Annotated in this window: 51 protein-coding genes (1 of these 51 running past the window's edge); 17 read left to right on the forward strand and 34 right to left on the reverse strand. The window is 39.8% G+C overall.

The genetic code is table 11. The annotated features are described in order from the left end of the window. Positions 1 to 794: 794 nt before the first annotated feature. Positions 795 to 1652: a tetratricopeptide repeat protein gene (locus H5120_RS06695; protein ID WP_182673933.1), complete on the reverse strand. Its 858-nt coding sequence runs from the start codon at positions 1650 to 1652 to the stop codon at positions 795 to 797. Between the two features lie 111 nt (positions 1653 to 1763). Between H5120_RS06695 and H5120_RS06700 the strand changes: the two genes are divergently transcribed. Further along, positions 1764 to 3074, forward strand: a complete 1311-nt coding sequence (locus H5120_RS06700; RefSeq protein ID WP_182673934.1) for a M20 family metallopeptidase — start codon at positions 1764 to 1766, stop codon at positions 3072 to 3074. 67 nt (positions 3075 to 3141) lie between these two features. Here H5120_RS06700 and H5120_RS06705 read toward each other — a convergent pair whose 3' ends face one another. The 4 genes from H5120_RS06705 to pomA form a co-directional block, all read right to left on the reverse strand. Continuing rightward, complete coding sequence (locus tag H5120_RS06705; RefSeq protein WP_182673935.1) at positions 3142 to 5082, reverse strand: DNA topoisomerase III; 1941 nt, start codon at positions 5080 to 5082, stop codon at positions 3142 to 3144. Between the two features lie 50 nt (positions 5083 to 5132). Continuing rightward, positions 5133 to 5633 carry a hypothetical protein gene (locus H5120_RS06710; protein WP_182673936.1) on the reverse strand — a complete coding sequence of 167 codons (501 nt, stop codon included), beginning with the start codon at positions 5631 to 5633 and terminating at the stop codon, positions 5133 to 5135. Between the two features lie 213 nt (positions 5634 to 5846). Next, a complete protein-coding gene (locus H5120_RS06715) occupies positions 5847 to 6767 on the reverse strand; it encodes a flagellar motor protein MotB (protein WP_002961733.1) in 921 nt (306 codons plus the stop codon). 2 nt (positions 6768 to 6769) lie between these two features. Continuing rightward, positions 6770 to 7537 carry a flagellar motor protein PomA gene (gene pomA / locus H5120_RS06720; RefSeq protein ID WP_024597197.1) on the reverse strand — a complete coding sequence of 256 codons (768 nt, stop codon included), beginning with the start codon at positions 7535 to 7537 and terminating at the stop codon, positions 6770 to 6772. Between the two features lie 321 nt (positions 7538 to 7858). On the opposite strand from pomA, the gene H5120_RS06725 reads away from it, so the two are divergent. From H5120_RS06725 to H5120_RS06740, 4 genes are all read left to right on the forward strand, one after another. After that, positions 7859 to 8101 carry an exodeoxyribonuclease VII small subunit gene (locus H5120_RS06725; protein WP_002961738.1) on the forward strand — a complete coding sequence of 81 codons (243 nt, stop codon included), beginning with the start codon at positions 7859 to 7861 and terminating at the stop codon, positions 8099 to 8101. A gap of 2 nt (positions 8102 to 8103) precedes the next feature. Next, positions 8104 to 8991, forward strand: a complete 888-nt coding sequence (gene ispA / locus H5120_RS06730) for a (2E,6E)-farnesyl diphosphate synthase (RefSeq protein WP_024597198.1) — start codon at positions 8104 to 8106, stop codon at positions 8989 to 8991. Positions 8992 to 9096: 105 nt separating this feature from the next. Continuing rightward, the gene (dxs, locus tag H5120_RS06735; RefSeq protein ID WP_182673937.1) at positions 9097 to 10959 is read left to right on the forward strand and encodes a 1-deoxy-D-xylulose-5-phosphate synthase; all 1863 of its coding nucleotides are present in this window, start codon (positions 9097 to 9099) and stop codon (positions 10957 to 10959) included. A 200-nt stretch (positions 10960 to 11159) separates the two neighbouring features. After that, positions 11160 to 13271: a hypothetical protein gene (locus H5120_RS06740; RefSeq protein WP_182674026.1), complete on the forward strand. Its 2112-nt coding sequence runs from the start codon at positions 11160 to 11162 to the stop codon at positions 13269 to 13271. 41 nt (positions 13272 to 13312) lie between these two features. Here the strand turns inward: H5120_RS06740 and H5120_RS06745 are convergent, their stop codons facing one another. The 14 genes from H5120_RS06745 to H5120_RS06810 all read right to left on the reverse strand — a co-directional run bounded on the left by H5120_RS06745 (position 13313) and on the right by H5120_RS06810 (position 29214). Further along, positions 13313 to 16399 (reverse strand): ligand-binding sensor domain-containing diguanylate cyclase, encoded by a 3087-nt coding sequence (locus H5120_RS06745; protein ID WP_182672770.1) that lies wholly within the window; start codon positions 16397 to 16399, stop codon positions 13313 to 13315. 37 nt (positions 16400 to 16436) lie between these two features. Continuing rightward, the gene (locus H5120_RS06750) at positions 16437 to 16922 is read right to left on the reverse strand and encodes a phosphatidylglycerophosphatase A (protein WP_024596288.1); all 486 of its coding nucleotides are present in this window, start codon (positions 16920 to 16922) and stop codon (positions 16437 to 16439) included. Further along, positions 16919 to 17893, reverse strand: a complete 975-nt coding sequence (gene thiL / locus H5120_RS06755) for a thiamine-phosphate kinase (protein WP_024596289.1) — start codon at positions 17891 to 17893, stop codon at positions 16919 to 16921. Before thiL ends, H5120_RS06750 begins: the two co-directional genes overlap by 4 nt. 46 nt (positions 17894 to 17939) lie before the next feature. Beyond that, entirely contained in the window at positions 17940 to 18350 is a 411-nt protein-coding gene (nusB, locus tag H5120_RS06760; protein ID WP_002961751.1) for a transcription antitermination factor NusB, read from the reverse strand. Between the two features lie 15 nt (positions 18351 to 18365). Beyond that, positions 18366 to 18830, reverse strand: a complete 465-nt coding sequence (ribE, locus tag H5120_RS06765) for a 6,7-dimethyl-8-ribityllumazine synthase (RefSeq protein WP_002961753.1) — start codon at positions 18828 to 18830, stop codon at positions 18366 to 18368. Positions 18831 to 18930: 100 nt separating this feature from the next. Continuing rightward, the gene (gene ribBA / locus H5120_RS06770; RefSeq protein ID WP_182673938.1) at positions 18931 to 20043 is read right to left on the reverse strand and encodes a bifunctional 3,4-dihydroxy-2-butanone-4-phosphate synthase/GTP cyclohydrolase II; all 1113 of its coding nucleotides are present in this window, start codon (positions 20041 to 20043) and stop codon (positions 18931 to 18933) included. 29 nt (positions 20044 to 20072) lie between these two features. Then, positions 20073 to 20726 (reverse strand): riboflavin synthase, encoded by a 654-nt coding sequence (locus H5120_RS06775; protein ID WP_002961757.1) that lies wholly within the window; start codon positions 20724 to 20726, stop codon positions 20073 to 20075. A 16-nt stretch (positions 20727 to 20742) separates the two neighbouring features. Then, positions 20743 to 21876, reverse strand: coding sequence for a bifunctional diaminohydroxyphosphoribosylaminopyrimidine deaminase/5-amino-6-(5-phosphoribosylamino)uracil reductase RibD (ribD, locus tag H5120_RS06780; protein WP_182673939.1), 1134 nt, complete (start codon positions 21874 to 21876; stop codon positions 20743 to 20745). Positions 21877 to 21878: 2 nt separating this feature from the next. Beyond that, positions 21879 to 22328, reverse strand: a complete 450-nt coding sequence (gene nrdR / locus H5120_RS06785) for a transcriptional regulator NrdR (protein ID WP_002961761.1) — start codon at positions 22326 to 22328, stop codon at positions 21879 to 21881. Between the two features lie 104 nt (positions 22329 to 22432). Next, positions 22433 to 23689, reverse strand: coding sequence for a serine hydroxymethyltransferase (glyA, locus tag H5120_RS06790; protein ID WP_182673940.1), 1257 nt, complete (start codon positions 23687 to 23689; stop codon positions 22433 to 22435). Positions 23690 to 23959: 270 nt separating this feature from the next. Next, positions 23960 to 25243 carry a threonine synthase gene (gene thrC / locus H5120_RS06795; protein WP_039490421.1) on the reverse strand — a complete coding sequence of 428 codons (1284 nt, stop codon included), beginning with the start codon at positions 25241 to 25243 and terminating at the stop codon, positions 23960 to 23962. Between the two features lie 11 nt (positions 25244 to 25254). Further along, positions 25255 to 26190 (reverse strand): homoserine kinase, encoded by a 936-nt coding sequence (thrB, locus tag H5120_RS06800; RefSeq protein WP_182673941.1) that lies wholly within the window; start codon positions 26188 to 26190, stop codon positions 25255 to 25257. A 9-nt stretch (positions 26191 to 26199) separates the two neighbouring features. After that, positions 26200 to 28617 carry a bifunctional aspartate kinase/homoserine dehydrogenase I gene (gene thrA / locus H5120_RS06805; protein ID WP_182673942.1) on the reverse strand — a complete coding sequence of 806 codons (2418 nt, stop codon included), beginning with the start codon at positions 28615 to 28617 and terminating at the stop codon, positions 26200 to 26202. 228 nt (positions 28618 to 28845) lie between these two features. Beyond that, a complete protein-coding gene (locus tag H5120_RS06810) occupies positions 28846 to 29214 on the reverse strand; it encodes a response regulator (protein WP_182673943.1) in 369 nt (122 codons plus the stop codon). Between the two features lie 355 nt (positions 29215 to 29569). On the opposite strand from H5120_RS06810, the gene H5120_RS06815 reads away from it, so the two are divergent. Both H5120_RS06815 and rdgC read left to right on the forward strand, forming a co-directional pair. Beyond that, a complete protein-coding gene (locus tag H5120_RS06815) occupies positions 29570 to 31339 on the forward strand; it encodes a sensor histidine kinase (RefSeq protein WP_033021661.1) in 1770 nt (589 codons plus the stop codon). Positions 31340 to 31803: 464 nt separating this feature from the next. After that, complete coding sequence (gene rdgC / locus H5120_RS06820; RefSeq protein WP_002962662.1) at positions 31804 to 32721, forward strand: recombination-associated protein RdgC; 918 nt, start codon at positions 31804 to 31806, stop codon at positions 32719 to 32721. Between the two features lie 338 nt (positions 32722 to 33059). On the opposite strand, the gene H5120_RS06825 is transcribed toward rdgC, so the two are convergent. Beyond that, entirely contained in the window at positions 33060 to 33296 is a 237-nt protein-coding gene (locus H5120_RS06825) for a YgjV family protein (protein WP_182673944.1), read from the reverse strand. Between the two features lie 287 nt (positions 33297 to 33583). Between H5120_RS06825 and H5120_RS06830 the strand changes: the two genes are divergently transcribed. Further along, positions 33584 to 34240 carry a Crp/Fnr family transcriptional regulator gene (locus H5120_RS06830; RefSeq protein WP_002962665.1) on the forward strand — a complete coding sequence of 219 codons (657 nt, stop codon included), beginning with the start codon at positions 33584 to 33586 and terminating at the stop codon, positions 34238 to 34240. A gap of 65 nt (positions 34241 to 34305) precedes the next feature. Here the strand turns inward: H5120_RS06830 and H5120_RS06835 are convergent, their stop codons facing one another. Then, positions 34306 to 34872 (reverse strand): phosphoribosyltransferase, encoded by a 567-nt coding sequence (locus H5120_RS06835; RefSeq protein WP_182673945.1) that lies wholly within the window; start codon positions 34870 to 34872, stop codon positions 34306 to 34308. A gap of 183 nt (positions 34873 to 35055) precedes the next feature. Beyond that, positions 35056 to 36351 carry an aminopeptidase PepB gene (gene pepB / locus H5120_RS06840; protein ID WP_002962668.1) on the reverse strand — a complete coding sequence of 432 codons (1296 nt, stop codon included), beginning with the start codon at positions 36349 to 36351 and terminating at the stop codon, positions 35056 to 35058. Between the two features lie 123 nt (positions 36352 to 36474). Here pepB and sfsA point away from each other — a divergent pair, with 123 nt between their 5' ends. The 8 genes from sfsA (at position 36475) to H5120_RS06880 (ending at position 42899) form a co-directional block, all read left to right on the forward strand. Beyond that, complete coding sequence (gene sfsA, locus H5120_RS06845; protein ID WP_182673946.1) at positions 36475 to 37194, forward strand: DNA/RNA nuclease SfsA; 720 nt, start codon at positions 36475 to 36477, stop codon at positions 37192 to 37194. Positions 37195 to 37501: 307 nt separating this feature from the next. Then, entirely contained in the window at positions 37502 to 37945 is a 444-nt protein-coding gene (gene dksA, locus H5120_RS06850; RefSeq protein ID WP_002962671.1) for an RNA polymerase-binding protein DksA, read from the forward strand. A 16-nt stretch (positions 37946 to 37961) separates the two neighbouring features. Beyond that, on the forward strand, positions 37962 to 38906 hold the full coding sequence (gluQRS, locus tag H5120_RS06855; RefSeq protein WP_002962673.1) for a tRNA glutamyl-Q(34) synthetase GluQRS: 945 nt from the start codon (positions 37962 to 37964) through the stop codon (positions 38904 to 38906). A 216-nt stretch (positions 38907 to 39122) separates the two neighbouring features. Further along, positions 39123 to 40466 carry a polynucleotide adenylyltransferase PcnB gene (gene pcnB / locus H5120_RS06860; RefSeq protein WP_310735970.1) on the forward strand — a complete coding sequence of 448 codons (1344 nt, stop codon included), beginning with the start codon at positions 39123 to 39125 and terminating at the stop codon, positions 40464 to 40466. Positions 40467 to 40470: 4 nt separating this feature from the next. Continuing rightward, entirely contained in the window at positions 40471 to 40956 is a 486-nt protein-coding gene (gene folK / locus H5120_RS06865) for a 2-amino-4-hydroxy-6-hydroxymethyldihydropteridine diphosphokinase (RefSeq protein ID WP_182673947.1), read from the forward strand. A 30-nt stretch (positions 40957 to 40986) separates the two neighbouring features. Beyond that, positions 40987 to 41781, forward strand: a complete 795-nt coding sequence (panB, locus tag H5120_RS06870) for a 3-methyl-2-oxobutanoate hydroxymethyltransferase (RefSeq protein ID WP_182673948.1) — start codon at positions 40987 to 40989, stop codon at positions 41779 to 41781. Next, positions 41781 to 42629, forward strand: coding sequence for a pantoate--beta-alanine ligase (gene panC / locus H5120_RS06875; protein ID WP_182673949.1), 849 nt, complete (start codon positions 41781 to 41783; stop codon positions 42627 to 42629). Before panB ends, panC begins: the two co-directional genes overlap by 1 nt. A gap of 33 nt (positions 42630 to 42662) precedes the next feature. Then, complete coding sequence (locus tag H5120_RS06880; protein WP_165744073.1) at positions 42663 to 42899, forward strand: hypothetical protein; 237 nt, start codon at positions 42663 to 42665, stop codon at positions 42897 to 42899. Positions 42900 to 42969: 70 nt separating this feature from the next. On the opposite strand, the gene H5120_RS06885 is transcribed toward H5120_RS06880, so the two are convergent. From H5120_RS06885 to H5120_RS06940, 12 genes are all read right to left on the reverse strand, one after another. Then, positions 42970 to 43938 (reverse strand): PstS family phosphate ABC transporter substrate-binding protein, encoded by a 969-nt coding sequence (locus H5120_RS06885; protein ID WP_002962686.1) that lies wholly within the window; start codon positions 43936 to 43938, stop codon positions 42970 to 42972. A 115-nt stretch (positions 43939 to 44053) separates the two neighbouring features. Then, positions 44054 to 45361: a phosphate regulon sensor histidine kinase PhoR gene (phoR, locus tag H5120_RS06890; RefSeq protein WP_002962688.1), complete on the reverse strand. Its 1308-nt coding sequence runs from the start codon at positions 45359 to 45361 to the stop codon at positions 44054 to 44056. A gap of 65 nt (positions 45362 to 45426) precedes the next feature. After that, positions 45427 to 46116, reverse strand: a complete 690-nt coding sequence (gene phoB / locus H5120_RS06895; protein ID WP_006791869.1) for a phosphate regulon transcriptional regulator PhoB — start codon at positions 46114 to 46116, stop codon at positions 45427 to 45429. A gap of 725 nt (positions 46117 to 46841) precedes the next feature. Next, positions 46842 to 47906: a class II fructose-bisphosphate aldolase gene (gene fba / locus H5120_RS06900; protein ID WP_002961523.1), complete on the reverse strand. Its 1065-nt coding sequence runs from the start codon at positions 47904 to 47906 to the stop codon at positions 46842 to 46844. A 201-nt stretch (positions 47907 to 48107) separates the two neighbouring features. Then, the gene (locus H5120_RS06905; RefSeq protein ID WP_182672777.1) at positions 48108 to 49283 is read right to left on the reverse strand and encodes a phosphoglycerate kinase; all 1176 of its coding nucleotides are present in this window, start codon (positions 49281 to 49283) and stop codon (positions 48108 to 48110) included. Between the two features lie 64 nt (positions 49284 to 49347). Further along, positions 49348 to 50364: an erythrose-4-phosphate dehydrogenase gene (gene epd, locus H5120_RS06910; RefSeq protein ID WP_002961528.1), complete on the reverse strand. Its 1017-nt coding sequence runs from the start codon at positions 50362 to 50364 to the stop codon at positions 49348 to 49350. A 178-nt stretch (positions 50365 to 50542) separates the two neighbouring features. After that, positions 50543 to 51205: a peroxiredoxin-like family protein gene (locus tag H5120_RS06915; protein WP_182673950.1), complete on the reverse strand. Its 663-nt coding sequence runs from the start codon at positions 51203 to 51205 to the stop codon at positions 50543 to 50545. A gap of 79 nt (positions 51206 to 51284) precedes the next feature. After that, entirely contained in the window at positions 51285 to 52019 is a 735-nt protein-coding gene (locus H5120_RS06920) for an SIMPL domain-containing protein (protein WP_182673951.1), read from the reverse strand. A gap of 139 nt (positions 52020 to 52158) precedes the next feature. After that, a complete protein-coding gene (locus H5120_RS06925) occupies positions 52159 to 52782 on the reverse strand; it encodes a 3'-5' exonuclease (RefSeq protein ID WP_182673952.1) in 624 nt (207 codons plus the stop codon). 15 nt (positions 52783 to 52797) lie between these two features. Further along, positions 52798 to 54636, reverse strand: coding sequence for a DUF294 nucleotidyltransferase-like domain-containing protein (locus H5120_RS06930; RefSeq protein ID WP_182673953.1), 1839 nt, complete (start codon positions 54634 to 54636; stop codon positions 52798 to 52800). Between the two features lie 123 nt (positions 54637 to 54759). Continuing rightward, positions 54760 to 56484: a sodium:solute symporter family protein gene (locus H5120_RS06935; protein WP_002961534.1), complete on the reverse strand. Its 1725-nt coding sequence runs from the start codon at positions 56482 to 56484 to the stop codon at positions 54760 to 54762. Between the two features lie 10 nt (positions 56485 to 56494). Next, a complete protein-coding gene (locus H5120_RS06940; RefSeq protein WP_002961535.1) occupies positions 56495 to 56758 on the reverse strand; it encodes a DUF4212 domain-containing protein in 264 nt (87 codons plus the stop codon). Positions 56759 to 57172: 414 nt separating this feature from the next. Here H5120_RS06940 and H5120_RS06945 point away from each other — a divergent pair, with 414 nt between their 5' ends. Next, a protein-coding gene (locus tag H5120_RS06945) for a PAS-domain containing protein (RefSeq protein WP_182673954.1) crosses the window boundary here: on the forward strand, positions 57173 to 57671 show its beginning. The gene runs 2942 nt beyond the window's last position; the window shows 499 of its 3441 coding nt (coding positions 1–499); it begins with the start codon at positions 57173 to 57175; its stop codon lies off the right edge, out of view.

Consider the following 57671-nt stretch of genomic DNA (forward strand, 5'->3'; position numbering starts at 1 on the left):
ATGGTCACTCAGTTTCAATTGAGACTCTAATTTGTTTGCCTCGCTACCTAAGTAGTTTGGCTGTTAGAACTCAATCTGTACGAGTGCCCACACAGATGATTGCTTTATATTGTTAAAGAACGTTTGAGTCGCTTTAGCGTCTCAAGGGATGCGAATAATACACCCTTTATTTTTCGAGTCAACACTTTCTTTTAAACTTTCTTTTTGGAAGATTTAAAACCGAAGTTTTACTTAACTCTCTGAGTAGTTCGTGCCTCGCTATGCGTTGTCCGCTGCGCGTCGCCATATCCCGTCTCAGTGGGGCAGCATTATAGGGAGCGGCGGATTTTACGCAAGCGTTATTTGCATAAAATAGTAATTAAAATTAAGCCCCAAGCAAGCGCACACGATAAACACAAGTTACCCACAAAACCCTGTTGATAACTCTTGTTTTTACATAGATAAACCATACTAAAGCTATTAATTAAAACCTTAAAAATGCAAAAAGCACCTTATGTAGGTGCTTCTCAAAAGTAATAGTTATTAGAATCTAGTGTCTGTTTATCTTTCAAGGTTAAATTTGCAGCAGCCTGTTTGGTATTCAGGCAAGGCAGAGCCTATGTAGTGTGGTTACTCCCCATAAATAGGCGATAACGTAGCATTAATGCCAAACAGGCGCTGCCCAAAGGGTTCTTCCTAGGGGCTATTTACTCTTTGTTACTCGGTTTTTACTTAGCCCACTAGGTTACAAATCTCGCGCCGCGATTAAACCCCCCTAGTTTGAACAAATTTTAATCCGCAAAGAGCAACAGACCCTAGTATAAAATACTATATAACTTGCGGCGATACTTAGCTGCGAGTGCGTCGCCATCAGGTAAAGAGGCAATAATGGCTAAAAAGCTTGGTTTTGCTTCGTTGAAGTTCAGATCTTTTTGTAGAACTGTAAACAGTACATCCAATGCCTCTTCTTTTCTGCCTGCTTCATTAAGTAAAATACTGAGCTCTTCTTTTAGTTCTAAGTCATTTGGATACTTTTCTACTTGTTGTTGCTTTTCTTTAATCTCTGGTGAGTCTTTTGCTTCAAGCGCGGCTTCGCATTTTGCTTTAATATTATTAAAGTAAGCATCTTGCTCTTGTGCACCTATTGTATTTATAAGCGCTTGCGCTTCATCTACCTTGTGAATTTGAATACATATGTCTGCTAGCACTAACTTGATACGTGCATTACCGCTATCTACTTCATAAGCTTGCTTTGCATAATTCAATGCAGCATTTAAATCTGACTTTAATAACGCTTGCTTTGCTTGTTCTAATAGTAAGTCTTGTTGCGCAGGTAAATGCTTTGCTAGGGCTTCGCGTATTTGCGCTTCGCTTTGAACACCTGCAAGTAAATCTACTGGTGCGGAGTCTTTTAATAATACAAGCGTAGGCAGTGTTTGCAGACCAACTTGTTGCGCAAGTTGAGAAGCGAGTGCTTGTTCTGCATCGCAATCTAGGTTTGCTACTACTATATAGCTTGCATATTCTGCTGCTACTTTATCTAAAATTGCGGCCTGTCCTATACAGTCAGGACTTTGAGGAGAGAAAAAGTTAAGCAACACCAATTTTTGTTGTGATGTTTCACCGAGTACTTGTTGAAGGTTTTGCGCATTAATACTAACTATGTTGCTCATTGAATTGATTGCCATATTCGTCTATTTAGGTTTTTATATGGTGGTGAACATAATAATTACAAGTCATATACCTAAATCACTCGGTATACATATTCAACAATAAGGGAAAATATGAAATTAACTTACCTAAGTGCAATACTTTTATTAGCAAGCTCATTAGTACAAGCAAATGGACTCGATTTGAATTTAAGCAAAGCCATGCCAGCTATTGAGAAGTTTTACCTCGACTTACACCAATCCCCAGAGCTCTCTTATCACGAACAAAAAACAGGTAAAAAGATAGCAGATAGATTAACTCAGCTGGGTTTTAAAGTAACAAGTAATGTAGGTGGCTTTGGTGTTGTCGGCATTTACAAAAACGGAAACGGTCCAACCGTGATGATCCGCACTGATACTGATGGCTTACCTATTATAGAGCAAACAGGAAAGTCCTACGCCTCAAACGTCAAAGTGATAGACGAGCACGGTGCAAAAGTAGGTGTAATGCACGGTTGTGGCCACGATATTCACATGAGTTCTTTTATTGGTACTGCTGAGCAATTAATAGTACACAAAGATCAATGGAAAGGCACTTTGATGATGGTTGCACAGCCTGCAGAAGAAGTAGGTGGGGGTGCTAAAGCGATGTTAAGCGAAGGACTATTTAGTAAATATGAAAAACCTGATCATATAATTGCTTTACATGTAAGCGCTAGCGTCCCCGCTGGTAAGGTATCAATGAAAAATGAATATATGATGGCAAGTGTAGATTCTGTCGATATTACAATTAAAGGTAAAGGTGGTCATGGTGCTTATCCTCATACAACTATAGACCCAGTGGTTATAGCTGCACGCACTGTACTTGCTTTGCAAACAATCACAAGCCGAGAGCTTTCACCGCTTGAGCCATCTGTTATTACAGTGGGGTCTATTCATGGTGGTTCAAAACATAATGTGATTTCGGATGAAGTAAAACTACAACTCACTCTCAGAAGCTATAACCCCGATGTAAGAAGCGCTCAAATAGCAGCAATAAAACGAATCACCGCAGGTATTGCACAAAGTGCTGGATTAGATGAATCAAGCTACCCTGTTGTATATGTACATGAAGATGAATCTATTCCATCTACTTATAATAACCCTGCACAAACAGACATTGTTAGAAACTCTATCGCCAGTGCAATTGGTGATACTAATGTGCTTGAAACACAAGCTGTAATGGCGGGTGAAGACTTTGGCCTATACGGACGCACCGATGAAAATATTCCTATTACCTTATTTTGGCTAGGTGGTGTAAACCAAGCACAATATGCAGATTCGATAAAAACAGGTGAGGTTCTCCCTTCCCTACACTCTAGTAAATTTGCACCAGATTATAAAGTTGCTATCCCTACCGGAATAAAAGCAATGAGTAACGCTGCTGTTGCCTTATTTAATAAGTAACCTAAGTTTAGGTTAAGTAATACCAATTCAACATTAAGTAATATGGTTTAATAAAAAAGCTCTGTTGCTAACTAGCAACAGAACTTTTTTTATAACTCGACTTTTTAAAGGTCGCTTTTCCACCTCGTTTAGCAAAACGTTTTTTAGGTGAGCTTTTTGGTAACTTCGCAAATGCATTGCTATCGCAGTTTGCTGCTAATTGAACAAACTCATTTAGGTCAGCAAGTAAAGGTTGTAAAAATTGCTGATAACTCATTGCCTGCTGTGCAATATCACCTAAGCTCGACTCCCACTTTGCGGTTAAATCAGGACTCGCTAAACCTTGTGGTAATACGCTAATAAGAGCAAGTCCCGTTTCGGTCGCTCTAATTGACTTACCTTCACGTTTTAAAAAACGCCGCTTAAATAGCAACTCGATTATTCCCGCACGTGTTGCCTCCGTACCTAAACCATCGGTGTCTTTTAATACTTTTTTAATTTGTGGATCTTTAACATAACGGCTAATGCCCGTCATCGCAGCCAATAATGTAGCATCGGTAAAATAAGCAGGAGGTGATGTATGCTTTTCGACCACTTCGCCTTGCTCACAAAAAAGAGGCATACCTTTAGTTAAAGGAGGTAACGTAGTTTCATCTTTTAATTCAGACTTACCCATTAATACCTTAAAGCCCAGGCTTACATCTTGTTTTGCATTTGCTTTAAAAAGCCCACCAGCAATAATTACCTCAGCTTTAGTTTCGTTATATATATAGTCGGGATAAAACTGAATTAAGTAATGACGGCTTATTAATTGATATACCTTTGCTTCGTCACCGCTCAAACTCGCTGACTTTAACTGCTTAGCCGTAGGCACAATGGCATGATGGGCAGCTACTTTTGAATCGTTAAAACATTTACTACGCTTTTTTACATCAGCCCCGTTTACTAATTCACTGCCTTGCCCCCCATTTGCACTTATTGCCTTTAAAATAGCAGATGCTTCTTGATGGTGATCTTTAGGTAAATAACGATTGTCTGAGCGTGGGTAAGTTATTAATTTATGACGTTCGTAAAGTATTTGGCAAATATCCAATACTTTTTGAGCTGGCATACCAAATGCTTTAGCCGCATCGATTTGTAGTGCAGATAAATTATAAGGTAATGGAGCACTTTGCTTTTTTTGTTTTTGGTCGAGAGAAGTAAGCTCAGCACTTTGCTTTGTAATACGTGAAGCAACATTTTCTGCAAGAGCTTTGTTAAGTATTCGCCCTTCTTCATCTTGATGTGGCTCACATGCTTTACTAGGAACCCACTTAGCTATGAATGGTTGATTATCTGGAGTAAGCAAATGCGCCAATACATCGTAAAAAGGCTTAGATACAAAGTTCGCTATTTCGTTATCTCTATTAACAACAAGACCTAAAATAGGGGTTTGAACCCGCCCTACCGAAAGCACATTACCAAATCCTGCTTTTTGCCCAGCTAATGTATATGCACGCGTTAAATTCATACCAAATAACCAATCCGCACGAGAGCGTGCTAAAGCAGATACACTTAACGGAACAAAATCTCGATTAGAACGCATTGCGCCCAATGATTTCTTTACCGCCGATAAGTTTAAATCACTAATGAGTAAACGTTGCGCACTTTGTTTTTTAGCCTGACTTATTTTAGCTTCTTCTATTACTTGGTCGACCAGAAGCTGGCCTTCACGGTCTGGATCGCCAGCATGAATAAGTTGTGAAGCTTGTTTAATTAATTTTTTTAAAACAGTGAGCTGTTTGCGAGTTTTGGTTTTGGCTTTTAACTTCCACTGCTCAGGTATTATAGGTAAGTGATCAAACTGCCACTTTTTGAAACGCTCATCGTAGTCATCGGGTTCTGCTTGCTCAAGTAAGTGCCCTATACACCATGAAACACAATCACCATTAGCTACTTCTATATACCCATCGTGTCTTTTATGTGGTTTTGGTAAGGCATCGGCAATTGCTCTGCCTAATGATGGTTTTTCTGCAATGTAGAGTTTCATGGGAGCCGCTCACTCACTGTTCATATAAACAGTAGTTTAGCACAGCTATTTTAAAGGTGGGGAGTTTTATCTTTTGCCCTAAAATTACCTTGTTTAGTGAAAAGAATAATTAGAGGTAAATAACACACAACAACTGTGGCTATGTTGATAAATGGTATTAGAGTCTGATAAACAGCAGTACTGTAAGCTAAATCCCATAAATGACGATCAACTAAGCGGAATAGTTGCAATATAGGTGCACCAATAACTACCAATTGACCAATAGCACATTGCCATAGGTACACTTTATCTTTTATCCCCCAGTAAGCGATAAGTGCCATCCAAATAATATCTGTTAGCGCCCAAACTAAATAACGATAAATATAAATGTCATCAAACCCTCTTAGGCTTGAAGCAGTTAGGTTACCAAAGAGGAAAAAAGCTGCGGTCAGTAATACAAATCGAAAGGCTAGGCGATCTTTAAATACAAAAAATATAAAAATAGCTGGGCTTAGCATTAAAACCCAGCTTTTACTTAAAATACTAACAATATACAAAAACCATTCAGGCAAAACACTCAGCCTTACTTTGTTTTTTTATCGTCATCTGTACCATCACCATTACCTGGCATGCCACAATATTTATTGATTATTTTCACAGAAACTCCACCACATATGTTAAGGAAATGTACTTTAAGCTAAAACAATAGGATTGCCAAGGTACTTAAACGAACAAAGTACCTTAAAGTGAAACTTATTCAATAAGCGATAGCGTCAAGCTCTAGCTTAACGCACGTCAATCGGATCAGACTCTTTAGCCTTACCTTGTAATATAGATATTTCTACTCGGCGATTCCTGCGGCGATCTTCATTTGAATCGTTTGGAACAAGTGGACGGGTATCAGCCCGACCCACTACCATCATGCGGTTTTTATCAAACCCTTGCACCGTTTGCAGCTCGCTTGCTACTGCTACAGCACGCTTTGACGATAAGTCCCAGTTGTTAATATATAACTCATTCGATACCTGAAAATCGTCGGTATGGCCAGATACAGTAATTTCGCCAGGTACATCTTTTAACAGCACACCAATATCTTGAATTATGGGTTTAAACTTAGGTTGTAAAAATGCACTACCCGAAGGAAATGAACCATTTTCACGAATACGAATAATTATTTGCTGCCCTAAAGATTCAAGCTCAATTGCACCATCTATTATTTGCTTTTCAAGCTGCTGCGCGATTTTTTTAACGAGCTCGTTAGTTTGTTCCTGATCGGCCGCTGAAGTTGCTTGCTCTGACGATTGCTCTTGAGAAGTACTACGAGATTCGCCACCGCGTTTGTCCCCGCGTTGTTCTTGCCTGCCGCCAGCTGAGCTTTCATCTCCAGCCTGAAACTCTAACATTTGTTGAGTCATTTCGACTGTTTGCTGCTGAATGGTTTCTATTGGAGTGGGTTCTGGTTTACCTGGGGTAAACTCCATAGCAATAACAGAGGTACCTTTAGGGATATCTTTTACTTCAATTTTATTCTGCACACCAAAAGCAAACTTCATAGAGCCCGCAATTTGTTTAAACTTAAGTACATCCATTTCTGAAAACGCAAGCAAGAGTACAAAAAAGCACATTAACAGTGACATTAAATCGGCAAACGTTCCCATCCATGCTGGTAGGCCAGGTGGTGGGCATTTGCACTCTTGATCAGACATAATTACTCCTCGGTATCTACTTTGCGTTTAGATTCAGCTAAGTAATTTTTCAAAATACCTTCGATTACTTTTGGATTTTGGCCATCTTGTATACCTAAAATAGCATCTAAAATTAAACGCTGATTCATAGCCTCTTCGTCTTTACGCAGTTCAAGTTTTACCTGAATAGGAATTGCTACAACATTGGCTAAAAACGCACCATATAAAGTTGTTAAAAGCGCTACCGCCATTGCCGGGCCAATTGCTTTTGGGTCATCCATGTTAGATAACATTGCAACTAAGCCAATTAGAGTACCAATCATTCCCATTGCTGGTGCAATATCGGCTAATGACTTAAATAAGCCTGCGCCCATTTCATGTCGAGTAGTGGTTAAAGAGATATCTTTTTGAAGTGTGGCGCGAACAACATCTGCGTCATGGCCATCAACAAGCATGTCGACGCCTTTGCGCATAAATGGATTCGGGATTTCAGCTTCTTCGAGTGCTAAAAACCCCCCTTTACGAGCTGAATCAGCAAGTTCTACTGCTTTTTCAATAAGTTCTTCTGGCGTTTCAATTTTAAACATAAACGCTTTAGCAACAACTTTACCTATACCCAAAAACTGCGACATGGTGAAATTTGATAAAACAATGAAAAGTGAACCACCAAATACAATTACACTAGAAGGAGCATCGGCAAACATAGCCATTTCACCGCTACTACTCATAAACATAGACATGACAATTAAGCCAATTGCGCCTAGGATCCCGATTATGGTTGCTAAATCCACATTTCCTCCAGAAGTTTCATGCTTAATGGCCTTATCATAAACTTTTATTATTAACTGCTTATCGGCAACATATTGAATTGCTTAAGCCATTTTTATAAATAAACATAAAAAGCAGCCTTTAGCACTATTTTAGATCAAGTTATAAGGGCTACCTAATTATCAATTGATTTATTAAACTAACAGACCGCTATTAAGGCTTTATTAATACACTTGAAATATAATTTAACGTTATAAAGGTAAAAAACCAATATCATCCTTTGACCTAGTTTAGCATTCCCCCTAAAATTGACCCCTAAATTTATTATGTAAGCTGAAATAAAGATGGCGACTAAAAAACCTGAAAACTTAAGTTTCGAACAAGCACTAGAAGAATTATCTACAATCGTTAGTGACATGGAACAAGGTGACTTATCGCTTGAGCAATCGTTAAAGCAATTTGAGCGTGGAATTGCATTAGCAAGTGCTTCATCAGGTAAATTACAGCAAGCAGAACAAAAAGTATCAATTTTGATGGGAAATGGTGAAAAGTCAGTTCTTACAAATTTTGATAATGATATGGAATAGCTGTGAGCATAAATAATTATATCGAACGTGCTCAAAAAGATGTAGTAGCGACCTTACAACAGCATTTTAAACAGCCTCTCGATACTGAAGAAACAGTCAAAAACGCCACCCAGTATGGATTATTTAATGGCGGTAAAAGATTACGTCCATTTTTAGTTTATGCCACAGGTAAAATGCTCGGTGCAAACCAGCAAGACTTACATGTACTTGCAGCTGCAATTGAGTGTATCCATAGCTATTCGCTAGTTCATGATGATTTGCCCGCTATGGACGATGACGACTTACGCCGTGGCCGCCCTACTTGCCATATAGAATTTGGCGAGGCAAATGCAATTTTAGCCGGTGATGCCCTACAAACTCTCGCCTTTGAGCTTATTGCGAATCACAAATTTACATGCTCGTCGCAAACACAAGTAAAAATGATTGCTACGCTTGCCAACGCATCAGGCCTTGAGGGCATGGTAGGCGGACAAGGTCTTGACATAGCAGCAACAGATAAAGTAATTACCGTACAAGAGCTTGAGCGTATACATAAGCTAAAAACCGGAGCTTTAATTAATTGTGCAATTACACTTGGTGCACTGTGCAGTGAAAAGGCAGATCAACAAACCTTAGAAAATTTAAGCATTTTTGGGTATGCTATAGGGCTGGCGTTTCAAGTACACGACGACATTTTAGATGTTGAAGGCGATACGGTTACTTTAGGTAAACCACAAGGCTCCGATATTGCCGCGAATAAAGCGACATATCCGGCGTTATTAGGTATGCTAGGCGCTAAAGAAAAGGCGCAAAATTTAATACAACAAGCCCATGAAGCGTTGGCAAATATAGATGCTGACACAACACTTCTTGCGTCGCTAGCAAATTACCTAATTGAGCGTGACCACTAATTTTTGCTCATACGTATTGCAATTAGCACTGACATTATTACTCAACATTAATTATTCGTAAAAGCTTTGAATGAATTAATGTTAGCGAAGGATATATATAAAACCATGACACTTGATAGTAGCAAGTATCCATTACTTAATTTGGTTGACGAGCCAGCCCAATTGCGTGACTTAGCGCAAGACAAACTCCCTGCATTTAGCAATGAGCTGCGCGATTATTTACTCAACTCAGTATCGCAAAGTAGCGGTCATCTAGCGTCTGGTTTAGGGACGGTTGAACTAACCGTTGCGCTACATTATGTTTATAACACTCCAGACGATCGCCTAGTTTGGGATGTGGGTCACCAAGCTTATCCACATAAAATCCTTACAGGTCGTCGCGACCAAATGCACACTATTCGCCAAAAAGACGGTTTGCACCCTTTTCCTTTTCGCGATGAAAGCCAATACGATACGTTTAGCGTAGGCCATTCAAGCACCTCTATTTCAGCTGCCTTAGGTATGTCTATTGCCGCCCAAAAAGAAGGCAAAGGTCGAAAATCTGTAGCCATTATTGGTGACGGAGCTATCACCGCAGGCATGGCATTTGAAGCGATGAATCATTTAGGTGATGTAAAATCAGACATGCTTATTATTTTAAATGATAACGAAATGTCGATTTCAGAAAATGTTGGCGCATTAACAAATCACTTTGCCCGAATTTTATCAGGTAGCTTTTATACTAACATTCGTGAAGGCAGTAAAAAGTTACTCTCAGGTGTGCCTCCGGTAAAGCAACTTGCCAGTAAAATGGAAGAGCACATTAAGGGCATGATGATCCCGGGGACCTTCTTTGAAGAATTAGGCCTAAATTACATAGGCCCAATTGATGGTCACGATGTAAACATGCTTGTAGATACATTACGTAATATGCGTAATTTAAAAGGCCCACAGCTTTTACATATAAAAACGCAAAAAGGTAAGGGCTACAAACCGGCTGAAGCCGATCCTATTGGCTACCATGGTGTACCAAAATTCGACCCAAGCACAACTAGCCTGCCTAAATCTAAACCTAGCGCTGCTACTTTTTCAAAAGTTTTTGGCGATTGGTTATGCGACATGGCAAAGCAAGACAGCAAGTTAATGGCTATTACGCCAGCAATGCGCGAAGGCTCTGGCATGGTACGTTTTTCTAAAGAGTTTCCAGATCAATACTTTGATGTGGCCATTGCAGAGCAGCATGCAGTTACTTTAGCGGCTGGTTTTGCTTGTGAAGGTTTAAAACCTGTTGTTGCTATTTACTCGAGCTTTTTACAACGTGCGTATGACCAATTAATACATGATGTTGCACTGCAAAACTTACCTGTATTATTTGCCATTGACCGCGCTGGTATTGTTGGAGCCGATGGTGAAACTCACCAAGGTGCGTACGATTTAAGCTTTATGCGCTGTATTCCAAATATGGTAATTATGGCACCAAGCGACACCAACGAATGCCGCCAAATGCTATACACCGGTTATAAAGCAAACTGCCCTGTTGCAGTTCGTTACCCTCGAGGTAGCGCAGGTACTGCAGACATTGGAAGCACTATGCAACTGCTTGAAATAGGTAAGGCAGATACAATTAAGAAAGGCAGTAAAATTGCAATTTTATCATTTGGTACATTACTTGATAATGCACAGCTTGCAGCTAACGAATTAGATGCAACGCTTGTTAACATGCGTTTTATTAAACCTCTTGATACTGCACTTTTAAATGAGCTTGTAACTAGCCACGATGTAATTGTAACCCTTGAAGATAATGCTATTGCTGGCGGTGCCGGCTCTGCAATTAACGAATACTTGGCAACGCAAAAGGCTGATATTAATATCCTTAACTTAGGTATTCCTGATGAGTTTATTAAACACGGCACGCAAGATGAAATGCACGATGAAATGGGATTAGGCGAGCAAGGAATATTAAACGCTATTAAGGCGTTTATCGCTTAAGCTATTTACTTAGTTTATTAAAAAGGAGCCTCAAGGCTCCTTTTTTTGTTTTTAATTTTAACTTTTTTGCATCCAGTTTCATTTTATAGCCGTTATTGATATGAGGTTAACATGTAAATAATCGGTGCCGCTTAGTCTATGCCTTATGAGCAAGCGCGTTATTTACCTACATTTGATGGAATATTTAAAAGGTAAAAATGATGAATAAAGCTAATTTAACAACTCATTCAGCACAAAAAAACACACTTAAACACACGCTTAGTTTTTCAGCTTTAACACTTGCAGTATTAATCGGCATTACAGGCTGTAGCTCAGACGATGGTGAAAACGGCGTAGATGGTATTGCAGGCACCGATGGACAAAACGGTACCGACGGTACAAATGGCAACCCTGGTTTTGCATCAGCCACATTAATTTTGGCAAACAATGGCGAGAGCAATACAGGCACTATCGATTTAATTAACCAAAACGCCTCTAAACTAAAAACCTTTAATACAACAGCTAACGAAGGCGTTGCATTTGATAGCTTAGGTAATTTATTGCAAGCAAGCGACAGCGAAAATGGCAGTATTAAAACTATTTGCCAGCTTGCAAATCGTAGTGACGGCGCAACCTATACAGCTAATACAGATCGCGAAATAACAGGTACTAACACAACACTGGTAAACCCTAAAGGAATAGCTGTAGCACAAAAGAGTGGCCTTGTTTTTATTGCTGACTTTGGCGCTATGCAAGTAACGACTTTTGGCGCTACAGCCGCGGGCGATACAGCGCCTTTAGGCACAACTATTACAGAAGCGGCGCCGTGGGATGTTGATTATGATGAATCTAACGACCGCCTTTATGTAGCACTAACAAATGGTGATGTAGCCGTTTATGATAATTTTGTTGGTGGTGAATTTGCCGCAATGCCAAGCCGCACAATTACTCCAAGTAATAATGATGGCACGCAAATATCTGTAAATATTCACGGCATTGTTTATGACTCAAATACTAATAAACTTGTTTTGTCTGATGTAGGCAGTGCCTCAGACGCAACCGATGGTTCGTTATTTGTAATTAATAATGCTTCAACTGCAGAGGGCTTAGTAAGCGTTGCACGAAGTATTGCCGGTCCAGCAACAATGCTTGGTAACCCAGTTGATATTAGCCTTGAAGGTAGTGACTTACGTGTAGCTGAAAAATCAAATGATGCTGTTCTTGTGTTCAGCAATATATTTTCAGGTGAGAGCGGCGATATCACTCCTGATTTAGTTACCTCAACAATTAAACCTGAGTCAATTACTAAACTGGGTATACAAAATGAGATGGCTGATATTTCAGATAGTGATACCGCTAATATGGCGCTGCTAGGTGTTGCTGTAAGTAGTAATCCGGGCACTGCAGGTGAAACAACTGGGCAAATTAGTCGATTAAGTTCACAACTTAACACAGAAATTGGCAACTATAATGCAAGTCAAACTATCGAAAGTGTAACTTTTGATAAAGCGGGTAATAGTTATACAACGTTCGATAACAGTACAACCTCAATTGGCGGTATTATTATTTCAAATAAAGTGGCAATAAACAGAGATGGGCAAACTTATAATACGAACCAAGACAGCATTATTACTGGTTCGAATACAGGCCTTATATCTCCTAAAGGTCTTGATGTGGCTTCTGATAGCGGTATGATTTTAGTTGCAGAAAATAATGCAGATACTCCAAGTATTTCAATATTTTCAACTTGCACCACAGGGGATGCAAGCCCATTAATGACGCTTACGTTTGCAAACGATGCTCGCCCTTGGGATGTTGATTACGATGCAAACACTGATCGAGCTTTTGTAGCACTAACAAATGGAACAGTTGCTGTATTTGACGAAGTTAAAAGCAAACTAATGGCTGGTAGTACAAATATTGCAGTTGAGGATAGGCTTATAACGCCAGCAAATGCAGGTACAACAGTAGCAGCACCAAGCAACATGCACGGCATCGACTACGACTCGCTAAGTGGCTCGCTAATACTCTCTGATGTTGGTAGCGCAGCAGTTGCTGACGATGGCAAAATATACGTATTGAATAACGTAGCAACGGCATCGGGCTTGGTAAACATAAGTACCACTATTAGCGGTCCAAATACCTTACTGGGTAACCCTGTTGATATTATGTATACCGGAACAGATTTATACGTAGCTGAGAAGTCAAATAATGTGGTTATGCGATTTAATAATATTTTAAGCAGTGCAGGCGGTGATATAAGCGCCGATACCAGTACGGCATTTGCAGCCCCTGAGTCGATTGCAATATTACCAGCTTGGCTTAACAAATAGAGTTAACCTCACCATGCCTGACCAATAACCTTGGTCGGGCATTATCGCATCCACACTTTTATATCTGCCAAGCCATTACTTTGTAAAATACCTAACTGCTGATCAACATTAGAGTTTTGTTCAAACTCAAATGCATCGAGCTGCTCATCAAACGTAATATTAGCCACACCATCACCACCGCGTTTTTTAACTTGATGCAATGCTATATCTGCTAAGTTAATAGAGGTTTCCCAGCTAATTACCTGCCCGCCTAATAAAGGTAATGGATAAAATGACCAACCAATTGATGCCGTGATATTAGTTGTTTTTCCATTTGGTAATTGGAACGAATTAGCCGCTATTACTTTACAAAGTTCTGAAGCATAGCTGTCTATTTTATTGCATTTAAAGTCACGTAATAATAATAAAAACTCATCACCACTCCAACGTGCCACATAGTCAGAGCCCTGCGTACGCGAATTTAACAATGCAGCCATTTGCTGTAAGCAGCTATCACCTGCAATTGGGCCATACGCATCGTTAATACGGCTGAAGTTATCAAAGTTAATAATTACCAGCACCAGTGACTTACCTTGTGCCTGCAGCGACTGTGAATTACGTTGAAAGTGCTCAATATCTTTAGGGAGTTGATCAAACAAAAAGCGGCGACTACGTAGCCCTGTTAGCTCATCTGAGTGACTCACTAATTTAAGCTGTGAATTCACTTGGCCTAATTTATCATTAGCTTGGCGAAGCTCTAAGGTACGCTCAGTGATTAAGCCCTCTAATGCTTCTTGTTTTCTGCGCTCTTGTGCTCTAAACACCCAAAAAATGAGATAAAAAAGCAAAATAAAACCACTGGTAATTAAAAGCCTAAAGTAAATTGTTTCGTCAAAGCGCTCAGGCACTACAAAACCGTATTCTACATCTTGCGCTTTAGCCCAGTCTTCACCTTGGCGCTTAGCTTCTAATTGAAACAAAAACGAGCCAGGAGGCAAGTTAGTATAAATAGCTTCACGTCGCGTATTTGCATAGCGCCAGTCACTATCTAAGCCACTTAGTTTATATCTAAATTCAATGCTGTTTGGTGCATAGTAATCAATAGCTGTGTAAGTTAGCGTTATATCACGCTCGTCTGTTTCTAATGATGGTTTTTTACCAAGCGCAGCGGTAGTTAAATGACGAAGTGGCGTTGTTATTGTCTCTATTGTTGGCTTTAATGCAAGCACACCAAATAGCTCTACATTTTTAGGTATTTCAACAACACCTTGTAAGCTTGGGTACCAAATAGAATTTCCGGTGTCTGCTACCGCATCATGCCCAAGTCCACTACAACATTGATTCGCTTTACCATCAAGTTGACGGTCAAAAGATGAAATTACTTCTTCAACTTTTAAGCTTTTTATTTCTGTTTTAAATTGCTCTACAGGCATTCTGTAAACACCTTTCATGGTGCTTACCCAAACATGCTTTAACTTTTCATCATATTCTAGGCTAAATATAGAACCATACGGTAAACCATTAGCTGCATCGAGCTGACGCCATTGCCCTTGCGTACTTCTGTAAAAAAGCCCGTCGTTAAGAGAGCCGATTAAAATACCAACGCCATCTATATGTAGCACGCTAGTTACGTATGCGCTTTCAAGTGTTGTTTGGTCGCCAATTTTTTCAATGCCACGGTCTGTAAAGTAATATGCGCCCTTACTAGTACCAATCACACCAAAGTTTGTTTTATCTAATACGTAGGTAATAAACTTACTACCTAAAAAAGCGTTATAGGCAAAAGGCGTTAAACCAGCATAATTTAATCGATATAAACCGCGTCCGGTACCAATCCAAAAGCCGCCTTTACTGGAGCGACTTATTGCAAATACCGGATTATCGCGAAGTGCTCGACCTGGGACGGTGTAAAGTGTCTTGTTTTCAAAAACAAATAAGCCGCGCCCTGTGGCTATATATAATCGCTCACCATCAAATTGTAGATCGTGTACTGATGCGTATCCATATTTACTACTTGGGACTAAATTAATAAAACTTTTATCTAAATCGAAATAACCAATGCCGCTTTTATTCGCAACCCACAGTTTACCATCGGGTGCTTGGCTAATAGCCATAACAGATTCGGTCATGTTTGAAACTGCTGAATGTCTTTCGACTCGCCCTTCATGAGCAAGCCACAAGCCTTCACTAAAGCTTGCTAACCAAACGTTATTTTTATCATCTCTAAAAATATCAGCAAACCATATACTTTGATCAAGTTGGCTAGGCTCTACCCATTGCCACTCACCGGTTTTATCTCTGAACAATAAGCGCCCATAGGTCGAAACCCACAAGCCACCATCGGTATCGCTCATAAACTTATAAACGGCTGAGTTATTTGCATTAGGTAAAGGAAAAGGTCTTAGCTCGTCATCTAAATCTAAAAAGTATGCACCTAGCTCAGAGGCTATGTACAAATTACCATTTAAAAATGATAAATCGTGCACTATGGTTTGCGCTAAGCGCTCTGGTAAAGATATTTTTGCGGTAAGCTCTAAACGTAGTTTAGAAAAGTCTGATGAGTTTTTTGTAAGGCGCAATAAATGACGATCATTGACCAGCCAAATGCCTTCAGGAGAGAGTGCCATTTGGCTAACAGAGCCAACTATTTGTGTTATCACCGTAGCATTAACAATAGGTAGAGGACCATTTACTTCAGTGCGTAAATCAACTTGCCCTCTATCTACATAGTATAAGCCGTTGGCCGCAATCCATATGCTACCTTTAGAGTCCTCAAGAATATCTCTTACAGGACCTTTAATATTAAATTCTTGTGCTGCAAATGTGGCTGGGTTAATAACTACCAAGCCACTTTTAGTGCCTACCCATAACAAACCACTAGAATCGACTAAAAGCTTATTAACACCATTACTAGGCAAGAATGGACTATTTTGCGTGTTGTAATTTGTAAATGTTGTACCATCAAAACGGCTTAAACCAAATTGCGTACCAAGCCACATATAGCCTTGCTGATCTTGCACAACACTTTTAAGTGATTGCGACGGTAGGCCATCTTTTATATTCCATTGCTTAACTACGTAATCAGTAATTGAAGCCCAACTTGGCGTCGCGCACAACATAAGTACACAAACCAATAAAAATCGCATCATATTGCTGCCACCTAGTTAAACAAATCAAATATAAAAATTAAAAGGGCAATAAACCCACTTTTATTAACGCTTGCAAACATATAAGCGAAAAAATACCCGCAAGTATATCGTCGGCCATTATACCTAAACCGCCATGTACTCGTTTGTCTAGCATACGGATTGGGCCGGGTTTTGCTATATCAAAAAAGCGAAATAACAAAAAACCTACGAGTAATGTCTGCCAGCTAAGTGCTGCGCCAATCATAGTGATGTAATAACCCGCCACTTCATCCCATACGATAGCAGGATGATCGTGCACGCCTAGATCATCAGCCGTTTTACCACACGCCCATATACCAAATATACTGATCACAACAGCAAATACAATTTGCAGCCATAACGGATAATACATGGTCATAAAAATGAATGGCAAGGCAGCAAATGTACCAAATGTACCGGGCGCTTTAGGGGCAAGCCCAGTCCCAAAGCCCAGACCAAAAAACTGATGTGGACGCTTTAAATTAAACTTGCGGTTATTGTTCAAACCAGCTCCTTTGCAAAGTGCTCAAAACCCTGCGGTTCAAAATCAAACTTTTCACCGTTGTGTAAAAGCTCAATTTGGCCATCGCCACTTTTAACTTGGCCAATGCATGTTGCATCTACACCATACTGGCGTAGCTTTATTTCTAACATACTTTTATTGCTATCAGGGACCGTAAAAATTAATTCGTAATCATCACCGTAACTGAGAATAAATGGCAGCTGCTGATTAAAATCAAGGCTTGCTTGCATCGCATCTGAAGTTGGAATACTTTCAATATTCACCACTGCACTTACTTGTGACATATCCAGTATATGACTTAAATCAGCGATTAAGCCGTCCGACACATCGATAGCCGATGATGCAAGGCCTCGTAATACCTGCCCTGCAGCAACACGTGGGGTTGGAAAGTCAAAGCGTTTATTTACGTACTTTAAATGCTCTGGCTCAATACTTATACCTTGTTTGCGAGACTCAATTGCAAGTCCAGCGTCACCTAGCGGACCCGTAACATAAATCCAATCACCCACTTTTGCGCCACTACGACGAAGTGCAGTACCTTCGGGTACAGTCCCTTTCGCACAAATAGTGATGGTTAATGGGCCCTGAGTTGTATCGCCACCTATAATCTGCACATTAAAATATTCAGCAATTTCATGCATGCCATCAGTAAACTCTTCAATCCACTGTGGATCAATACTTGGCAAAGTTAACGCAACTGAAACCCAAGTCGGCTCAGCGCCCATGGCCGCTAAATCACTTAAATTAACAGCAAGCGCTCTGTGACCTAATGCACGAGGGGAAATATCATCAAAAAAGTGTACGCCAGCAACAAGAGTGTCTGTTGTAACGGCAAGTTGGCAGTTTTGTGGAACGGTTACTAAAGCGCAATCATCCCCTATACCTAGGTTTACATCACGACGGGTGATACCGCGACCTTTAAAGTAGCGGTTAATTAATTCAAATTCCTTCATACACAAAAAAGCCGGCCTATGCCGGCTCCCCTCTTTAACGGTTTACTTACTTGCGTAAATGCTTAACAGCTTTATCAAGTACACCGTTTACAAATTTATGGCTGTCTTCAGCGCCAAAAATTTTGGCCAGCTCAATACCTTCGTTAATAGCAACTTTATAAGGTACGTCTTCACGGAACTTAAGCTCATAGCTGCTTAAACGTAAAATTGCACGCTCAACCATATCTAAGTCATCAAACGGACGTGTTAAATGTGGTGATACAGCTTCGTCTAGTTGCTTGTAATTTACAGCAACACCCGTCGCTAGATCTTTAAAGTATTCAACATCAATTTTAGTAACGTCTGTTTCGATCAACATTTGTTGTTCGATATCGGCAATTAAATTGCCACTTATTTGCCAAGAATAAACGGCTTGGAGTGCTAAGATACGTGCTTTACGTCTTGCTGCTGGTTTCACAAAAATTCCTTAAACTTAAATTTTATCTAACACATTAACCATTTCAAGCGCGCCTAAAGCAGCTTCGCCGCCTTTATTGCCCATTTTGGTGCCAGCACGCTCAATTGCTTGTTCAATGCTTTCTGTGGTTAATACGCCAAATGCAACCGGGATATCATACTCAAGTGATACTTGCGCAAGACCTTTGTTTGATTCGCCAGCAACTAGGTCAAAGTGTGGTGTACCACCTCTGATCACTACGCCTAATGCGATGATTGCATCATACTCTTTTTTTGCCGCAACGCGTTTAGCCGCTAAAGGTAATTCTACCGCGCCTGGCACATAAATAACGGTAATGTCGTCATCTGATACGCCACCTGTGCGTTTTAGCTCATCAACAGCACCTGCAAGGAGGCTGCTACCAATAAAGTCATTAAAACGAGAAATGACAATGGCAAATTTTTTGCCTGGAGCGTACTTATTACCTTCAATAATTTTCATTTGATAACCCTAAAAATAAGTTCAAGCGGTTGCGATTGCGCAAAAATTGCTGCGCATCATACCATAAAAATAAAATAATAGCCTAGTTTAAGCGTGATGCTTATTGTGGCTCAACGTAATCAACAACTTCTAAATGAAAGCCCGAAAGTGCATGGTACTTTTTGGGGCGACTCATTAATCGCATTTGTTTAATTCCAAGATCGGCAAGTATTTGCGAACCTACGCCAACAGTACGAGATGTACCTTTGAATTTACGTGGCGTAACGCTTTGGCCAGCATCAGCTGCTGCAAATGCTTTCACAGTTGCCTCTAACTCTTCAGTGCTTTCTTGCTTACCTAAAATAACTAAAGCACCTTCATTTTTAGCGATATAAGCCATTGCTTCAGAAAGACCCCAGCTACGGTCAGCACTTCTGTCTGAAAGTAGAATATCATTAAAGGTACTTTGCAAATGTACACGCACATTTGTCGGCTCTTGATCTTTTATATCGCCTTTGAGTAATACGTAATGTAATTGGCCGTCAATTGTGTCTTTGTAAGTAACTAAATCAAATTCACCATGAACAGTTGGTAACTTACATTTTGCTACTTGCTCAATTGTTGTTTCGTTTAAGTTGCGGTATTCGATTAAATCAGCAATGGTGCCAATTTTAATATCGTGCTCTTTCGCAAAAACTTCTAAATCAGGGCGACGTGCCATAGTGCCGTCAGCATTAAGTATTTCAACAATAACAGATGATGCTTCAAGCCCAGCTAAACGCGCTAAATCACAGCCAGCTTCAGTGTGTCCTGCGCGAGTTAATACGCCACCAGGTTGCGCCATAATAGGAAAAATATGACCAGGCTGAACAATATCACTTGGGACTGCGCCTTTAGCTATAGCCGCTTGCACTGTACGCGCTCTATCTGCTGCTGAAATACCGGTTGTAACACCTTTTGATGCTTCTATCGACATTGTAAAGTTAGTCGAAAATGCTGCACCATTGTTTTTAACCATTAACGGTAAATCAAGTTGCTCGCAACGCTCTTGCGTCATGGTTAAACAAATTAAACCACGGCCATGGGTAGCCATGAAATTAATCGCTTCTGCGCTAATATGCTCAGCAGCTATTATTAAATCGCCTTCATTTTCTCTATCTTCATCATCCATTAAAATAACCATTTTACCGGCTTTAATATCGTCGATGATTTCTTGCGCACTGTGTAAATTCATAAATTTGCTCGTGTAAGTTGTCAGTTTCGTTATTTAATAAAACCCGCTTTAGCGAGTAAGCTCATCGAAATATCAGAGCCCGTTGGTTGCTCTGCACCCTTTATAAGGCGCTCTAAATAACGTGCAATTTGATCGACTTCTAAATTAACTTGAGTACCTACTTTAAAATGAGCAATTGTGGTTTGCTCACTCGTGTGTGGGACAATTGTTAATTTGAATTTATTACCCTCTACAGCGTTTACTGTCAGGCTTATACCATCAATACATACCGAACCTTTGTACGGAATGTATTTCATTAAATTTTCGTCAGTTGTAAGCCAATATTCTGTTGCTCTGGCGTTTGCTGTAATACTTGTAATCGTTGCGATACCATCAACATGGCCAGATACTAAATGACCGCCTAAACGAGAAACAGGTTGCATGGCTTTTTCAAGATTCACCGTTTGTCCTAAAGCATAGTGAGCAAAACCGGTCAAACTAATCGTCTCATTAGATAAATCCGCACTAAAACCATCAATATGTTTATCAACTACAGTTAAGCAAACACCATTAGTTGCAATGCTGTCACCTAACTTTACGTCTGTCATATCAAGATCAGCACTTTGGATACGAATGGCTAAGTCGCCTTGTTTTTTTTGTAATAAAGCAATTTTGCCTGTGGCTTCTATTATCCCAGTAAACATAGCACTACTCTTTTTATTAAGTGATTTTAATGAGTTTTGACGCGGTGATACGTAAATCGTCACCAATGCGCGCACATTCATTAAATGTTAAATCAACGGTGTTTTGCATACTCGTCAATTCAGGAAAATTAACTAAACTTTTTGCATCATGGCCCATTAGTTTAGGCGCTAAATAAAAAACAAACTCGTCAACTAAATTAAGCTCTGTCATTTTACCAGCAAGTGTTGCGCCAGCTTCAAGCCAAACATTATTAAACTGCAGTTGCCCAAGTTTTTCTAAAACGGCTTGTAAATCAACTTTACCGTTACTTTCACTGACTTCAATATGCTTTACAAAATGCGGCCATTGCAATGATTTATCAACCTTAGTCGTAAATATTATTACATCACTTTGGATTTCAAATAAAGCAAGGTCAGGTGTTAAACGGTTTTGAGAGTCAATTATAACACGCACAGGCTGGCGAAGCGGCAAATCTGTAGGTAGTGTGCACGGTAACTCACTTAATCGCACATTAAGTTTAGCATCATCGACTAACACTGTATCGGCACCGGTTAAAATAGCACAGCTTTGCGCTCGGTATAATTGTACGTCTTGTCGAGCCGCAGGACTTGTGATCCACTTACTTTGCCCATTTTTAAGGGCTGTTTTACCATCTATACTTGCTGCCATTTTACAGGTCACATAAGGTAAGCCTTGTTCCATTCGCTTAAAAAAGCCAACGTTAAGTGCTCGCGCTTGTGATTCGAGTAACCCATAAGCAACGTCAATACCGGCATCGCTCAGTATTTTAAGGCCTTTGCCAGCAACTTGTGGGTTTGTATCTACCATAGCGGCAATTACTTTTACCACACCGGCAGCTTTTAAGCCTTCGGCGCACGGTGGCGTACGGCCATAATGACTACATGGTTCAAGCGTTACATAAGCCGTTGCACCTTGTGCATTTTTTCCAGCGACAGCCAGTGCATTTACTTCAGCATGGCCTTGACCTGCTAATTGATGAAAACCCTCACCAATTATTTGATTATTTTTAACTAATACACAGCCAACATTAGGATTAGGCGTTGTAGTAAATCGCCCTTTTTTGGCAAGTTCTATGGCGCGTGCCATATACATTTCATCATGTTCGGTAAAAGTAGTTTGGCTTTGCATTGTTACTCCCCTAAACGGGCAATTTCTTCGCCAAATTCGCGTATATCTTCAAACGATCGATAAACAGAGGCAAATCTTACGTACGCTACTTTATCGAGCTTTTTGAGGGCTTCCATAATGCACTCACCCACCAAATGGCTTGAAATTTCTCGTTCGCCTGTAGCACGCAACTGCGATTTTATTATATTCACCACTTCATCTACTTGCTCTGTGCTCACTGGACGTTTTTCGAGTGCGCGATTTAAGCCATTTAATAATTTATCTTCGTTAAATGGTTCGCGGCTGCCGTCTTGTTTAATAACACGAGGCATAACCAGTTCAGCGCCTTCAAATGTAGTAAAGCGCTCGTGGCAGTCGTTGCACTCACGGCGCCTGCGAACTTGGTGGCCTCCGCCGACTAGGCGAGAATCAATAACTTTAGTATCTTTTGCGGTACAAAATGGGCAATGCATAGCTCGGTACTTCCGTTTTAAAACAAAAAAGACCGCTAAATAGCGGCCTTTTATCTTAGCAAAAAACTAAACAGTTGTGATCTAAATTACTACTGCTTATGCAATTAAGCGTATACAGGTAATTTTGCACAAATAGCTTTTACTTTTTCTTTAACTTGCGCCTGTACAGATTCATCAGTGATGTTATCTAGTACGTCACAAATCCAGCCAGCAAGCTCTTTTGATTCTTCTTCTTTAAAACCACGACGAGTAATTGCAGGAGAACCAATACGCAAACCAGATGTTACAAACGGAGAACGTGGATCGTTTGGCACTGAGTTTTTATTAACTGTGATGTTAGCGTTACCAAGGGCTGCATCTGCATCTTTACCAGTAATATCTTTATCGATTAAATCGAGTAGGAATAAGTGGTTTTCAGTTTTGTCAGATACGATTTTGTAGCCGCGCTCTTGCATAACAGCAACCATTACTTGTGCATTTTTAACAACTTGTGTTTGGTATGTTTTAAACTCTGGTTGAAGCGCTTCTTTAAATGCCACTGCTTTTGCTGCAATAACATGACATAAAGGACCGCCTTGACCACCAGGAAAAACTGCGCTGTTAAGCTTTTTATAGATAGCTTCGTCGCCACATGCAGAGATAATTAAACCACCACGAGGACCAGCAAGTGTTTTATGCGTAGTTGTAGTTACAACATGTGCATGAGGAACTGGGCTTGGGTAAACGCCTGCCGCAATTAAACCTGCAACGTGAGCCATATCAACAAACAGGTAAGCACCTACTTTGTCAGCAATTTCACGGAATTTAGCCCAATCAACAATACCTGAGTATGCTGAAAAACCACCAATGATCATCTTTGGTTTATGCTCAAGTGCTAGCGCTTCAACCTGTGCGTAATCAATTTCGCCCGTTGTTTCATCTAGTCCGTATTGAATTGCATTGTAAAGCTTACCAGAGAAACTTACGTGTGATCCGTGAGTTAAGTGACCACCATGAGCTAAGCTCATACCAAGTACAGTGTCGCCTGCTTCTAATAGCGCTAGAAAAACAGCAGCATTAGCTTGCGAACCAGCATGTGGCTGTACGTTTGCGTAGTCAGAACCAAATAACTCGTTAGCACGGTCAATTGCTAATTGTTCAACAACATCAACATGCTCACAACCGCCATAATAACGTTTACCAGGGTAACCTTCTGCGTATTTATTTGTAAGCTGTGAACCCTGCGCTTCTAGTACGCGTGGGCTACAGTAGTTTTCTGAAGCGATTAGTTCAATGTGCTCTTCTTGGCGAGCAGTTTCTTTGTTTATCGCGTCAAATAACTCTGGATCAAAATCCGAAATATTCATGCTACGTTCTAACATTGGGGTCTCCTAGGGCAACGTGTATGGTGTTTTTTTAGAGGCTTTATTGTACGCTTTAAACGACTCTTTGCCTACGCTCTTAAGTTGAGGATATTTAAACAGGGATTGAAACTATTTCACAGACTTTTTAAGATGATATTTTCTTATAAAACCATAACGATTTTAAATGAATGCTATTTCCTACATTTAATTAGTAAATGCAATTCACTAGCTTTAATAGCCTAAAGTTATAAAAAAAGGCGGCTTAACCGCCTTTTTGAATTAATTAACTTAGCCAAGTTTAGCAAGTATTTCTGTACGTAATGCGTCGTAATCGGCCTTTATATCGCTTGCTAGGCATGGTTTTGCTAGTGCGTCGCTAAGTGGTTTTGGCATACCTAATTCAATATTTAAAATACCCTCTACGCTTTCTTTAAACTTAGCAGGGTGAGCTGTGGCTAAAAAGATACCCGCGGCCCCTGGCGCTCGATTTTCAACAAGACCTTGGTACGCAATAGCAGTGTGAGGCTCTGCAACATAACCCGTTTGTTGAATTTTTTTCATCACCGATTGCGTGTCTTCCTCGTTTACGCTAGTTGAATAAAAGTTATCGTAGCTAAACCAGTTATTATCTAACATTGTTTGCACACGCGGCCAGTTGTTTGGCTTACTTACATCCATTGCATTTGAAAGCGACTCAAGTGTTGCGTTTGGCGTCCAGGTTTTATCAAGCATAAAGCGCGGCACAGTATCATTTTGGTTGGTTGTTGCACTTAATTTACCTACAGGTAAGCCAATAACCGCACCAATCATTGCAGCACATACATTACCAAAGTTGCCACTTGGCACTGATATATGCGCTGTAGCGCGTTTTTCTTTTGGTAGTTGTGCAATGGCCTCAAAGTAATAACAAACCTGAGCAACTAAACGGCTAATATTAATTGAATTAGCAGAATTAAGCCCAAGTGTTGATTTAACTTCTTCATCTAAAAAGGCATTTTTAACCAACTCTTGGCAATCATCAAAACTGCCATCAACTGCGTAACAATGAATATTGTTACCTAACGTAGTAAATAGCTTTTGCTGAGCAAGTGAAATTTTGCCTTTAGGATATAAGATGACAACATCGATATTCGGCTTGTTATAAAAAGCATGCGCAACGGCTGCACCAGTATCGCCCGATGTTGCAGTTAAAATAGTTACTTTTTCATCTTTATTAAATTGCGCTAAACACTCAGCCATAAAGCGACCACCAAAGTCTTTAAACGCAAGCGTAGGACCATGAAACAACTCTAAGCAGTATGTATTCTCTTCAACTTCCACCAGCTTAACTGGAAAGTTAAATGCATTTTTAACCATTTGTGCCACAGTGTCGCTTGGCAGCTCATCACCAATTAGGTGAGATAATATTTTGCCACTGCGTGTAACAAAGTCCATATCAAGCAATGCATCAACATCGGACAGTGGGGCAAGGGATTCTGGGAAAAACACACCTTGATTACGACCCAAACCTGTTTTTACGGCTTCAACGAACGACACTTTTTGTGAGCTATCTTTTAAATTATGTAATTGCATGACTACCTATCCTATAAAACTGTTAATTGACGCGTGCCGTCGTTATCTAATTTACAAATGTGGCAAAAGCCTTGCTCGTTAATGTAATTTGCCTCTAACCACTGCGCGCATTGCTTTGCAGCTTCAAGTGTTTTACATACACTAAACAAGGTAGGTCCTGCGCCCGAAATACTCACTATTTCAGCGCCCAACGCTGGTAAGCTTGCTTTGGCTTCACTAAAACCTTTAATAAGCGGTGCGCGGTAAGGTTCTGCTATTTCATCTTTCATTATGCTCAGCGCATCGTCAAAACGATTAGTCAACAGTAAGCTACTAAATGCCGATAAACGCTGTGCAAACTCAACACTTGCATGCATGCTCAACTCTTTTGGTAAAACCGAGCGCGCTTTTGCAGTGTTGAGTGAAAAACCAGGGAACGCAGCAACGTAGTACCAATTTTCATCAACAGGCAGTGCAATCGATTTATCAGGGATTAAATCACCTGTTAATTGCAAACCACCTAAATAGCATGGCGTGATGTTGTCGTAATGACGACCACCGCTCACTACAGCTTCAAAGTCAGCCATAAGCTCAATAAGCTCAACCCGACTTAAGTTAGTTTGTGCAAACTTATCAAGGGCAGCAAAGGTAGCCACGACCGAGCATGCACTAGAACCAAGTCCAGATCCAATTGGTAAATTCTTTTTAAGCTCGAGCTTTACGCTTGGCATATCAGGCGCAACATGCACTCTAAAATGTACTAAACACTGGTACGCTAAGTTTTCATTCGCATCACTTGGTAACTTGTGAGCGTAGTCGCCAGTACAAATAAATTCGTCACTTGGTGCTGCACTTACAACGGCTACATCGCCTAATAAACTACCATCAATTGGCGCAAGCGCTGCGCCAAGTGCATCAAAACCTACTGCAAAATTACCAATAGACGCCGGAGCATATACTTCAATCATAACGAGCTCCTAGCGCGATAGCGTTTTTAAAATATCAGCAAATACACCCGCTGCTGTTACTTCAGAGCCGGCACCATAACCACGAATTACAAACGGACGTGGCTGGTAGTATTGGCTTAAAATAGCAAGCGCGTTTTCGCCATCGCGAATTACATTAAGCGCATGTTTTTCATCAACAGCCTCAATACCTACTTTACAGTGACCTTCTTTAATTGTACCTACATAACGAAGTACCTTTCCTTCGCTCGCAGCACTTTGAATGCGGTCATTAAAATCAGCATCTAGGCTTGGTAGTTTTGCCATAAACTCATCAACGCTATCACCTTGTGCAAAACCTTGTGGTAATACTGACTCAACTTCAATATCGCTTAGCTCCAACTTCATACCGGCTTCGCGAGCAATGATCAGTAACTTACGTGCTACATCGGTACCCGATAAATCATCACGAGGATCTGGCTCAGTAAAACCGCTTTCTTTAGCTTTAATAGTTGCCTCAGAAAGTGATAAACCATCTTGAAGTGCGCCAAACATATACGAAAGTGAGCCTGATAAAATACCGCTAAACTCTAGTAACTCATCACCTGCACCAAATAATGACTGTAAGTTATCGATTACTGGTAAACCTGCACCAACGTTAGTTTCGTATAAAAATTTACGATTATTCTTTTGCGTAGCAGCTATTAAATCTTGGTAATACGTGTATGAGCTTGTTGTCGCTTTTTTATTAGCTGCAACCACATGAAAACCTGCATTTAAAAAGTCTACATACTGCGCAGCAAGTGCATCTGAAGATGTACAATCTACTAATACCGGATTCACTAAGTGGTTTTGCTTAACAAATTGCTCTACTAATTTTAAATCAAATGCTTGCTCAGATGAGGCCAATTTTTGCTGCCAATCACTAAAAGCGATGCCTTCGTTATCAAGGTGTAATTGACGAGAGTTAGCAACACCATACAAGTTAAGTTTAATATTACGCTTTTCAAGCCAAGCTTGCTGGCGCTCAAGCTGATTAATAAGCTCTTGCCCTACTAAGCCACAACCTAGTAAAAACACATCAATTGACGGCACATGCGTGAAAAAGTTTTCATGGCATATTTTTACAGCGTCATTACATAACTCACCATCAATTACCGCAGAAATAGCACTTTCTGTAGAATCCTGTGCAATTGCCACAATATTTACTTGCGCTTGTGCAAGCGATGCAAAAAACTTAGCCGCTAAGCCACGGTGTGCGCGCATGTTGTCGCCCACTAAAGTAACAATGGCTAAATTACGCTGTACTTGTACAGGCTCAATAAGCCCTGCTTGTAATTCAAGCTCAAATGCAGTTTGTAGCGCATCGAGTGCAAGTGCTAGGTCTGTTTCGTGCACACAAAAACTAATACTAAATTCACATGATGATTGCGTGATCAATACAATTGATACGTTATCGTGAGCAAGCGCGTTAAATACCTTAGACGCCATGCCTACTTTACCTTTCATGCCTGGGCCTGAAACAGTTAACATTGCAAGGTCTTGTAAGCTAGAAAGCGCTTTTACGGGCTCATCAGATGAATAATCGTTACCAATTAATGAGCCTTGTGCGTCTGGGTTATGCGTATTTTTAATTTCACATGGCACGCCTGCTTTAGCACACGGTAAAATTGTTTTTGGGTGAAGTACTTTTGCACCAAAGTAAGAAAGCTCCATCGCTTCTTTATAAGATAAAAAATCTACTTTAGTGGCTTTTTTAATATAACGAGGATCAGCGCTATATACGCCATCAACGTCAGTCCAAATTTGGCAAATCTCAGCTTCTAAACATGCCGCAGCAATAGCTGCTGAGTAATCTGAACCATTACGGCCAAGCGTTGTAAGCTCACCTTTATCATTACTCGCCGTAAAACCAGGCATAATATAAATAGTTGCAGGGTTTTCTTTAAGCACAGCTTGAAAGCGAGCTTTACTTGCCACTAAATCAGCTTCTGCATCAATGTAGCCACCAGTTGAAGCAATACAGCTTGTTGCTTCTAAGTACCTTGCATCTTGTGAGCTCAATAAAGCCTGCATCAAAGAAACGCTAACGCGCTCTCCAAAGCTAATTACAAATGCGCGAACTTGATCAGGGCAACACTGTATAAGCGACACGCCATCTAATTTATTTTTAAGTTCCCTTAGGTCTGGCCAGCTTGTAACTACTACGCCACTTTTTTCAACGTCAGCTTTTAGGCCTTCACAGCGACTCGCTAATGCTTGCCATTGCTGCGAAAAATCTAAGCCTTGCTCTGTAGCACTTGCAAGTGCAACTAGCGAATCGGTCATTCCACCTGGAGCAGAAAGCACCAATAACATTTCATCTTTTAACTGTGCTTTAACTAACTGAGCTACCTGTTGTAAGCATGCATAATCGGCAAGTGAAGACCCACCAAATTTTAAAACTCGCATTGTTTATGTTCCTCATCCCATAAAACGAAAAAAGGCCTGTGTTCTAAGTGAACACAGGCCTTTAAATTTGTTGCACCGACCTATGCCACTATCCAGTAAGAATGATGGTTGTAATAATAATGGTCAGTACGCGATTAATTGTTTTCATATGTTAAGACTGCCTTAACAAAGGCTATGCTGTCAACCCTAAATTAAAAGATAAAACAGCCTTTTTTAACATGAAAAAACCTAATGAATGCCAAATTTATGCAATATTTTATTCAAGCTTGATTTATTAATAGGTTTATCAATAAAATCAATTGCGCCAAGTTGGGCGACTCGTTTCTTCATTTTCTCCTGAATATCAGCAGAAATAACCAACACAAAGCACTCTATTTTTTCTGTTTTTATAGTTTCAAGTACTTGTATACCATCAACCTCTGGCATGGTGAGGTCTAGGCACAGTAAATCAAAGTTTTGTGCTCTTAAAAGATCGAGGGCGTTTGCTCCATTTATAGCTTGTTGTATATCTGCGTCTATACACTCATTTAAACACCGCACGACTTGTTTACGAGCAACAGCAGAATCATCACAGACTAATATCGAAAATTTCATCATGTTTACTACTACACAACCATCAAAGTTATTAAAAGACCATCTTTCTTTGCACTCAGGACACTTTAACACGCATCTAAATACTTAGCGCATTAATAATTCAATGCAATGATAAATATAGAATTAACTCATTTAAATATGATTAACGAAACTAAATTCTAATCAAACTTACAAAACTTAACGTCTAACAAATTTACTAATTCATAGCTGAGTTTAATTACATTAATACTACATACCTATTTAATTAGATTTATCTTATTAAATTTTAACTTTTTTATTTATTTTTAGAGGTTTATTGACTAACTTTTAAATTACAATAGTAACGTTACAAAAATAACAAAGGATGAACAAGTCACTCATGTTACAAAAAAGCCTTTCTAAGAAGCTGCTAACAAGCGTTTTATCCGTTTATTTTTTGCTTACCTTCGTAGTGACTTGCGGACAGGTGCTTGCTGAATATCTCAATACTAAAGACTATATACGTGATGAATTAAGTACATTACAAAAAACCTTTAGTCGTAGCTTAACACGTGCAATTTGGGAGCTTAATACCAAGCAAACAATTACAACAGCAGAAGGTTTACTCGCCATTCCCATGATTGAAGGGATTATTGTTCGAGACGACAGCGGCGAAATTATTTCACAGTTAGGGCGCTCGCTCGACATACATAAGCTATATAACCAACAGTTAGTACAAGAAGAAGCTATTTTAGAAGACGCGAAATCCGGTCTGTTTGGTTACACCTTTCCACTTATTTTTGAATTTTCTGGCCGTGCTACCCAAGTGGGCGACGTTACCTTGTTCTCTAGCCGAGAAGTTGTTTTAAGCCGAATTATGGTATCAATCTACTTTTTGATTGGTAATGCGATGATTAAAACTACCTTTTTAATCATTTTATTTTTAATGGCATTTAGAAAGCTTCTTACAGATCCCTTAGCTGAGCTTACTGAGCAACTAGAAAACCTAGAATTAGATGAGCTAGAAGGACAACACATCGAAATAGAAACAGAGGAGCATAACGAACTAAAAGTAATGGAGCAGTCGTTTAACAAACTAATAGATAAAGTGGTTCAGTACAGAAAAGAGCTTGAGCACACCCAAAAAGAACTCATTATTAGTAACGAAAAGCTCGATCATCACAACATACAACTTGAGCAAGACGTAGCCCGTAAAACATCAAACTTAAGCCAAGCAATGATGGAATTACAACAGCAAAAATACGAACTTGAAAAGCAAAAAATTGTGCTCACTGAAGAAATAGATTTACGACGCAGCACAGAGCAAGAGCTAATTTCAAAGCAAACTGAATCTCAGCGTTATATAGAAGAATTAAGCCTTGCACAGGAACGTTTATTAGGCACAGAGAAGATGGCAGCACTAGGCGGACTTGTGGCGGGTATTACGCATGATATTAACACCCCTATTGGGATAGGTGTAACGGCAATATCGTTTTTGCAAGAACGCTTAAATAAACTCGAAAGTGCTTATAGTGAAAAAACACTTTCACCAAAAGCACTAGAAGAATTTATTAACGAAGCAAAACAAAGTACAAGCTTGTTAACCACTAACTTAGATAGAGCCTCAGAGCTTATTGCTAGCTTTAAGCAAATAGCGGTAGATCAGGCCAGTGAAGCTGTAAGAACTATTAACTTTAAAGATTACACTAACGAAGTAATACGCTCACTGCATCCAAAACTAAAAAAGACATCTCATACAATAAAATTAGAATGCCCTGATGATTTAGTTTTAAATTTACCTGCAGGTGCCATCAGCCAAATTTTTACTAACTTAATAATGAATTCACTCATTCATGGCTTTGAAGGTAAAAGCAACGGTGTGATGGATATCAAAATAAGTGCAGATGACACTAACTTAACGATTGATTACAAAGATGACGGTAACGGAGTTACCAGTGAGCAATTGAAAAAGTTGTTTGACCCATTCTTTACGACTAAACGCGATGAAGGCGGAAGCGGATTAGGTACCCATATAATGTTTAATTTAGTTAAACAAACTCTTAGTGGATCTATTGATGCAACGAGTGAACCTGGCAAAGGTCTGCGTTACTATATTCAATTTCCAAAGAACATGGCTAAGCCAATGCCTATTTTTGATAAATATGAATAAAAAAAAGTATATGCATTAAATTTATTAAGGCGTGTTGATCTTTGGTAGTTGAATTTGCAGCAACATGTTTGGTTTTTAGGCAAGGCAGAGCCTATGTAGTGTGGTTACTCCCCATAAATAGGCGATAACACAGCATAAATACCAAACATGCGCTGCCCTTTGAGCTCGATCTAGGGACGATTAACTCTTTGTTACCTACATGGATGTAGGTAAGGGGCGTGAGCAGGACGCGGAAGCTTTGCTCGGTTTTTACTTATTCTTACATGGATGTAAGCCAGTAGGGTAACGCAGGAGCAGTTACCGAGCCCACTAGATTACAAACCTCGCGCCGCGATTTAATCTTCCTTGGATTGAACAAATTTCAATCCATAAAGTTCAACACGCCCTAGTAACAAATCAGTCATTTCGAGATGGTGTTTTTATTGCTATGATTGGACAAATTTTTCAAATGGATCAATTCCCCTATGTGGTTTAGTAACCTTATTTGTTACCGCTTTAAGCAAGACGTTTCATACACCCAAGAAGATTTTGATAAAGCATTAGAGCAAGATTTATTTCGCCCATGTACTGGTCAAGAGCTTGCAACATTTGGTTGGACGAAAGCGTTTGGAAAGCATGGCGAAACACTATCGCATTTTTCTCAAAAAAGTATTTTAGTTTGCGCAAAACGTGAAGAAAAAGTACTCCCAGCTTCTGTTATCAACGAACTAGTTGCTGAGAAAATTGATCAGATAGAAGCCGAAGAAAACCGCCCTGTTAAAAAGAAAGAAAAAGACGAATTAAAAGAAAACATTCTTCATACCCTTCTACCCCAGGCATTTAAAAAGTCGAGCTTACAATTTGCCTTTATTGACCAAGAAAATGGCTGGGTGGTTGTAAATAGTGGCAGCTTTAATAAAGCTGAAGAGCTACTGGCACTACTTCGTAAATCGTTAGGAACGCTCCCAGTTGTACCTGCGTTTGCTAACTACGACCTAGATGTATTCTTAACTGATTGGTTAACTAACTTTAGTACACCAGAAGGCTTTGCTATTGGCTCTGACGCTGAGCTTGAAGAAGCTGACGACAGTGGTGCACAAGTAAAACTAAAAGGCCATGATCTGGCATGTGATGAGGTTAAATCGCACTTAGAAAGTGGTAAACGCGTAACTAAACTGGCACTTGATTGGCAAGAACGCCTTAAGTTTATGCTGCAAAACGATGGCTCTATCAAGCGTTTAAGCTACTCTGAAACTCTAAAAGAAGAGAACGCAGATATTCCTAAAGAAGATATGGCTTTAAAACTTGATGCTGACTTTATTTTAGCTTCTGAGGAAATAAAGCAATTACTTGAAGAACTAACTGCTGGCTTAGGTGACGTTGAAGATTTAGAAAAAGCGTAAATACCACAACCTACATAAATATTTAAGCGCTTTGAAGCATTAAATAGACCCACATATAAGCAGGTTGGTATAACAGATAAAAATCCGATAGCAGTATACTGCTATCGGATTTTTTAATGGAATTTTTAGAAGCGCTTATTTATATATTTGTTATCCGCGAACAGAATTTAGCTAACGTTCGGCGTATTAAAACCTAAGGTAATCATCTTTCAAGTAAGAAATTACAGCAAGGTTCAAAGGAAAGTTATGTAGAGTGATATGAGATTATCTATATGCGCTTCAAGCCGGAATGCACAAAAAACTGAAGTTTTGATTTTAATTGAAATCATTAACTTATTTTAGCTTTTAGCGCCTTCAACTTTAGGTTGGCGATATATTTTTATAATGTGGTATAAATTTACAAGCGACAATAAGCCGTTGGTAAAAATAACAGGTACTGCGCCAATGGCAACACCGTATGCAGTAAATACAATACAACCAAACATGTTGTACCAACGCAGTTTTACTACATCTGTCATTGTTAACGATGCAACCAATAAAGCTGATGCAATATAGCCTAAATATTCCCAACTCAATTGTTCTCTCCTAGCCTTTAGGTTAGCATTACATGTACTGCTAACTTATGGCACTTATAAGTATTGCAAAGTTACAACAAAATAAAAAAGCTAACTTGCTTAAAAACCTGAAAAAGTTTGCCGGAAAATACCAGCAAATTCTTAAATCATTACACGGGAAATGAAGGTAAAATAATACTATTAGCAAAGCTAATAATATTAGTAGCAAGTTAGCGTAAATTCTTAGTGTCTTAATGCTAACGTCATTAAGATGTAATAAATAGGACAAATGTCCGAAGAGCACATTGATGTTTCAATACCATTTTTCTAGTTACCTTGTTGATCAGCTTTTAACCTTTGCCGGTAGTAGCTATCAACAATCAAAAAAAGAAGTTCTGATCCATCAAGATCAGCCTTTAAGCAAGCTTGTGCTTGTACGCAGTGGCACTGTGTCGTTTAGTTACGACGTAGGTAATGGACGACGCCTGCTGTTAGGACAATTGGATTGTAACAACACCCTTATTGGTGAAATAGAAGCGCTAAATAATAATCCGTGTATTTATACGGTAACGTGCTTTAGCGATGTAACTTATAATCTTATTGAATTAAGACATTGGCGTGCTCTGCTGCTGGAAAAACCAGAACTGAGTTTATACACCGCACAAACTATTGCGGCTAAATTTCAGGAAAACCAAAAAATCAATCTAGATAAGCTACTACTACCATTGAGCTACAACATAGCCAAAGATTGCTTACTAAGAGCCGAGAACAACAACCCTACGCTACTTAGAGCCTATCCAACTGTAAATGCTGAAGCCGAACGCTTTGCCACCACTGAGCGAGCTTACAGACGTGTTGTTACAGAACTTGTCGAAAAAGGCTTGGTACTTAGAAGTAACGATGGCTTACAAGCTGTCGATATACCCAAGCTAAGTGAATACGTAGATAGCTTTGCTCAACTTTAAGTTATTTAAAATTTACCCATAAAAAAAGGCCTTAGCGGCCTTTTTCTATTTATACAAATTACTGATTACTTCTCTAGCAAAATGTTATGAATTTTCACAAGATCAGATTTACCTGCAATAATTTCATCCGGTGTTAAACCCGATAGTTCATGCGGGAACACTAACCACTCTTCAGACTCATGAATATAATAATCTGGAACAGTGTCTACTTTTGAGTTTTTTGGCTTGTAGTACGGACATGCAATACGAATATCACGTGGCAAGTTTAAGCGCATAAGCTCTGAAAGCTTTTCTTTTAATGCAACAATACTACGACCAGAGTCAAATACATCATCAACAATTAATAATGAGTCGCCCGCATTTGCGTTCTCAACAATGTAATGCAAGCCGTGGACTTTAATTTCTTTAGATTGCTTACCAATACCGTAATAAGACGATGTACGTACTGCAATGTGATCAGTCTCAATGCCTTTGTAATCGTAATATTCTTGAACAGCAATACCGATCGGTGCACCACCTCGCCAAATACCAATAATAAAATCAGGACGAAAGCCATCTTGGTATACTTGTGCCGCTACGCGGAACGAATCTTCAAGCAGCTGTTGAGCTGTGATGTAGCACTTATCTGACATAATTAGAAACCCCAGTGGTGGATATAAGATTTGAGCGCAGCTTAGAGTTAAGCAAAAATTAAACTCAAACAGGTATTGGCGACGGATTTTACCGCAAATGAAATAAAATTGCTTGCCTGTAAATTAAAAAATAGGCACCCAAAGGTGCCTATTTTTAGTGTAAAAAGCATAATTTAGTAAATATTATGCTTTTTCTTGTAGGGTACGAGCAACCGTACGCATACCTTGAGTTGTTGCGCCCGCTGCCCATTGGCTTGTACTGCCCATGTTAAAAGCAGCAGCTAAATCTATGTGCACCCAGCCTTTGCCATCGTTTGGCACAAAGCGTGATAAAAAGCCTGCAGCATTCGATGCACCGCCGTAACCGCCACCCTTTTGTGCACGGCTATTTGCCGTATCAGCATAAGGAGATGGGCAGTTTTGTTGATGCCATTTTTCAAGAGGAAGTGGCCAAGCAGCTTCCATTTCTTGAGATGCAAAACTTTCAACTTCACGTGCAAGTTCTTTATCAAGTGCAAATAATGCATTGTACTCTTGGCCAACAGCAACAAGCGCTGCTCCAGTTAGTGTTGCTGCATCAATGATAAGTGGAGCGCCAGTCTCTCCTGCTGCCATTAAGCCATCAGCAAGTACTAAGCGACCTTCAGCATCCGTGTTTACAATTTCAACTGTTGTGCCATTTTTGTAAGTAAGAATGTCACCTAGTTTGTATGCATGACCCGAAATTAAGTTCTCAGCACAACATAAAAACAGCTTAATACGTTTTTCAATACCACGGTTAATAGCCAATGCTAAACCTGCTGTTACTGTTGCAGCGCCGCCCATGTCGCACTTCATACCAAGCATACCTTCGCTTGATTTAATTGAGTAACCACCTGAGTCAAACGTAATACCTTTACCTACAAGCGCAGCACTTACTGGTGCATTTTCGTCGCCTGTTGGGTTGTAATCAAGCTCAAGCAATACTGGTGGGCGAACACTACCGCGACCAACTGCATGAATACCAATCCACTGTTGTTCTAGTAACGCATCACCTTTAATAATTTGGTAACTTACGTGTTCAGGCGCTAATGATTGAATAAACTCAGCTGCTTTTTCAGCTAGGCTTTCTGGGTAAATGTCATCGGCAGTGCCGTTAACCATTTCACGTGCCCAAATTGCTGACGTTTTTAAGTGAGCAAGTTCTTTAATATCTGATTGTGCGTTATCAACAAACTCAACACCATTTAACGATTTTGGTGTTACAAAGCCTTGATAAAAAGCCCACTGGCTTTCTGTACACCAAGTATCACCTGCTAATTCAACATTTTTAACGCCTTGGCTTGCGATAGTACGGCCTGCTTTTTGAACATTTTTTAATGTGTCTTGCTCAGATAAATGAACAGTTGCACCACGCTCGTTAAAAGACAATGACGCATTATCGCCCCAATGACTCGCTGCTGCTTGTTCGCTTAGTTGAACAACAAATTTTTCACTCATGTTAGAATTCCCTTGCACTTAAATGTGCCACCGAGTTTACTATAGAGCGCTTAAGTTCCCAACAGCTTGAGATAAATAACATAAATCACACTGCTGAGCAGTGTTTACGCTTTGGAAGTTATTATGAAGTACACGCCAACGCTGCAACCGGCCATATTATTAAAGCGCTATAAACGCTTTTTAGCTGATTTACAATTAAGTGATGGCAGCGAATTTACCGCCCACTGTGCAAATACAGGTAAAATGACGGGATGCGCTGAGCCAGGCTTTACTGCTTTTTATTCAACGAGCGATAACACAAAACGAAAATACCCGCATTCATTAGAGCTTACGCAAAATAACTTATCGCAGCTTATTTGTGTAAATACAGCGGTGGCTAATAAAGTAGTAGAAGAGGCAATAAACAATAATGTGATAAGTGAGCTACTTAATTACAGTCAATTGCAAAGCGAAGTTAAGTACGGCAGCGAAAACAGTCGTATCGACTTTTTACTCACAGACGAAAATAAGCCCGATTGCTATGTAGAAGTTAAATCAGTCACATTATTAAGCGAAGATGCACCACAAAGCGGGCAAGGCTACTTTCCTGATGCGCAAACACTGCGCGGGCAAAAACATATTCGCGAACTAATAGAAATGATCGAACAAGGCCACCGAGCAGTATTACTGTTCGCCGTTTTACATGAAGGAATAAATACCGTAAGTGCAGCTGCGCATATTGATAAAAAATACGCCACGTTATTAAGCCAAGCAATAATAGCCGGTGTTGAAGTATTAGCATACAAAGCCAAAATTTCAGCTAATGGAGTCTTACTTCATAAAAGAATAGCATTTATAGAATAGTGTAATAAACCAAGGGATTGAACTAAGCGTAATTTACAAAGTACTCTAATTATAGAAAGTGGTAAAAAGTGAATTATAAAAATTAACTTGTTTTTAAAGCTTTTGCCCATATAACAAGGCAAGTTTTAGAAAGCGAATATGTGAATTAATTAAAAGTGTAAATAAACTATTAATACACTTTTTACTCAGTAAGCATGGTTGAAGCTAATTCGATTAATTAAAAATAAATTTGCCTAGGGTATAAGATTCTGTTATTTATACCGCCGGCTAATGCTGAGGCATTAAATTAAGGATTTAGGAGAGAGTTATGCCAGACCAAAAGAAACATGGTTTATTGGCTCAAGCCGGTTTAGAACCATACCAAGAAAAACCAGGCGAAGAGTACATGAATGATGCACAACGTGCTCATTTTAGAGCAATTTTAGAGACTTGGCGTAACGATTTACGTAACGAAGTTGATCGTACTAAATCGCACATGCAAGACGAAGCTGCTAACTTTCCTGACCCAGTTGACCGCGCTGCACAAGAAGAAGAATTCTCTTTAGAACTTCGTACTCGTGACCGCGAACGTAAATTAATCAAAAAAATTGAAAAAACAATTAATTTGATTAAAGAAGATGATTTTGGCTTTTGTGAGTCTTGTGGCATCGAAATTGGCATACGTCGCTTAGAAGCACGTCCTACTGCCGATTTATGCGTAGACTGTAAAACACTTGCAGAAATCAAAGAAAAGCAATCTGGACGCGGCTAATTAAAACTTATTAGTTATGTCTCCTACAGCCGTTACTGCGCCTATGCGTAAATATCGCGGTCGTTTTGCGCCGTCTCCTTCTGGGCCATTACATTTTGGCTCACTTGTAGCGGCTGTGGGTAGCTACCTAGATGCAAAAGCTAATCAAGGAAAATGGTTAGTTCGTATAGAAGACATTGACACTACGCGCGTGGTTAAAAACGCCGACTCCGATATTCTAAATACCTTACAAGCCTACGCCCTTTATTGGGATGAACCTGTTGTATACCAAACGCAGCGTCTGTCTTTATATCAAGATATTACCCACTCACTTTTAGAGCAAAACCTTGTTTATGGTTGCACCTGTACTCGAAAGCAAATAAAAGCCATTGGCGGTATTTATCAGGGGCATTGCAAAGCACTTAATCATCATACTCAATCCGGCGCACTTCGTTTAGTTCAGCAACATCCAACGACCCAATTTAGTGATTTAATTCAAGGTGATATATCGGTAAATAGTGCATTATCCCACGAAGATTACTTAATTAAACGCAGTGACGGTTTATTTGCATATCAACTTGTTGTGGTCGTCGATGATATCGATCAAAGGATAAATCGAATTGTAAGAGGCGCAGATTTAATTGAACCAACAGCTCGGCAAATTAGTTTGTTTAAACAACTCGACAGCCCTGTACCTGAATTTGCTCATTTACCTTTAGCGGTTGCCAAACCCGGTTTTAAACTATCTAAACAAAATTATGCCCCCGCCATTTGTAAGCAAAATCCAAAGCCTGCTTTAATTAGCGCTTTTGAATTTTTAGGGCTACCTGTTATAGCTGATTTAAGCGACTTAAATATAGAACAATTAATCGATTGGGGAATTAAAAACTTTAGCTTAAAACAGGTCCCCCAAGTATCCGAAATACAAATTTCTCAACATCCACATAGCCAGAAAGTCCAATTTACACATTTAAGTAAATAAAATAGCTAAAAACGGCTTAATTTCAACACATCAACTTAATTTTTAAACCCTGCTGGTATATGATAGCCGCCTAAATATATGCTAATTACGTCAAACAGCTTGTACTAGGTTATAACCGCCCTATTTGCTGTAACTTTTGATTGCGATGCAGAGTCAATCACACCTTCTAGGAGACAGACTATTATTTCCAAGCTTTTTCAATTTTGCCGACAAATAATCGGCCCGAATACAAGTGCACAAAGCGCTTCTGTAAGCAGTGAACCTATTGTTGTCACTCGTGGTGAGCATGGTATTTCTCGCAAACAATTTAGCCCAAATGCAATCAAAGTATTATACCGCTTAAAAGACGGTGGCTACGATGCCTACCTTGTTGGTGGTTGTATTCGCGATATATTGTTAGGCCAACAGCCAAAAGATTTTGACGTAGTTACTAATGCAACTCCAGATCAGGTAAAAAAACTATTTAGAAACTGTCGCCTGATAGGTCGTCGCTTTCGTCTAGCACACATTGTATTTGGCCGTGAAATTATCGAAGTGGCAACAATGCGTGGCCACCACGAAGCGCAAGAAGACAAAAATCAAATAAGCCAATCAAGCAATGAAGGTCAATTACTTCGTGATAACGTATTTGGCAGTATTGAAGAAGATGCAGAGCGCCGCGACTTTTCAATCAATGCGCTTTATTACTCAATTAAAGATTTTAGTATTCACGATTACGCTAACGGCTTAGCGGCAATTAAAGCTAAACAAATCGAACTTATTGGCGACCCTGAAACGCGTTACCGCGAAGACCCTGTTCGTATGTTACGTGCAGTACGTTTTGCCACTAAGCTTGATATGAGCATTGCGCCTAAAAGTGAAAAGCCAATTAGCGAGCTTGCAAGCTTGCTTGATAACATTCCGCCAGCTCGTTTATTTGAAGAAATTCTTAAACTGTTTTTAAACGGCAAGGCCGAAGCTAACTTTTTAATGCTGCGTAAATACGGCTTATTCCGCTCACTTTTTCCTGAACTTGATAAAATTTTAGATAAAAACCCAAGTGGCTTAGAGCACACGCTTATTCAGCAAATGTTTCAAAATACCGACAAGCGTATTAATGCCGATAAAAAAGTAACACCGGCGTTTATTTTTGCTGCCCTACTTTGGTTCCCACTGCTTGAGCGCACTAAAAAAATTCAAAGCCAAGAGCAACTATCTGAATACGATGCTTTCGCACAAGCAATGAATAAAGTACTAAGCGATAATTCACAGCATATAGCTGTTCCTAAGCGCTTTACTTTAGGTGCTCGCGATATTTGGCATATTCAGCACCGCTTAGATAAACGTGCTGGCCAACGTGCATACAGGCTAACGCAACAGCCTCGCTTTAAAGCCGCTTACGACTTTTTATTATTACGCGTAGATGCAGGCGAAACTCAGCATACAGAGCTTGCTCAGTGGTGGACACAATACTTAAGTAAAGATATAAACGGCCAAAAAGAGATGGTTAAAAGCTTAGGTCATCAAGGTGGTCCTAAGCCGCGAAAGCGCCGTCGCCCTACTAAAAAGCCAACTGAGTAATAACATGCATTGTGTTTATTTGGGTTTAGGTGCCAACCTAAACTCACCAAAAGAGCAGCTTGATAACGCGATAATTGCGCTTAAAAAGCTGCCTAATTGTGAATTTGTAAACGTATCGCATTACTATGCAAGTAAGCCTATGGGCCCACAAGATCAACCAGACTATATCAATGCCGTAGCCTGTATTAAAACGACCCTTGATCCAGAGCAATTACTTGATTTAACACAAAGTATTGAGCTTGAGCATGGTCGAGTAAGAAAAGCTGAGCGTTGGGGTCCACGCACACTTGATATCGATACCCTATTATTTGATGATCAAATTATAAATACGGCGCGCTTAACCGTGCCTCATTGTGGTTTGAGTGATCGCGAGTTTGTGGTTTACCCACTATTAGAGCTTGCACCTGAACTTATTTTACCTAGCGGCATTGCATTAAAAACCATTGCAAATAACTTACCGCTCAACGACTTACAACAATTACCTCTGTAATTAACCTAGGCTTTTGCCTGCGAGGATATTATGTCTAAAATAACCGTTTCTACTTTAAATAAAATGAAAGCAGAAAATAACAAAATTACTGCATTAACAGCCTACGACGCTAGTTTTGCAAAGTTATTTCATGATAACGGCGTTGAAGTTATTTTAGTGGGCGACTCATTGGGCATGGTACTACAAGGCGGCGATGACACCCTTGGCGTAACAAATCAAGATATTGCATATCATACCAGCTGTGTACGCGCTGGTAGCCGCGAATTATTTGTAATTGCTGACTTACCTTTTATGACCTACTCAAGCGTTAGTGATACCTGTAAAAATGCAGCTGAGCTTATGCGCGCTGGCGCAAACATGATTAAACTTGAAGGCGGAGAGTGGCTTTACGAGAGCATTAAAGCACTCACTCAACAAGGTATCCCAGTTTGCGGGCATTTAGGCCTTACACCACAGTCAGTTCATGTATTTGGTGGCTTTAAAATACAAGGTCGCGAAGAAGATAAAGCACAAAAAATGATTGATGATGCGAAAGCACTTGAAGCTGCTGGCGCGCAATTATTAGTACTTGAGTGTATTCCAAGTGCCCTGGCAAAACGCATTACAGACGCTCTAAGTATCCCAACTATTGGTATTGGTGCTGGCAGCTTAACTGACGGCCAAATACTGGTAATGCATGACCTGGTTGGTATTTCGGCAGGTTACATTCCTAAATTTTCTAAAAACTTTTTGCTCGAAACAGGCAATATGCCTGCTGCCGTTCAAAAGTATTGTACAGATGTTAAAAGTGGCGCATTTCCAAGCGCTGAACATGAGTTTAAATAATGCAATCAATAACTGAAATCAGATCGTTACGTAGTCAAATTAAAGCATGGCGCCAAGCAGGTCTTAGCGTGGCGCTTGTGCCAACAATGGGCAACTTGCACCGTGGGCATTTTTCGCTAGTAGAAAAAGCAAAAAACTTGGCCGACAAAGTCGTTGTAAGTATTTTTGTAAACCCAATGCAATTTGGCGCTAACGAAGATTTAGATAACTATCCTCGTACGCTAAACGAAGACAAACAAGGCCTTGCTGAACTAGGCACTGATATTGTATTTACCCCAAGTGTAGAAACAATCTACCCTAACGGACTAGGTGCACAAAGCTTTGTAGATGTGCCTGACATTTCATTAGGCTATTGCGGCGGCTCACGTCCAGGTCACTTTAGAGGCGTTGCAACAATCGTGACTAAGTTATTTAACTTAGTGCAACCAGATTTCGCCTGCTTTGGTGAAAAAGATTTTCAGCAATTACAAGTAATCAAAACTATGGCACGCGACTTATCAATTCCGGTTGAAGTTATTGGTGTACCTACAATGCGAGAAGTTTCTGGCCTTGCTATGAGCTCACGTAATGGTTACTTATCTGATGATCAAAAAGCGACTGCAACCGTATTATTTAAAGCCCTTAATACGTGCGCTGAGCAACTTAAAAGTGGCGAGAAAGACTTTGTAAAACTTGAAAGCTTAGCTAAACAAAGTTTAGAGCAAGCAGGCCTAAAACCAGACTATTTTGAGATTGCTCAACGAGATACATTAAAAACTGCTACAATCGAAGATACTCAATTTGTTATTTTAGCCGCAGCCTATTTTGGTGGTGTTAGATTGATCGACAATATCCAAGTCGAAATTTAATATTATTGCGACTCCATTTTAAGGATAAGAAGCATGCACACTTTAATAAAAACAAGCGTAGTCGCCCTTACTTTTGCACTATTGGCAGGTTGTCAAAACCAAGTTGAAAACCCTGAAATGAATCAGTGTGCTCAACAAAACTACCAGTGTGAAACTAGTTGTGAACAGCAAACAACTGCTGAAGGCTTAAAGCAACAAGTATGCTCTGGAAAATGTGTTGAGAGCTATAATCAATGTAAAGCACAAGCCGAAAAATTAGGTAATATTTAATTCCTAAAAGTTTTTAGTTTTAGGCACAAAAAAACCGCTCAATGAGCGGTTTTTTATTGCTTATAGTTTATTAATTTAAACCAAGCTTCTTAAGTTCTGTTTCTACTAGCTTTGCAGAAAGTGGTACATAACCATCTTTTTCTACAATTTGCTGACCATCTTTTGAAAGTACCATTTTTAAGAATTGCGCTTCCATTGGAGACAACGGCTTGTTTGGGTGCTTATTCACATAAAGGTATAAAAAGCGAGATAATGGATATTTGCCTTGTGCAACGTTATCAAGTGTTGCATCAACAAAGTTATCGCCTTTTTTAGCTAGCGGTACTGTACGTACGCCCGATGTTTTATAACCTATACCTGAGTAACCAATTGCATTTAATGAAGATGAAATTGACTGTACTACTGATGCAGAACCCGGTTGCTCATTTACGTTATTACGGAAATCACCTTTACAAAGTGCTTTCTTTTTAAAGTAACCATACGTACCTGATACTGAGTTGCGTCCGTAAAGTTGCACATCTTTAGCTGCCCAATCACCTGTTAGACCAACATCGCTCCAACGGTTAACTTGCTCTGGTGCGCCACATTTACGAGTAGATGAAAAGATAGCATCTACTTGGTCAATACGAAGGCCTTCAATTGGGTTATCTTTATGTACAAATACAGCAAGTGCATCAATAGCTACGCGAACTTCTGTTGGCTTGTAACCGTAACGTTTTTCGAACGCTTCGATTTCTTTAGATTTCATTTTACGGCTCATTGGACCTAGGTTAGCTGTACCTTCGGTAAGTGCCGGTGGAGCAGTAGAAGAACCTGCTGCTTGAATCTGAATATTTACATTTGGGTAAATACGTTTGTACTCTTCAGCCCAAAACGTCATCATGTTGGCTAAAGTGTCAGAACCTACTGATGAAAAGTTGCCTGAAACACCACTAATTTTTTGATACTCAGGAATATTTTGGTCTAGAGCAACTGCTTGTGCAGATACGAAAGTTGTAACAGCCACACCCATTGCGGCAACTAAGTTTTTAAATTTCATGTAGAGTTCTCCGGTTTGTTCGTTCCATTTTCTAACTGCTGCCCACTCTAAAGTGAGTACATGACAGTTACATTACTCTTAAATGACACTTTTATGACTTGACCTATTAGCTTAATTATTTAGTCAGCGAAACTATCTTATCTATTGAAAATTCAAAAGAAAAACACGATCCTTTATTAACTTCACTACGAATATTTAATTTACTATCATGGCGAGTTAACACATGTTTTGTTATAGCGAGCCCTAAGCCTGAGCCACCTGTTGTTCTACTGCGAGCTTTATCAACACGATAAAAACGCTCAGTTAATCGGTTAATATGCTCAGGCGCAATACCATCACCATTATCGGTAACACTAAAACACGCTTTATTGTTTTTGCGCTGCCAGCATACTTCTACTTTACCGCCTGGTTTTGTGTAATGAATCGCGTTGAATACTAAATTAGAAAACGCACTACGCAGTTCATCCTCAGAGCCTTTAATATCAAGGGTTTTATCAATATCAAAAATAAGTTCGTGGCCTTTGTCTTGATTAATTGAGTTTGCTTCAGTGTGAATATAACCAAGTAATTGCGGCACATTTATAGCTTTATCATTGTCTTGGCGACGAGCACCTTCAATACGCGAAAGCGATAGTAATTGGCTGACTAAGCTATCCATGCGCTTGCATTGTTCAAGCATAGTATTTTGCGCTTTGTTCCACATTGCTGGCGGCGGCATCATGTCGCCATCCATCATCTCAAGATACCCTGTAACCACTGTAAGCGGTGTACGTAGTTCATGCGACACATTGGCTACAAAGTCTTTACGCATCTGTTCAAGCTGTTTTAAGCGCGTTACATCACGTACCACAACCATAAGTTGCGTACTTGCATATGGCATTACCCTAAACTCCAGCACCTGCTCAATACTGTGACCGTTATCCAGCTCAAGCGCATCGTCAAATTCGCCTTTGTGCATGTATTTAGCAAACTTAGGTTCGCGAATTAAATTATCAAGGCGCTGACCATGATCGGTAGGCCACTGCAAACCAAGCACTTTAAGGGCTAATTGATTACACCACACAATACTTAAATCGTTTTGTAATACCACAACCGCATCAGGTACCGCTTCAGCCCCATCGCGAAAGCGACGAATTAAATCTGCAAGCTCATTACGTTTTTTACGATTACGATGCTGGAGATGATAAATACCTTCGAACACTTGCTCCCATGCACCCTCACCCTCTGGCGGATTAAAGCTGCGTTGATTAAGTAGCCAATCGCTCAAACGATAAAGTTGATGGTAGTGCCAAATAAGGAGGGAAAAAGATCCTAAAAATAAAAGCAAAAATGGCGCGCCAACCAGCACACCAATTAATAGTAAGGGTAAAAAATAGATAAACAGGCGCTTTACTAACGCCTGCTTATTAACAACTCGATACATACACTCACTTTACCTTAGAGTAGTAATACATGCGTATTTTACACATTAGCTAAGCTTTAAGCTGATCACAGCTTACTTGAAAAACGATACCCAGCGCCACGTACTGTTTGCACCAAACGGTCATGTCCAAGTGGGCCAATTGCTTTACGCAGGCGACGAATGTGAACATCAACAGTGCGATCTTCTACGTAAACGTTAGTTCCCCACACATGATCAAGCAGTTGTTCACGGCTATAAACACGCTCTGGGTGAGTCATAAAAAAGTGCAGTAATCTAAATTCGGTTGGCCCCATATCAAGCTCGTTACCTTCTGAGGTAACACGATGAGAAATAGGGTCTAAACGCAGGCCATGTACTTCAATAGCTTCTTCTAATGAGGTTGGCGATACACGGCGAATAACCGCTTTAATACGTGCCATAAGCTCTTTAGGAGAAAACGGCTTGGTGACGTAATCATCTGCACCTACTTCAAGGCCGCGTACTTTGTCTTCTTCTTCGCCGCGAGCTGTAAGCATAATAATTGGGATTTGGCGGGTGTGTTCGTTTTGCTTAAACTTTTTAGCAATTTGAATACCGCTTCCACCTGGTAACATCCAATCAAGTAAAACCATATCTGGGTAAGGTTCAACCATAGCTGCAATAGCAGAGTCGTAATCTTCTGCTTCAATTGCTTGAAATCCATTTTGCTCTAAAACAAAAACCAACATCTCCCTGATAGGAGCTTCGTCATCTACGACTAGTACTTTACGTGACATTCCAATTTATCTCTTACGCTATCGAATTAGTTTTCATTATTATGACTAAGTATGACATTTTTATGAAAGTGTAACGTGTAAATTAAAATGGTGGTAAAAAAAACACAAATTAGTGACAAAAAACCTCATTAACGTCATATTTTTAAAGCCTTTTTAATATTTAACGTAATAAAAAGAGATTTACGATAAATTTATGTAATAGCTAACTTTTTAAAATTATCTTTTTGTATCGCTATTTAAACCACTAAACAATATTAAACTAGCTGGGATCATTGTTTTACTAACCAAGACATTTTTACAGATCGATCGTTTAAAAAGTAGCTTTAAAGCCCTTTTAAAATCAACAAACCCGCCTGTGTAACAAACAATACGCTCAAAAATAGATCTAAATTTTACTAAGCTCCAAATAAAGGATCAGATTTTTACCAAGCCGATCACCCCTCAGATCAGAGTTGTACCTAGTCAAAGCCATAAGTTGTTGATTGTTTATACAAATAAATAACGATCAAATTATCTCAGAACCCATATATAGCATTAAAGTGTATTTGGCTTAGTAAAGTAATGATCCGAAAAAGGCTGTGTTAGTAAATGCGTGATCCCAAAATTCCGCGTTGGTAATGCAGTGATCTGATCAAAAAACCGTAATCTGTAATATAAAAAGGGCTGACATTAAAAAAGCCAGCAACAAAGTTACTGGCTTAAATGATCAATTATAAATTGATCTATTATCTAATTTTAGGGTCTAGTTCGCCGCTTAGGTATTTAAGGTGCATTTCATCAAGTGAAATTGGCTTAATTTTACTAGCCTGACCAGAAGTACCAAACGAGTTATAGCGTGCAACGCAAATCTCTGTCATTGCTTTTGTAGCTTCAGCTAGGTATTTGCGTGGATCAAAGTTAGATGGGTTAAGCGCCATATGACGGCGAATTGCACCGGTAGATGCTAAACGTAAATCGGTATCAATATTTACCTTGCGAACACCAAATTTAATGCCTTCAACAATCTGCTCAACTGGCACACCGTAAGTTTCAGGAATTTCGCCACCGTACTGATTAATAATTTCTAACCATTCTTGAGGAACAGAAGATGAGCCATGCATCACTAAATGCGTGTTAGGGATACGGGCATGAATCGCTTTAATACGATCAATCGCTAAAATGTCATCTGTTGGTGGACGAGTAAATTTATAAGCACCGTGTGAAGTACCACAAGCAATTGCAAGTGCATCAACGTGTGTTTTATTTACAAAATCAGCCGCTTCTTCAGGGTCTGTTAGCATTTGATCAGTTGTTAATAACCCTTCTGCGCCAACGCCATCTTCTTCGCCAGCTTCACCTGTTTCAAGTGAACCAAGTACACCTAGCTCGCCTTCAACCGATACGCCACAGGCATGCGCCATCGCAACAGTTTCGCGCGTTACTTCTACATTGTATTCGTAGCTTGAAGGGGTTTTTCCGTCGCTCATTAACGAGCCATCCATCATTACTGATGAAAAACCAAGCTGAATTGAACGCTGACACACACCTGGCGATGTGCCGTGATCTTGATGCATTACAACTGGGATATGTGGCCATTCTTCAACGGCTGCTAAAATCATATGACGAATAAATGGAGCACCAGCATAAGCACGTGCACCAGCTGATCCCTGAACGATTACTGGGCTGTTTGTTTTGTCAGCCGCTTCCATTATTGCGCGCATTTGCTCTTGATTGTTAACATTAAAAGCAGGTACGCCGTAACCATGCTCTGCTGCATGATCTAAAAGTTGTCGCATACTGATTAAAGCCATTGGGTATTCTCCAATTTATCGACAGTAGTTCCCTACCATCTAGTTTGAACGGATGTGTTAGTTTGGCGTTATAACAACGCCACGAAAAACCACTGCTTTGCAGTAATATTCCGTCTAAATTAACGACTAAATTAGGGTGAGAGGTATTTAGTAATTAATTGTCGGTGAGGGCTATTACCCCCTCACCTTACGCCACTAAAATTACTTAGCGCGCGACTCTAGCATTTCAACTGCTGGAAGTATTTTGCCTTCTAAAAACTCTAAGAACGCACCACCACCAGTAGAAATATAAGATACTTTATCGGCAATGCCGTATTTATCGATTGCGGCTAAGGTATCACCACCACCGGCGATTGAAAACGCATTTGAGTTAGCAATTGCTTGTGCAATAGCACGAGTACCATTACCAAACTGGTCAAACTCGAACACGCCAACAGGGCCATTCCATACAACAGTGCCTGCATTTGCAATAATTTTTGCAAGCTTGCTCGCTGTATCAGGGCCAATATCAAAAATCATATCATTGCTTGTTACTTCGCTTACATCTTTAAGCGTAGCTACAGCAGATTCAGAAAACTCATTACCAACCACTACGTCAGTCGGTACCGGAATTTCACCATTATTAGCAATCGCTGCTGCACATAAACGATTCGCTTCATCCATTAAATCAGGTTCGTAAAGCGACTTACCAACGGGGCTACCTGATGCAGCAATAAAGGTATTTGCAATACCGCCGCCGGTAACTAATTGGTCAACAATTTTAGAAAGTGAATCTAAAACGGTGAGCTTAGTAGATACTTTAGAACCACCAACAATCGCCACTAATGGACGAGCTGGATTATCAAGTGCTTTGCCTAACGCTTCGAGCTCAGCCGATAACAGCGGACCTGCACATGCAACATCGGCAAATAAGCCAACGCCATGGGTAGATGCTTGTGCACGGTGAGCCGTACCAAATGCATCCATTACATATACATCACACAGTGCAGCTAGTTGCTTAGATAACGCTTCGTCGTTTTTCTTCTCGCCTTTGTTAAAGCGCACATTTTCAAAAACAACCACTTCGTTATCAGCAATATCAACACCGTTTAGGTAATCTTTTTCTAAACGTACAGTTTGCTCTAGGGCATCGTTTAAGTAATTAGCTACAGGTGCAAGCGAAAACGCTTCATCGTATTCCCCTTCCGTAGGACGGCCAAGGTGTGACATAACCATTACTTTAGCGCCTTTTTCAAGGGCTAGTTTAATAGTAGGTAGTGCTGCACGAATACGCGCATCTGACGTCACTTTACCTGCTTTAACTGGTACATTTAAATCTTCACGAATTAATACGCGTTTGCCGTTTAAATCTAAATCTGCCATTTTTATGACCGACATGAACATCTCCTTAGTTAACGATACTGAACCTGAAAAATACGTTTAAAATTATTATATTAATAAATTACTTATTCACTGCCATCATAGCACGCGCTGTGTCGAGCATACGATTAGCAAAACCCCATTCGTTATCACACCATACTAATAGCTTTATCAGTCGTTTGTGACTAACACGTGTTTGTGTGCCATCAATAATACAAGAATGTGGGTCGTGATTAAAATCAACCGATACAAGCGGCTCTTCGGTATAACTTAAAATACCTTCTAAGCGGTCTTTTGCTTGTGCTTTAAGTGCATTATTTACTGCATTTAAATCTACATCGGTATTAACCGTTACACTTAAATCCATTGCCGTGACATTTATAGTCGGTACACGTACGGCGATGGCTTCAAAACGGCCTTTAAATTTAGGTAAAATACGGTCTATACCACGGGCGAGCTTTGTATCAACTGGAATAATTGATTGGCTTGCAGCGCGAGTACGGCGTAAATCATGATGATAACCATCAATCACTTGTTGATCGTTCATCGACGCATGAATCGTTGTAATAGCGCCCGACTCAATACCAAATGCATCATCTAATACTTTAATAACCGGCACAACACAGTTAGTTGTACACGAGCCGTTAGAGACAATTGTGTGCTCGCTTTTAAGCTCATCGTCGTTAATGCCATACACAATCGTAGCATCAACATCGTTATCGGCCGGATGCGAAAACAACACCTTTTTAGCGCCTGCGGTAATATGTAACTGCGCATGTTCACGCGAGTGATAAACACCCGTACATTCAAGTACAACGTCTACATCGAGCGTTTGCCAAGGTAATTCAATTGGGTTTTCTTCACAAAAAAGTGCAATGGTATCGCCTGCAACACTAATGGTGTCTTCACCAAGTTTTACAGGAAAAGAAAAACGACCGTGGGATGTGTCGTATTTTAATAAATGAGCAATAGCTTCAGGATCAGCAAGTTCGTTAATCGCAACAATTTTTATATCGTCGCTCAAACCAGACTCGTATAACGCGCGGACAATATTTCGACCAATACGACCAAAACCATTAATTGCAAGTTTGATTGCCATGAAATATAAAATCCACTCTTTTAGCGTGCAGATAAAGGCAATACGCCTTTTAGATGTCTGTATTGTAATCGACCTTGCATCTGATTATAAGAGGGAAGCATTAGAAACTTTAAATTAAGGTTAAAGAGCTTAGGCATTGCAAGCTCTTCGAGGGTTCTGACTTTTAAAATTAAGTTTTTTATACTAAATTTTTCAATGCGTTAATTATATCTTCTGGCTCAGAACGAGTACGATAATCAACATCAACATAACGCCAAGTCACTTTACCTTGTTTATCTAAAACAAAGGTGGCAGGGATCGGTAAAACACTACTATTGCCATTGTTAACCGACTCTAAATCTAAGCCTCGGTCTACTCGCATATGCTCTAGTAAAAATGTGGGCACTTGCCATGCTACGCCGTAGCTTACTGCTACATCAGCATTTTGATCCGACAGTACTAAAAAATCCATTTTACTTATATCGCTTTCGCTCATTGAGCCATCGGGTACTTGCGGGCTAATAGCTACCAATTGTGCGCCTAATGCGTGAATTTCAGGTAAATGTGCTTGAAGCGCTTTCAGTTGTAAATTACAGTACGGACACCAACTTCCACGATAAAAAGTAACAACCACAGGCCCTTTAGCAAGTAACTTGGTTAACTGCACCGATTGACCATGCTGATTTGGTAACTCAAAACTTGATGCGACTTGGTTTAAATCAAGTGCATTAGCACCTTGTTGAAGCGCTTTTGCTTGTGCAATCGTTTCATCAACACCTTTCATAAAATCAGGATTACCTTTACGCCCTGCTGCTATTTTTGCCTCAGTTTGTGCTTTTAACGTGTTATTTTCATCGCTCATAATGTGGCTACCTTCAAATTAATCAAAAACTTAAAGTCAGCTTACATTATGAAAATGTATTTGAAATGAAAATTTTAACTTATTCATTTACTTCTAAATCAAACACCACGTTTATTGATGATTTAAATGTAATAGTTTCTTGTAAATACCTACCTTGCTCGAATGGATTTCTAGTAACTTTAGAGCCGGTCACAACTATTCTCTCAAAATCATCTACGCCATAACCATAACTTGAACGGTTAGAATTGGAATTAATACTGTAAATTTTTCCAAGCTCTGCGCCAAATGCTTTGGCAAGCTTACCCCCTTTAACTATAGCGTTATCTATTGCGCCTTGTGTTGCTTCAGCTTTTAACTGCGCGGCTTTTGAAGACATAAGCTCAATATTCGTTAGTTCATTAATTTTTACACTTAGTGCAAAATCGATAAAATCATTCAATTTTTCAATATTTCTTAATGTTACTTTAAGTGTTCGTGTTGCTACATATCCTGCATTAATTGCTGTACCGCTCTCGACATTAAACATATCGTCATCATTGTAAGTTAACAGGCTTGTAGCAGAAACATCCGTCTCCTTAACACCGTACTTGCTTAATCCTTTAAGTAACAAATTTACTCGATCATCAACATCACGTTTTGCATCAAGTGATTTGTCTTTAAAGCTTATTACTTCAAAAGAAATCTTAGCCATATCGGGCTTTGCTAATACCTCAGCAGTACCCTGCACTGCAATATGGCGATTAGCAGGTAAGCTTGAATTAGCAAAAGTGATAAGTGGGAATAATGTTAGAAAAATAGTAGTGATGAGTTTCATATTCGTTCCTTGAGGTAATTAGTTAAATAATGATTATGTAACCGTACTTATAGTCATACGGATAACAATAAAAGTAAACTGCTCTTTATTGTAGGCGGGAGTTTATCTCGCGCGGCATAAAGCCCCGCCTACAGCCAACCTACGTCAACTCGCCTACTTTTAACTCTTTGCCGCGGCTTATTTGATGGCACTGGGCTAGCAGTAACTCGGCGGTCGCTTGTGCATCGGTTAATGCGTGGTGGCAATGATAGCCTGGTAGCTCATAACGTGTGCGGCAAGCATTAAGGGTTAAATCATCTTGTTTTATTTCAGTTGAATGATGGAGTAAGCGCTTTTGTTCAATATGGAGTGTGTCGATTATAAGTTTAGGACGTATAGTTATATTGGCATTTTTAAGCGCTATTTTTAAAAACCCCCAATCGAGCATGGCATTATGAAACACTAGAATACAATCACTAAAGTGGCTGCTTAGTTGCGTTAATATACTGCACAAGCTCTGTCCTTTTGTTATAGCATCGTCGCTAATCCCATGAAAAACAGGGCTTTGCTCAAGGCTTTTTACGTTTTTATTTATAAGGTGCTGCGACTCGCTCATTTTTATACATTGGTTATCTATTATCACCCACGCTACCGATACAATTTCGTGCTGTTTTGCATCAAGCCCAGTGAGCTCTAAATCAATCACTAAGTAACGTTGTTGTAAGGCATTTTTACCTAGTAATTTACGGCGCTTTAAATACCGAGTGAGCAGCTTTTTTACCATGTTAGTAATCCATCATTATAAACTGCCACGAGCAAACTTAAACGCGGCGGCTTGCTGCGCTTGTTTAACAAGGTAAAACGCTTCTTTTAGCTGATGGCGCTCTAGTGAGTTTAATTTATTAGGATTAATACAATTACTCGGTAAGCCCTCTTCGTTTATTTGTGTACTCAAGCGCAACTGCGTTAAGAACCGCCAGCAGTCTTTTAGGTTGTATATATCTTCTTTGCTGATCAGTTTATGTTTTAGTAGTGCGTCCAACCGTTCTTGCGTGTTGGCGCGCCTAATACCCGCTTTTAAAGCGTATAACCGCACTATGTCATTTATAATTACGACACCGCGTTTTTTTAAATCTATGTATTTATTATTTTGATCTGTTTTTTCTGTTTTAAATTTATTAAATAAACCAATTGGCACGCTATTGCTGCTTATGTCGGTTGCCATTGCGGCATAGAATAAGTCGTTACGCGATATACGAATTAGTTGCTCGCAAAAAGCCGTGTATAAAGCGTTTGAACCTTCAATAAATCGCAGGTCAAAAAATATCTTACAGTTAAGCATTGCATTGGGTGTGGGGCTTTTTATCCATTTAAAAAAGCGCTCGCTCCAGTCGTTTACGCTCATACGGCACTCATCACTGCTTGCCATAATATTACCCGGGCAACGCCTAATGCCGCACTCAACTAAATTCTCGCATACAAACTCCCCCATACTTTTAAAGTAAGCGTGTTGATCGGGGGTTAAGTCGTTAGGGAGTAATAAGCCGTTGTCTTGATCTGAATGCAGGGTTTGTTCTTCGCGTGCTTGCGAGCCAAAGCAAATAAAACTAAAGCTGGTTGGCGCTGCGCCATGCTCTTCTTGAAATAAGTGAATCAGGCGCGATGTAAGCGCATCGGTTAAACCACTGAGTAATTTACCAATTAGCGATATGTCGTCAATGTTGTACGAAAAACTACGCAAAAGTTCGGGGATTTCTTTTGCGTAGCGTTTTAAATCAGTAACAGTATGCGCTTTATATATGCGCCCAATAAGCTGTACGGGGTCGCTTTTTTGTTGGCGTAGTAAATCGGTGCTGGTTATCATCCCTATCGGGTTATGGTTTTCGTCAAGCACAGGCAAATGGTGAATATTGTATTTAAGCATTAAGTGCAGCGCTGAAAACACCCGGTTATTTTCAAATATAAACTTAGGTTTGGCGGTCATAATACTGCTTACAGCGTCTTGTGGATCTACCTCGTCGGCAAGTACTCGGTTTCGTAAATCGCGGTCGGTCACCACCCCTACTAAGTGCGCGTGCTGCGTTATCATTATTGACGACACACCATGCTCTTTCATTTTTTTAGCGCTTTGCCTAATACTTGCATCAGGCGTAAGCGTAATTGCTGTGCGCGTCATCAGCTCTGATATTTTACGTTCAGACCAGCTATCGTTTTTACTTTTATAATGCGATGACAACAACCGGTTAGCATGAGCGCGTACAAAGTATTGCTCAAACGATTTATATTCTCTGCGTAAAAAATCAAAGTGCGTTTGAGAGAGCATATACACTATCCCCTCTTTTTGTACTTCTAACCTATTTTGAATTGCCTCACCGGTTAATAGCGACGGAAAACCAAAATAGTCACCTTGCGCTAAGCGCGTAACAACATCGCCCTTGCCATCAACTAGGTCGTACAAACCAGAGCGAATTAAAAATAGTTTAGGGTTTTCACTTTGTAACCACTGAGTTTGGTTTTCGCGGGTAAGGTAAATAATATCAAGATGATTTACAAAGTATTCGCATGCGCTGCTATCAAGCATAGTAAAAGGCGCTTGCAAACAAACGTATTGGGCTATTTCTTGTTGTTCTACACTCATTGTATTCGCTCTTTAAATGGTGATGTACCAATCTAATGTACTTATTTATTAAACAAATAAAAAGCCCGACTAAAGTCGGGCTTTTGGTGCTTTATGTTTTTTTACTATATCTGTAAATGTTGCCTAGTGATCGTGCGCTTCAGCTGACCCTTTAGGGTTACGAATACCTTCTACCATTTCTTGAATTTCAATAGGTGTAGCTTGAGTAAATTTAAGAACAACTGCAGCTACTACAAAGTTAATAATCATACCAATTAAGCCAATACCTTCAGGCGAAATACCTAAAAACCAATGTTCAGGATTGTTAAGCTCAGGGCTTACAAACTTGAAGAAGATAATATAAGCAGCGGTAAAGCCAATACCCGTTACCATGCCTGCAATTGCGCCCTCTCGGTTCATTGTTTTAGAGAATATACCCATAATAATTGCTGGGAAGAAACTCGCTGCCGCCAAGCCGAATGCAAATGCCACTACCGATGCCACAAATCCAGGCGGGTTAATACCAAAGTACGCGGAGATAACAATAGCGACCATGGCTGCCAACCTCGCTGCAAGTAACTCTTGCTTGTCGGTAATATCGGGCTTGAGGGTTCGCTTGAGTAAATCGTGCGAAACGGAGGTCGAAATAACCAGTAGTAAACCTGCTGTTGTAGACAATGCAGCGGCAATACCACCTGCAGCTACAAGTGCGATTACCCATGCTGGTAAATTAGCAATTTCTGGATTTGCTAATACCATAATGTCGCGGTCTACATTTACTTCGTTAGCACTGTTCGGATCGGTGATTTTACCCGCCGTGTAGAACATTTTGCCATCGCCGTTTTTATCATCAAATGTAATTAAACCTGTGCGTTCCCAGTTTTTAATCCATCCTGGTGCTTCTGCGTAAGCTGTACCGCTACCGTCTTTACCATTAATAGTATCAACCATGTTTACGCGAGCAAAGGCTGCAACCGCAGGTGCTGTTGTGTAAACAATCGCGATGAACACAAGAGTCCATGCAGCAGAAATACGTGTGTCTTTTACGCGAGGTACAGTGAAAAAGCGTACAATTACATGTGGTAAACCAGCAGTACCTACCATTAACGCACCAGTAATAGCGAATACGTCAATCATGCTCTTAGAGCCTTCGGTATATTGCGCAAAACCAAGTTCAGCGCTTAAGCCGTCTAGTTTATCAAGTACGTACACGCCATCGCTGCCAATTAATGTGGCACCAAAACCGGTTTGTGGGAAGAAATGACCCGTCATCATCATCGAGATAAAAATGGCTGGTACAAGGTATGCAAATACAAGTACACAATACTGCGCTACTTGTGTGTAGGTAATGCCTTTCATGCCGCCAAGTACCGCATAAAAGAATACAATCACCATACCAATGTAAACACCGGTTTCAATTTCTACTTCTAAAAAGCGTGAAAATACCACGCCTACGCCACGCATTTGCCCTGCTATATAAGTGAAACAAATAAATATGGCACAAAAAATAGCAACTAAACGCGCGGTACGTGAATAGTAACGGTCGCCAATAAAGTCTGGCACAGTAAACTTGCCGAATTTACGTAAGTAAGGCGCTAAACACATGGCTAATAGTACATAACCACCTGTCCACCCCATTAAGTAAACACTGCCATCGTAACCTGCAAACGAAATAATACCCGCCATTGAAATAAACGACGCGGCGCTCATCCAATCGGCAGCTGTTGCCATACCATTAGCAAGAGGAGGTACGCCGCCGCCCGCTACATAAAACTCTTTGGTTGAACCCGCTCGGGCCCATATTGCTATGCCGATATAAAGCGCAAAGCTTAAACCAACAATTAAAAACGTGAGTGTTTGAACATCCATTGCTTAGCTCCTATTCGTCTACGCCGTATTTTTTATCTAACGTATTCATTTTGAAAACGTACACAAAAATCAAAGCAACAAAGGTATAAATCGCGCCTTGCTGGGCGAACCAGAAGCCAAGTTTAAACCCAAAAAAACGTACTTCATTAAGTACATCAACCAGTAATATGCCAAACCCAAAAGACACAACAAACCACACTGCTAACAGTTTAAATAACAGCGAAATGTTTTCTGCCCAATAAGCTTTTGCTTGTTCTTCATCTTTAAAAGCCATTTTTGTTTTCCCCTTTAAGCACCGCAATATCGCGATGAGTGGTTTTTTATCTTCGCTTACCAATCTAGCAACGCTGGTTAAATATTGAATTGAGACCATAGTCGTAACAGCCTATTAACGTTTACGTAAACTGTATTTATCATTCAAGCGTGTTTTATATATTTTTATATTATTTCAATTGCTTAGGCTGTTTTTGTAAGCTGGCTTTATGATTAAATTGATAAGTTGGTCATTAATGCGACATTAGTCTAATGCTCAAGGGTGTTTTATTTTTACTCTTAATATTCAATAAGATATAAATAAAATAAAAGTTTTATTTTAAATTCAAGCCTCACACTTAACCTCAGTTCTGGTATTGTGTTAATCCCTCATAAGGATGAGGGACTATTTAAAATAATAAGGTTTAATAACAACATGACTGCCGTACTCATTATTGTTGCTTTAAGTTATATAGGTGTGCTGTTTTGGCTTGCCAATTGGGGCGATAAAACAACCCCTTTAGCAAAGCGTATTAGCCATCACCCATTTGTGTATTCACTCTCACTCGGGATTTACTGTACCTCTTGGACTTATTACGGTTCGGTTGGAACAGCCGCCACCAGCAGTTGGAGTTACTTGCCAATATTATTAGGCCCTGCGTTGCTGTTTTTATTCGGCCAAGGATTTTTACGTAAGCTGGTACTGGTAAGTAAAAAACAAAATATAACGACTATTGCTGACTTTATTTCAGCTCGTTACGGCAAACGTCAAACTACAGCAATAATGGTTACTGTAATCGCATTACTGGCAACCATTCCCTACATTGCACTGCAATTAAAAGCGCTTAGTACAAGCTTTTTACTTTTGCAAAACAGTAATAAAATATCCGGCGATATGCTCGCGCTTTCTGCCACACTAATTATGGCTTTATTTG

The organism is Pseudoalteromonas sp. SR43-2 (genome assembly GCF_014163885.1).
Classification (GTDB): domain Bacteria; phylum Pseudomonadota; class Gammaproteobacteria; order Enterobacterales; family Alteromonadaceae; genus Pseudoalteromonas; species Pseudoalteromonas distincta.

Coding starts and splice junctions, on each gene's coding strand:
- H5120_RS06695 (WP_182673933.1), bottom strand. CDS start 1,652: ATGAGCAACATAGTTAGTATTAATGCGCAAAACCTTCAACAAGTACTC.
- H5120_RS06700 (WP_182673934.1), top strand. CDS start 1,764: ATGAAATTAACTTACCTAAGTGCAATACTTTTATTAGCAAGCTCATTA.
- H5120_RS06705 (WP_182673935.1), bottom strand. CDS start 5,082: ATGAAACTCTACATTGCAGAAAAACCATCATTAGGCAGAGCAATTGCC.
- H5120_RS06715 (WP_002961733.1), bottom strand. CDS start 6,767: ATGTCTGATCAAGAGTGCAAATGCCCACCACCTGGCCTACCAGCATGG.
- H5120_RS06725 (WP_002961738.1), top strand. CDS start 7,859: ATGGCGACTAAAAAACCTGAAAACTTAAGTTTCGAACAAGCACTAGAA.
- dxs (WP_182673937.1), top strand. CDS start 9,097: ATGACACTTGATAGTAGCAAGTATCCATTACTTAATTTGGTTGACGAG.
- H5120_RS06740 (WP_182674026.1), top strand. CDS start 11,160: ATGAATAAAGCTAATTTAACAACTCATTCAGCACAAAAAAACACACTT.
- H5120_RS06745 (WP_182672770.1), bottom strand. CDS start 16,399: ATGATGCGATTTTTATTGGTTTGTGTACTTATGTTGTGCGCGACGCCA.
- thiL (WP_024596289.1), bottom strand. CDS start 17,893: ATGAAGGAATTTGAATTAATTAACCGCTACTTTAAAGGTCGCGGTATC.
- ribE (WP_002961753.1), bottom strand. CDS start 18,830: ATGAAAATTATTGAAGGTAATAAGTACGCTCCAGGCAAAAAATTTGCC.
- ribBA (WP_182673938.1), bottom strand. CDS start 20,043: ATGAATTTACACAGTGCGCAAGAAATCATCGACGATATTAAAGCCGGT.
- H5120_RS06775 (WP_002961757.1), bottom strand. CDS start 20,726: ATGTTTACTGGGATAATAGAAGCCACAGGCAAAATTGCTTTATTACAA.
- ribD (WP_182673939.1), bottom strand. CDS start 21,876: ATGCAAAGCCAAACTACTTTTACCGAACATGATGAAATGTATATGGCA.
- nrdR (WP_002961761.1), bottom strand. CDS start 22,328: ATGCATTGCCCATTTTGTACCGCAAAAGATACTAAAGTTATTGATTCT.
- glyA (WP_182673940.1), bottom strand. CDS start 23,689: ATGTTAGAACGTAGCATGAATATTTCGGATTTTGATCCAGAGTTATTT.
- thrC (WP_039490421.1), bottom strand. CDS start 25,243: ATGCAATTACATAATTTAAAAGATAGCTCACAAAAAGTGTCGTTCGTT.
- thrB (WP_182673941.1), bottom strand. CDS start 26,190: ATGATTGAAGTATATGCTCCGGCGTCTATTGGTAATTTTGCAGTAGGT.
- thrA (WP_182673942.1), bottom strand. CDS start 28,617: ATGCGAGTTTTAAAATTTGGTGGGTCTTCACTTGCCGATTATGCATGC.
- H5120_RS06810 (WP_182673943.1), bottom strand. CDS start 29,214: ATGATGAAATTTTCGATATTAGTCTGTGATGATTCTGCTGTTGCTCGT.
- H5120_RS06815 (WP_033021661.1), top strand. CDS start 29,570: ATGTTACAAAAAAGCCTTTCTAAGAAGCTGCTAACAAGCGTTTTATCC.
- rdgC (WP_002962662.1), top strand. CDS start 31,804: ATGTGGTTTAGTAACCTTATTTGTTACCGCTTTAAGCAAGACGTTTCA.
- H5120_RS06830 (WP_002962665.1), top strand. CDS start 33,584: ATGTTTCAATACCATTTTTCTAGTTACCTTGTTGATCAGCTTTTAACC.
- H5120_RS06835 (WP_182673945.1), bottom strand. CDS start 34,872: ATGTCAGATAAGTGCTACATCACAGCTCAACAGCTGCTTGAAGATTCG.
- pepB (WP_002962668.1), bottom strand. CDS start 36,351: ATGAGTGAAAAATTTGTTGTTCAACTAAGCGAACAAGCAGCAGCGAGT.
- sfsA (WP_182673946.1), top strand. CDS start 36,475: ATGAAGTACACGCCAACGCTGCAACCGGCCATATTATTAAAGCGCTAT.
- dksA (WP_002962671.1), top strand. CDS start 37,502: ATGCCAGACCAAAAGAAACATGGTTTATTGGCTCAAGCCGGTTTAGAA.
- gluQRS (WP_002962673.1), top strand. CDS start 37,962: ATGTCTCCTACAGCCGTTACTGCGCCTATGCGTAAATATCGCGGTCGT.
- folK (WP_182673947.1), top strand. CDS start 40,471: ATGCATTGTGTTTATTTGGGTTTAGGTGCCAACCTAAACTCACCAAAA.
- panB (WP_182673948.1), top strand. CDS start 40,987: ATGTCTAAAATAACCGTTTCTACTTTAAATAAAATGAAAGCAGAAAAT.
- panC (WP_182673949.1), top strand. CDS start 41,781: ATGCAATCAATAACTGAAATCAGATCGTTACGTAGTCAAATTAAAGCA.
- H5120_RS06880 (WP_165744073.1), top strand. CDS start 42,663: ATGCACACTTTAATAAAAACAAGCGTAGTCGCCCTTACTTTTGCACTA.
- H5120_RS06885 (WP_002962686.1), bottom strand. CDS start 43,938: ATGAAATTTAAAAACTTAGTTGCCGCAATGGGTGTGGCTGTTACAACT.
- phoR (WP_002962688.1), bottom strand. CDS start 45,361: ATGTATCGAGTTGTTAATAAGCAGGCGTTAGTAAAGCGCCTGTTTATC.
- phoB (WP_006791869.1), bottom strand. CDS start 46,116: ATGTCACGTAAAGTACTAGTCGTAGATGACGAAGCTCCTATCAGGGAG.
- fba (WP_002961523.1), bottom strand. CDS start 47,906: ATGGCTTTAATCAGTATGCGACAACTTTTAGATCATGCAGCAGAGCAT.
- H5120_RS06905 (WP_182672777.1), bottom strand. CDS start 49,283: ATGTCGGTCATAAAAATGGCAGATTTAGATTTAAACGGCAAACGCGTA.
- epd (WP_002961528.1), bottom strand. CDS start 50,364: ATGGCAATCAAACTTGCAATTAATGGTTTTGGTCGTATTGGTCGAAAT.
- H5120_RS06915 (WP_182673950.1), bottom strand. CDS start 51,205: ATGAGCGATGAAAATAACACGTTAAAAGCACAAACTGAGGCAAAAATA.
- H5120_RS06920 (WP_182673951.1), bottom strand. CDS start 52,019: ATGAAACTCATCACTACTATTTTTCTAACATTATTCCCACTTATCACT.
- H5120_RS06925 (WP_182673952.1), bottom strand. CDS start 52,782: ATGGTAAAAAAGCTGCTCACTCGGTATTTAAAGCGCCGTAAATTACTA.
- H5120_RS06930 (WP_182673953.1), bottom strand. CDS start 54,636: ATGAGTGTAGAACAACAAGAAATAGCCCAATACGTTTGTTTGCAAGCG.
- H5120_RS06935 (WP_002961534.1), bottom strand. CDS start 56,484: ATGGATGTTCAAACACTCACGTTTTTAATTGTTGGTTTAAGCTTTGCG.
- H5120_RS06940 (WP_002961535.1), bottom strand. CDS start 56,758: ATGGCTTTTAAAGATGAAGAACAAGCAAAAGCTTATTGGGCAGAAAAC.